Origin of the sequence: Thioalkalivibrio sp. AKL17, assembly GCF_000377885.1 — a bacterium.
Lineage (GTDB): Bacteria > Pseudomonadota > Gammaproteobacteria > Ectothiorhodospirales > Ectothiorhodospiraceae > Thioalkalivibrio > Thioalkalivibrio halophilus.
Genome location: NZ_KB898765.1, coordinates 536,122 through 582,793, shown reverse-complemented (window position 1 = coordinate 582,793; position 46,672 = coordinate 536,122). Strand labels below are relative to the sequence as shown.

Sequence of the window (46,672 nt, the reverse complement as noted above, 5' to 3'; positions counted from 1 at the left end):
CCGCACACCCAGTTCGAGGCGGAAGTGTACATCCTGAACAAGGAAGAGGGCGGTCGTCACACGCCGTTCTTCAACGGGTATCGTCCGCAGTTCTATTTCCGGACGACGGACGTGACGGGTTCGGTCGAGCTGCCGGAAGGCACCGAGATGGTGATGCCGGGCGACAACGTGAAGATGACGGTGTCGCTGATCAGCCCGATTGCCATGGAAGACGGTCTGCGTTTCGCGATTCGCGAAGGCGGCCGCACCGTGGGCGCCGGCGTCGTCTCCAAGATTATCGAGTAAAGATCCATGGCTAATCAGCGTATTCGAATTCGGCTCAAGGCCTTTGACCACCGTCTCATTGACCGGTCAGCGGCCGAAATCGTGGAAACAGCGAAGCGGACCGGGGCCCGGGTCAAGGGCCCCATTCCGCTGCCGACCAAGCGGGAGTCGTACACCGTGCTGACCTCCCCGCATGTCAACAAGGACGCGCGGGATCAGTACGAGCTGCGTACCCACAAGCGCCTGATGGACATCATGGATCCCACGGACAAGACAGTGGACGCGTTGATGAAGCTGGACCTGGCCGCAGGGGTCAATGTTCAGATTCGACTTAACTAAGCGGAAACTTTCTGTCATAATATTGGGCTTTCCGTGGCCCGGCGTTCGGCGCCGGGCCACGACTTTGGGGCGCAGGGCCGCGCCAGCGATTACGAAGGGGTTGGAAAATGGCTCTTGGACTCATTGGTCGCAAGCTTGGAATGACGCGCGTGTTCACCGAAGAGGGCGCGTCGGTGCCGGTCACGGTGCTCGAGGTGGACAATAATCGCGTGGTCCAGGTGAAGCGTGCCGACAGCGATGGCTACGACGCGGTGCAGGTCACGGCCGGCTCGCGCAAGCCGCAGCGGGTGAACCGCGCGGCGAGCGGGCACTTCGCCAGGGCCGAAGTCGAACCCGGGCGAGGGCTCTGGGAATTCCGCCTCGATGGTGAGGAGGCCGAGGGCCTGAGCCCGGGCGACGCGATGACCGTCGAACGGTTCGAAGAGGGCCAGATGGTCGACGTGACCGCGCAGAGCAAGGGCAAGGGTTTCCAGGGGACGGTCAAGCGGCACAACTTCCGTACTCAGGACGCCACCCACGGTAACTCGCTGGCCCATCGGGCGCCGGGATCGATCGGGCAGAACCAGAGCCCGGGTCGCGTGTTCAAGGGCAAGAAGATGGCGGGCCAGATGGGCGCCGAGCGAAAGACCATTCAGAATCTCAGTGTGGTCCGGGTCGATGCGGATCGCGGACTGCTGCTGGTCAAGGGTGCCGTTCCCGGTCCGTCCAGCGCGGACGTGATGATCCGGCCGGCAGTCAAGGCGAAGGGTTGATAACGATGCAGATGACAACAGCCGATACCGGGGCCAGTGTGGAGCTTTCGCCCGCCTGCTTCGAACGCGAGTTCAATGACTCGCTGGTCCACCAGGCCGTGGTGGCGCAATTGGCGGCCGCCCGTCGTGGGACCCGCGCGCAAAAGACTCGTTCGCAGGTCTCCGGAGGCGGTATCAAGCCGTTTCGGCAGAAGGGTACGGGGCGAGCGCGCGCCGGTACGATCCGTAGTCCGCTGTGGATTGGTGGCGGCAAGGTGTTTGCGGCTCGCACGCGGGATTTCTCGCAGAAGCTGAACCGGAAGATGTATCGCGCCGCGCTGGCGTCGATTCTTTCCGAGCTGGTGCGGCAAGAACGGCTGAAGATCGTTTCCAGCTTCAGCGTGGATAGCGGCAAGACGCGTGATGGCGTCGCCGCGCTGCGCCAGCTCGGGATGGAGTCCGGTCTCGTCGTCCTCGATGCCGAGGATGAGCGGACCGACCGGGCATTGAGGAACGTGCCGCGCGTGGATGTGGCGACCCTGGGCGAGATCGGTCCGGCCAATCTCGTCGGAGCCGAAACCGTGGTGATGACCGAAGCGACCGTGCGCCGGATCGAGGAGTGGTTGGCATGAATGGCCGTCTGATGCAGGTAATCCAGGGCCCGGTGGTGTCGGAAAAAGCGACGATGGCCGGGGAGGTCGGGCAATACGTGTTCAAGGTGCTGCCCGATGCAAGCAAGGCCGAGGTGAAGGCTGCCGTCGAGCAGCTCTTCGAGGTGCGCGTGGAAGGCGTGCGCACGCTGCGGCAGCAGGGCAAGACCAAGCGGTTCGGTCGCCAGTTCGGGCGGCGGAATCACTGGAAAAAGGCCTATGTGTCGCTGGCCCCGGGCGAAAGCATTGACATGGGTGAAGGGGAGCAGCTCTGATCATGGCTATTATCAAGACCAACCCCACGTCGGCCGGTCGCCGGCACACGGTGCAGATTCGCGGAGACGGTCTGCATCGAGGCGAACCATATCCGGGCCTCGTCGAGAAGAAGCAGCGGACCGGCGGGCGCAACAACACCGGCCGCATCACTTCGCGGCATATCGGCGGTGGGCACAAGCAGCGCTACCGCACGGTCGACTTCAAGCGGACGAAGGATAATATTCCGGCTCGCGTCGAGCGGCTGGAATACGATCCGAACCGCAGTGCTCATCTGGCGCTTCTGCTGTATCGCGATGGCGAACGTCGGTATATCATTGCGCCGCGCGGGCTGAAAGTCGGGGACACCGTTTCGAGCGGCTCGCAGGCGCCGATCCGGCCCGGCAATGCCATGGCGCTGCGGTCCATCCCGGTGGGCACCACGGTGCACGGCATCGAGCTGAAGCCTGGCAAGGGCGCGCAGCTGGTGCGCTCGGCCGGTGGCAGCGCGCAGGTGGTGGCCCGTGAAGGGCAGCTGGCAACGGTCCGGCTCGCGTCCGGAGAGATGCGCCGCATTCAGTCCGAGTGCCGTGCCGTGGTCGGCGAAGTCGGACACTCCGAGCATTCCCTGCGCAAGTTTGGCAAGGCCGGCGCACGCCGCTGGCAGGGCAAGCGCCCGACGGTCCGCGGTACGGCGATGAACCCGGTCGACCATCCGCATGGGGGCGGTGAAGGCCGCAACTTCGGTCGCCATCCGGTGACCCCGTGGGGGCGCCCGACCAAGGGATTCAAGACCCGTAACAACAAACGTACCGACCGCATGATTGTGCGTCGGCGCAAGAAGTAACGGAGCACGAGCATGCCGCGTTCACTGAAGAAAGGCCCGTTCGTTGACCATCACCTGCGCCAGAAGGTGGAAGTGGCGGCGGAAAAGAACGACCGTCGTCCGATCAAGACCTGGTCCCGGCGTTCGATGATCATTCCGCAGATGGTGGGGCTCACCATCGCGGTGCATAACGGGCGGCAGCATGTCCCGGTGCTCATCAACGAGAACATGGTTGGCCACAAGTTGGGCGAATTCGCCGCGACCCGGACCTTCAAGGGTCACATCGCCAACAAGAAATCGCGCTGAGGACGGTTTGATGGAAACGATCGCAAAACTCCGGTTCGCGCGGATGTCGCCGCAAAAAGCGCGGCTGATTGCTGACCAGGTTCGCGGCATGCCGGTAGAAAAGGCGCTGAACGAACTTGCGTTCAGCCGCAAGAAACCGGCGGCCATCGTCAAGAAGGTGCTGGAATCGGCCATCGCGAACGCCGAAAACAACGACGGCGCCGACATCGACGAACTACGCGTGTCGCGGATCCAGGTCGACGAAGGCCCGGTGCTGAAGCGCATGCAGGCCCGGGCCAAGGGCCGCGGCAATCGTATTCTTAAGCGCACGAGCCACGTGATCGTGGGTGTCAGCGAGAAGGGGGCGAAGTAAGCATGGGTAACAAGGTACATCCGACCGGCATTCGCCTCGGCATCTCGCGCCCGTGGTCCGCCACCTGGTATGCGGACGGCGAGGACTTCGGCGCTACGCTGAACAACGACATCCAGCTGCGGGAATTCCTCCTGAAACGGCTGAGCCACGCGTCCGTGAGCCGCGTGATCATCGAGCGCCCCGCTAAGGCAGCGCACATCACGATTCAGACCGCACGTCCGGGTATCGTGATTGGCAAGAAGGGCGAGGACATCGAGAAGCTGCGCCGGGAAGTGGCGCGCGAGACGGGTCTGGACCAGGGTTCGGTCAAGATCAATATCGAGGAGGTCCGCAAGCCCGAAATCGAGGCCCAGCTGGTGGCCGAAGGCATCGCCCAGCAGCTGGAGCGCCGCATCATGTTCCGTCGGGCGATGAAGCGGGCGGTTGGGAACGCGGTGCGCCTGGGCGCCGAAGGCATCAAGGTGCATGTTTCGGGTCGCCTGAATGGCGCCGAAATCGCCCGGTCCGAGTGGTATCGGGAGGGTCGTGTTCCGCTGCATACGCTTCGTGCGGATATTGACTACGGATTCGCAGAGGCGCGAACGACTTACGGAATCATCGGCGTGAAGGTCTGGATCTTCAAGGGTGAGGTCTTCAGCCTGGAGCCCACCGAAGGCCGCCGCGCCGCGGCCAACGCGAGCTAGGACATAAGCCATGTTGCAGCCAAAAAGAACCAAGTTCAGGAAGCAGTTCAAGGGGCGCAACCGCGGTATGGCGTCCGTGGGGGCCAAGGTGAGCTTCGGCGAGTACGGGCTCCAGGCGGTCGAGCGCGGTCGCGTGAACGCCCGGCAGATCGAAGCCGCACGGCGGGCGATGGTCCGTCACATCAAGCGCGGCGGAAAGATCTGGATTCGGGTGTTCCCCGATGTGCCCGTCACCAGTAAGCCTCTCGAAGTCCGCATGGGCAAGGGCAAGGGCGGTGTCGAGTACTGGGTATGCAAGGTCCAGCCGGGCCGCATGCTTTACGAAATGGAAGGGGTCAACGAGGACGTCGCGCGCGAGGCGTTTCGGCTCGCCGCTGCGAAGCTCCCCGTGAAGACCGTGTTTACGCGTCGGCAGGTGATGTGATGAAAACGTCCGAACTCAGGAACAAGTCCGATCAGGAACTCGGGGGTGAACTCGAGGCCCTGTACAAGGAACAGTTCGGTCTGCGCATGCAGCAGGCCGTCGGGCAGCTTTCGCGTCCCGACCGCATGAAAACCGTGCGGCGCGACATCGCCCGGATCAAGACGCTGATGAACGAACGCAGAACGGCGGGTTAACGAAGATGAACCAGGAAACGACGAAAACCCAGCGCTCCGTTGTGGGTCGCGTGGTCAGCGACAAGATGGACAAGACCCGCACGGTCGTGGTTGAACGGCGCGTTCGGCACCCGCTGTATGGCAAGTTCATTCGCCGCTCGACGAAGCTCCGCGTCCATGACGAGGAAAACGTGTCGAAGGAAGGCGATCGCGTACGGGTTCGGGAGTGCCGGCCCATGTCGAAACAGAAGCGCTTTGCCCTGATCGAAGTGGTCGGGCGCGACGCGCTGTGAACCGGATCCCGGGAGAACATCCATGATTCAGATGCAGACCGTCCTTGAAGCCGCCGATAACTCCGGCGCGCGCCGCATGCAGTGCATTAAGGTCCTGGGCGGATCCCATCGGCGATACGCGCGGATCGGGGACGTCATCAAGGTGTCCGTCAAGGACGCCATTCCCCGGGGCAAGGTCAAGAAAGGCGACGTGTACAATGCCGTGGTCGTGCGTACCGCCTCCGGCGTCCGTCGCTCCGATGGATCGGTGATCCGGTTTGACCGTAACGCTGCGGTGCTGCTGAACAGCCAGTACCAGCCGGTCGGGACCCGCATCTTTGGCCCGGTGACCCGTGAACTGCGTGGAGAGAATTACATGAAGATCATTTCTCTCGCGCCGGAAGTGCTTTGAGGACGTCATGAAAAAGATTCGCAAGGGTGACGATGTCGTCGTGATCGCCGGTAAGGACAAGGGCCGGCGTGGCACGGTGATCAAGGTGCAGGACGACCAGGTCCTGGTGCAGAACATCAACATGGCGAAGAAACACCAGAAACCGAATCCGCAGCAGGGCGTCAGCGGCGGCATCATCGAGAAGGAGATGCCGATGCATATTTCGAACGTTATGCTGTACAACCCGGCAACCGCCAAGGGTGACCGGGTCGGAATTCGGACGCTGGAAGATGGCCGAAAGGTTCGGGTGTATCGCTCGAACGACGAGGTCGTGGACGCTTAACTGCAGGAATATCGGTTTATGGAACGCTTGAAAGAAGATTACGAGTCCAGGATCAAGCCGGCCCTGCAGGAGCAGTTCGGTTACGGCAACGTCATGGAGATCCCGCAGGTCACCAAGGTCACCCTGAACATGGGGCTTGGAGATGCGGTCGCTGACAAGAAGATCATCGAGCATGCGATGGGCGACATGACGGCGATCGCGGGGCAGAAGCCGGTCGTGACCCGGGCGCGCAAATCCATCGCCGGATTCAAGATTCGCGACGGATATCCGATCGGTTGCAAGGTGACGTTGCGGCGCCGCCAGATGTACGAGTTTCTGGATCGTCTGATCAATATCGCGCTGCCTCGTGTACGCGATTTCCGCGGCTTCAGTCCGAAGGCGTTTGACGGCCGCGGCAATTACACCCTCGGGGTGAAGGAACAGATCATCTTTCCGGAGATCGATTACGACCGCGTCGATCGCCTCCGGGGGATGGACATTACGATTACGACCAGCGCCAAGACGGACGCGGAAGCCCGGGCTCTCCTGGAGGCCTTCAACTTCCCCTTCCGGCAGTAAAGAGGTAAGAGGAATGGCCAAGGTATCGATGGTCCAGCGTGAGCGTAAGCGTGAGCGCCTGGCGAAGAAGCACGCCGAGAAACGGCAGGAACTCAAGGCGATTCTCGTCGACGAGAACCGGTCCGGCGAAGAGCGTCTGGAGGCGATGAACAAGCTGCAGAAGCTGCCGCGTGACTCCAGTCCCGTGCGGCAGAAGAATCGCTGTGCCGTGACCGGTCGGCCGAAGGGTTACTATCGCCGGTTTGGCCTGGGCCGAAACAAGCTTCGCGAGTACGCCATGAAGGGCGAGATTCCGGGGCTGCGCAAGGCGAGCTGGTAAGGAGAAACCGCCATGATGACCGATCCGATCGCCGACATGCTCACCCGGCTGCGCAATGCACAGCGCGCCGACAAGGAGCAGGTGTCGATCCCGTATAGCAAGAACAAGGAAGCGATTCTCCGTGTTTTCGCGGACGAGGGCTTCATCGCCGATTACCGTTCGGAAGGCGAAGGTGCTCGCAAGGTGTTGATCGCCACCCTGAAATATTTTCAGGGCCAGCCGGTGATCGAGACCGTTCAGCGCATCTCACGGCCGGGGCTGCGGATTTACCGCGGCAAAAACGAGCTGCCCCGCATCAATGCCGGTCTGGGTGTGGCCGTGATCTCCACGCCGCGCGGCGTGATGAGCGATCGCGCCGCACGCGAGATCGGTCAGGGCGGCGAAGTGCTCTGCAAGATCTACTGAGGACGATTCGATGTCTCGCATTGCAAATCTGCCGCTGGAGCTGCCCAACGGGGTGTCTCTCGATCAGCAGGGCGACCGCATCACGGTCAAGGGGCCCAAGGGGGAGATCTCCCTCTCCGTCCCCGAGACCGTGCTGGTCTCCGTCGAGGACAATACCGTGAGCGTGCAGCCCAGCGAGAAGGCGAAGACCTACGCGATGGCCGGAACCATTCGGTCGTTGCTCGGCAATCATGTCCATGGCGTGAGCCAGGGCTTCGAAATCGTGCTGGAACTGGTCGGGGTTGGATACCGGGCACAGGTTCAGGGCAAGAACCTGAATCTGACGCTCGGGTTTTCTCATCCCATCGATTTCACGATTCCGGAGGGCGTGACCGTCGAGGCCCGTTCGCCCACCGAAATCGCCGTGCAGGGGCATGATCGTCAGAGCGTCGGCCAGGTGGCCGCCGATATCCGCGCGCTGCGTCCCCCGGAGCCCTACAAGGGCAAGGGCGTGAAGTACAAGGACGAGCGTATCCAGCGCAAAGAAGCCAAGAAGAAGTAGGTAGGCACTAGTGGACAAGAAACAGGCCAGAATCAAGCGGGCACGTCGGGCGCGGTACAAGATTCGCGAGCAGGGCGTTCACCGTCTCTGTATCCATCGCACGCCGCGGCACATGTATGCACAGCTCATCGCCCCCAACGGCGACAATGTGGTGGCCGCGGCCTCCACGGTCGAGAAGGACCTGCGCGAGGCAGGAACCTACACCGGGAATGCGGACGCGGCCGCGCGCGTGGGTCAGAAGATTGCCGAGCGTGCGCGCCAGGCGGGTATCCAGGAAGTCGCATTCGACCGTTCCGGATTCCGCTTCCATGGTCGGGTGAAAGCCCTGGCCGATGCTGCCCGCGAGGGCGGGCTCCAGTTCTAGCAGACGGACCCAGCGGAGATAACAATGGCACGTAATGATGTAAGTGAAGCCACCGATGGGCTCCAGGAAAAGCTGATCGGCGTCAACCGTGTAGCCAAGGTCGTCAAGGGCGGCCGGCAGTTCCGGTTCGCCGCCCTGACGGTAGTCGGCGATGGCGAAGGCCGCGTGGGCTTCGGGTATGGCAAGGCGCGCGAGGTTCCGCAGGCGATTCAGAAGGCGATGCAGCAGGCGCGCCTCGAAATGCGGGATGTGGCGTTGCAGGAGGGCACGTTGCACTACGCCGTGAACGGCCGCCACGGGGCGGCGAAGGTCTATATGCAGCCGGCGTCCGAAGGTACCGGAATCATCGCCGGCGGCGCGATGCGCGCGGTCCTGGAGGTCGCGGGCGTCAAGAACGTTCTGGCGAAATGTGTCGGATCCCGCAACCCCATCAATGTGGTGCAGGCGACGATCAACGGACTGGCCATGGTGAACTCGCCCGAACTGATCGCGGCGAAGCGCGGCAAGTCGGTCGAAGACGTGAAGAGCTGATCATGAGCAAACTCAAAGTGAAACTCGTGCGCAGTCCGGCGAATCGAATCCGCAGCCACAAGGCGACGGTTCGGGGTCTCGGTCTGCGCCGGATGCACAGCACCTCGGTGATCGAGGCGACGCCCGAGAATCTGGGGATGGTGCGCAAGGTGCGCTATCTCCTGGACGTAGAGGAAGTCTGAAATGCGACTGAATGAGATTGCGAGCCCGCAGGGCGCCCGGAAGGCCGGGAAACGGGTCGGTCGCGGCATCGGCTCCGGCCTGGGAAAGACCGGCGGACGTGGCCACAAGGGGCAGAAATCTCGCTCCGGCGGTTTCACCAAGACCGGCTTTGAGGGTGGCCAGATGCCGTTGCAGCGTCGGCTGCCCAAGGTCGGCTTCCGCTCGCGCCGGCAGGCCGAAACGGCCGAAGTGCGCCTGAACGAACTGAACCGCGTTGGCGGCGAGGTCAGTCTGGAGACGCTGAAGCAGGCGGGTGTCATCCCGGCCGAGGCGCGTGCAGCGAAGATCTTCGCCTCGGGCGAGGTGTCCGGTGCGGTCACCGTCCGTGGTGTCCGGGTCTCCAGGGGTGCGCGCGCGGCGATCGAGGCCGCGGGCGGCAGCGTCGAGGTCTGACAATGGCGCGCGGACCGGCAGCCCGAGCGGGTGGTGGAGGCGGACTGACCGGCTTCACCGAGTTGCGCAAACGCCTGCTGTTCGTGCTGGGCGCGCTGGTGGTCTATCGGATCGGGACGTTCATTCCGGTGCCGGGCATCAATCCGGTCGCGGTTCAGCAGTTCTTTGAACAGCAAAGCGGCACCATCCTGGACATGTTCAACATGTTCTCCGGCGGTGCGCTGGAGCGTCTGTCGGTCTTTGCGCTGGGAGTGATGCCGTATATCTCGGCGGCCATCATCATGCAGCTTCTGGCTGCGGTGGTGCCGTCTCTGCAGCAATTGAAAAAGGAAGGGGAAGCCGGCCGCCGGAAGATCACACAGTACACGCGGTATGGCACCGTGGTGCTGGCTCTGTTTCAGAGTATCGGGATCGGTATCGCGCTGAACGGGCAGACCATCCAGGGCATGCCGATGGCGTTGAATCCGGGTCCGATCTTCATCTTCACCGTGGTGGTGTCGCTGGTCACGGGAACGCTGTTCCTCATGTGGCTCGGTGAACAGATCACGGAACGGGGCATTGGTAACGGCATTTCGATCATCATCTTCGCCGGAATCGTGGCGGGTCTGCCGGGCGCGATTGGCGGAACGCTGGAACTGGCGCGGACAGGCGAGCTGGCTGCCGCCTTTGTGGTGATCCTGCTGATCCTGGCGCTGGCGGTTACGGCCTTCGTGGTCTTCGTGGAGCGCGGCCAGCGGCGAATTACGATCAACTACGCCAAACGGCAGGTGGGTCGCAAGATGGTCGGTGGGCAGTCGTCCCACCTTCCGTTGAAGCTGAACATGGCCGGGGTGATCCCACCGATCTTCGCGTCGAGCATCATCCTCTTCCCGTCGACACTGGGACAGTGGTTCGGGCAGGCCGAGGGGATGGACTGGCTGCGGGAGATCTCGACCACGCTGGCGCCCGGGCAACCGTTGTACGTGGGCTTTTATGCCGCCGCGATCATATTTTTCTGCTTCTTCTATACCGCGCTGGTATTCAATTCGCGGGATACGGCGGAGAACCTGAAAAAACAGGGTGCGTTCATTCCCGGGATCCGTCCCGGTGTGCAGACGGAGCGCTACATCGACGGTGTGATGACCCGGCTGACAGCAGTGGGTGCGGTGTACATCACCGCGGTGTGTCTGCTGCCCGAGTTCCTCATCCTGTACTGGAACGTGCCGTTCTACTTTGGCGGGACGTCGCTGCTGATCATCGTGATCGTGGTCATGGACTTCATGGCGCAGCTGCAGTCGCACCTGGTATCGCACCAGTATGAAGGCCTGATGAAGAAGGCGAATCTCAAGGGTTTCGGCGGGACCGGGATCCGCTAGCACAGGAGAAGTAAAATGAAGGTACGCGCATCCGTTAAGCCGATTTGCCGCAACTGCAAGGTGGTGCGTCGCAACGGGACCGTTCGTGTGATCTGTACGGAAGCCCGTCACAAGCAGCGCCAGGGCTGAGCTTGGCCGCTGACCGAAACGCTGATACTATAGTCGGCTTTGCCGAATCTTGATGGAGAAGTTGGATGGCTCGCGTCGCTGGAATCAATATTCCTGATCAGAAGCATACGGTGATCGCACTGACGTCGATCTATGGCATTGGTCCCACGCGTGCCCGGCATATCTGCGATTCCGCCGGGGTGCGTCCGGAGATGAAGGTGAGGGATCTCACCGATGCCGAGGTGGATGCGCTGCGGGCCGAGGTGGACAAGTTCCCGGTGGAAGGGGACCTGCGGCGCGAGATCAGCATGAACATCAAGCGACTGATGGATCTCGGTTGCTACCGGGGCGTACGCCATCGTCGCGGCCTTCCGCTGCGCGGGCAGCAGACGCAGACCAACGCGCGCACCCGCAAGGGCCCGCGGCGTCCGATTCGCAAGTAACACGACTGGGAATACAGGTTAATGGCACAAGCGCAGACCCGGACCAAGAAAAAGGTCCGCAAGAACATCGCCGAGGGCGTCGCGCATGTCTACGCGACGTTCAACAACACGATCATCACCATCACCGATCGCCAGGGCAACGCCATCAGCTGGGCGACGTCCGGCGGGTCCGGCTTTCGCGGCTCGCGCAAGTCGACGCCCTTCGCCGCGCAGGTGGCGGCCGAGCGCGCCGGCAATGCAGCGGCGGAGCACGGGGTGAAGAACCTGGACGTCGAGGTCCGCGGCCCGGGGCCGGGGCGCGAGTCGGCGGTGCGTGCGCTGAATAACGCGGGTTTCAAGATCACGAACATCAGTGACGTGACACCAATCCCGCACAATGGTTGCCGGCCGCCCAAGAAGCGGCGCGTCTGAGGCTGGAGTCGAATTATGGGTCGTTATATTGGACCGAAGTGCAAACTGAGTCGTCGCGAGGGTGCCGATCTCGGTCTGAAGAGCCGGGCGCGCGCACTCGAGACGAAGTGCAAGCTGGATCAGCCGCCGGGTCAGCATGGCGAACGCCGTACGCGGCTTTCGGACTATGCGGTACAGCTGCGCGAGAAGCAGAAGCTGCGCCGGACGTACGGTGTACAGGAAAAGCAGTTTCGTAATTATTACCACAAGGCTGCGCAACGGAAGGGTTCGACCGGGGAGAATCTCCTGAAGCTCCTCGAAGGCCGTCTGGATAACGTGGTCTATCGCATGGGCTTCGGCTCGACGCGCTCCGAAGCGCGCCAGCTCGTGGCGCATCGCGCGATTCTGGTCAATGGCCGGGTTGTGAACGTGGCGGCCTATCAGGTTCAGCCGGCGGATGTGGTGAGTGTTCGCGAGAAGGCCCGCAAGCAGGTTCGGATCCAGGATTCCATGACCCTGGCCGAACAAAGCGGTCTGCCCGAGTGGGTGGAGGTCGACAGCAGCAAGTTCGAGGGCACCTTCAAGGCGGTGCCGGATCGTGCGGATCTGCCGGCCGACATCAACGAGTCGCTCGTCGTCGAGCTTTATTCGAAGTAACCGCCAGCGGGCATTTCGCCGGGAGCATCAATGCAAGCCAACGAACTGGTCAACAAACAGCAGATCGAGGTCGAGTCCGAGGCGCGGAATCAGTCGCGCGTGGCGCTCGAGCCGCTGGAGCGGGGATTCGGGCACACGCTCGGCAATGCGCTGCGGCGGGTGCTGCTGTCTTCGATCCCGGGTGCGGCGATCGTCGAAGCCCGCATCCAGGGCGTGCTGCACGAGTACACGACCATTGAGGGTGTGCAGGAAGACGTCGTGGACATCCTGCTCAACCTGAAGGGCGTGGCGCTGCGCATGCATGCGCGGGATGAGTCGACGCTCACGCTGAAGAAAAAGGGTCCGTGTACGGTGACCGCTGCGGACATCCAGGTGGACCATGACGTCGAAGTGGTCAATCCGGAGCACGTGATCGCCACGATCAACAAGGACGTTGAACTGGACATGACGCTGACGGCGCGCACGGGGGAAGGCTACGAGCCGGTCACCGCCCGCCAGAGCGGCGGCGAGACGGACGAAACCGGGATTGGTCGTCTGCAGCTGGACGCGACGTTCAGCCCGATTCGGCGTGTGGCGTATCGGGTGGAAAGCGCCCGTCTGGCCCAACGTACGGACATGGATCGGCTGGTGCTGGAGCTGGAAACGAACGGCGCAATTGCTCCGGACGATGCCGTTCGGCAGGCTGCGACCATCCTGCAGGGGCAACTGGCGCCGTTCGTGGATCTGCAGGAAGAGGCCGCCGAAACCGCGACCGGTGGTGCCAGTGCTGTGGATCCGGTGCTGCTGCGTCCGGTGGACGAGCTTGAGCTTACCGTGCGCTCGGCGAACTGCCTGAAGGCCGAGAACCTGTACTACATCGGTGACCTGGTCCAGCGTACGGAAGTGGAGCTGCTGCGTGCCCCGAATCTCGGCAAGAAGTCGCTGACCGAGATCAAGGACACGCTTGCGACCCACGGGCTTTCCCTGGGTATGCGGCTGGAAAACTGGCCGCCGCCGGGTCTGCGGGACGAGAACGAGTAATCAGTGGGCGTCACACGCCAATAGCATTCAGAGGATAGTCCAATGCGTCATCGTCATTCCGGCCGGCAGCTCGGCCGCAACAGTTCGCACCGCAAGGCCACCATGAAGGCGCTGACGAATGCGCTCATTCGGCACGAGCTGATCAAGACCACGCTGCCCAAGGCGAAGGAGCTTCGCCGGGTAGCCGAGCCGTTGATCACCCTGTCGAAGAATGACAGCGTGCATGCACGGCGCGAGGCGTTCTCCCGGCTGCGGGACAAGGAAACCGTAGGCAAGCTGTTTTCCCAGCTTGGTCCGCGTTACCAGGGACGTCCGGGTGGGTATCTTCGCATCCTCAAGTGCGGCTTCCGCGCGGGGGACAACGCGCCGATGGCCTACGTGGAGCTGGTGGACCGTCCGATGCCGGACGAGGAAGAGGCGGCCTGACGCCAGGTCTGTTGCCGCTGTGTGATGAGGCCGCCCTTCGGGGCGGCCTTTTTCGTTTGGGGATCGTGGTCTGGCCCGTGGGGTAACAGTGCGGGCGGGTCGAGTTTGCGCCGGGCGCGTCAGGCAGAGGCATTCTCGCTGGCGGGCCAGGGGGTGAGCATCGGGCCGAGGAAGTGGCCGGTATGGCTGGCGGGGGTGGCCGCGACGGTTTCGGGTGTTCCGGCGACGATCAGCTGCCCGCCCCCGCTGCCGCCCTCGGGTCCGATGTCGACCAGCCAGTCGGCCGTCTTGATGACGTCGAGGTTGTGTTCGATGACCACGATGGTGTTGCCGTGGTCGCGCAGACGATGCAGGACGCGAAGCAGCTGGGCGATATCCTCGAAGTGGAGACCCGTAGTCGGTTCGTCGAGGATGTAGAGGGTCTTGCCGGTGTCGCGTTTGGACAGTTCGCGGGCGAGCTTGATGCGCTGGGCTTCGCCGCCGGAGAGGGTGGTGGCGTTCTGCCCGAGCTGGATGTAGGAAAGCCCGACCTCCATCAGCATTTCGAGCTTGCGATGGATGACGGGTACCGGCTGGAAGAAGTCCAGCGCCTCTTCGACGGTCATCTCGAGGACCTCGTGGATGTTCTTTCCCTTGTAACGAACCTCGAGGGTCTCGCGGTTGTAGCGCTGGCCGCGGCACACGTCGCAGGGCACGTAGACGTCCGGGAGGAAGTGCATCTCGACCTTGATGACGCCATCACCCTGGCAGGCCTCGCAGCGCCCGCCGCGCACGTTGAAGGAAAAGCGGCCGGGCTTGTAGCCGCGTGAGCGGGCCTCAGCGGTGGCGGCGAACAGCTCCCGGATGGGGGTGAACAGGCCGGTGTAGGTCGCGGGGTTGGATCTTGGCGTGCGGCCGATCGGGCTCTGGTCGATGTCGACCACCTTGTCGATCCGCTCGAGCCCTTCGATGCGGTCGTGGTCGGCGACCGGATGCCGCGCGTTGTGCAGGGTGTTGGCGGCGGCGGGATACAGGGTGGCGTTGACCAGGGTGGACTTGCCGGAGCCGGAGACACCGGTCACGCAGGTGAACAGCCCCAGTGGGAATTCAAAGTCGCCGCCGCGCAGATTGTTGCCGCGCGCACCGCGAACCCGGAGTGTATGGTCCGGATCGGCGGCGTGGCGCTGGTCGGGGATCGCGATACTGCGCCGCCCCGAGAGGTAGGCGCCGGTCAGGGAGTCTTCGCTGGCGGCGATCTCGGCCGGTGTGCCCGCGGCCACGACTTCACCGCCATGGCGGCCGGCCCCGGGTCCGATGTCGAGGACATGATCGGCTTCGCGGATGGCGTCCTCGTCATGTTCCACCACGATGACCGTGTTGCCGAGGTCGCGCAGGCTGGCCAGGGTGTTGAGCAGGCGCGCGTTGTCCCGCTGGTGCAGGCCGATGGAGGGTTCGTCGAGGATGTACATCACGCCGACCAGTGCCGAGCCGATCTGTGACGCCAGGCGGATGCGCTGGGCCTCGCCGCCGGAGAGGGTTTCGGCGGAACGGTCCAGCGTCAGGTAGTCCAGGCCCACATCCACCAGGAAACCGAGCCGTGCGGCGATCTCGCGGACGATCTTTTCCGCGATGCGTGCGAAACGCCCCGGCAGCTCGAGGTCGTCGAAGAAGGCCTGGGCGCCGGCGACGCTCATGTGCGTGACCTCCGGCAGGGTGTGGCCCTTGACGAACACGTTGCGCGCGGCGGCATTGAGACGGGTGCCATGGCAGGAGGGGCAGGGCTGCTCGTTGAGATAGCGCCCCAGTTCCTCGCGCACGGCTGCCGAATCGGTCTCGCGGTAACGGCGTTCGAGGTTGGGGATGATGCCCTCGAAGACCCGATGGTCGGTACGCAGGCGCCCGTTCGCGGCCGGGGTGCTCAGGGGGATCTCCTCGGTGCCGGAGCCGTGCAGGATCACGGCCCGGACTTCCGCCGGCAGGTCCTTCCACGGCGTCTCCACATCGAAGCCGTAGTGGCGTGCCAGGCTGTTCAGGAGGCTGAAGTACCAGGCGTTGCGGCGATCCCACCCCCTTACCGCGCCCCCGGCCAGGCTGACCTCGGGCTGGGCGACCACACGCTCGGGGTCGAAATACTGGTGCACGCCCAGGCCATCACAGGTGGGGCAGGCACCGGCGGGATTGTTGAAGGAGAACAGGCGCGGTTCCAGTTCGCGCAGCGCATAGCCGCACACCGGGCAGGCGAAGCGGGCCGAGAAGGTCATCGGCTCGCGTTCCGGCTCGTCCATCCAGGCGACCAGCGCCAGGCCGTCGGCCAGCTCGGTCGCGGTCTCGAAGGATTCGGCCAGGCGCTGCCGCAGGTCCTCGCGGACCTTGAAGCGGTCGATGACGATCTCGATATTGTGCTTGCGTTTGGGGTCCAGCTCGGGCAAGGCGTCCAGTTCGTGGATCTCGCCGTTGATGCGTGCACGCAGATACCCGTGGGCACGCATGGATTCCAGCAGCTTGTGGTGTTCGCCCTTGCGGTCGCGCACCACCGGCGCCAGCAGCATCAGCTTTTCGCCTTCAGGCATCTCCAGTACCTGGTCGACCATCTGCGAGATGGTCTGTGCGGCCAGGGTCTCGCCGTGATCAGGACAGCGCGGCTCGCCGGCGCGGGCGAACAGCAGGCGCAGGTAGTCATAGATCTCGGTGATGGTGCCGACGGTCGAGCGCGGGTTGTGGGAGGTGCTTTTCTGCTCGATGGAGATGGCCGGGGACAGACCGTCGATCTGGTCGACATCCGGTTTTTCCATCATCGACAGGAACTGCCGCGCGTAGGTCGACAGGCTCTCGACGTAGCGTCGCTGGCCTTCGGCGAACAGGGTGTCGAAGGCCAGCGACGACTTGCCCGACCCCGAGACTCCGGTGATCACGATCAGCCGCTCGCGCGGCAGTTCGATGTGCAGGTCCTTGAGGTTGTGGGTGCGGGCGCCACGGATCTGGATGTTCTGCATCATGGGGTGACGGATACTCCGGAGTCGTTGGGGAACGGCAGCCGGCGGCTGCCAGCCGGCCATGGTAACACCCGGTCACGGCCCGCCGGAGGCCCGGGGCTCTGGTAGACTCCCGTCCGCGTTCGTTCACCGGCGTGCCATTCAGGAGTCCTGACCACATGAATGCCCGCGAGTTGCGAGCCACCACCGGGCTGGCGGCCATTTATGGAGTGCGCATGGCCGGCCTGTTCCTGATCCTGCCGGTGTTCATGCTGCACGCTGACGATATCCCCGGTGCCACGCCGCTGCTCGCCGGGCTGGCGCTGGGGATTTACGGCCTGACCCAGGCGGCCCTGCAGATTCCGTTCGGCTTGCTCTCCGACCGGCTCGGCCGCAAGCCGCTGATCGCCGCGGGGCTGGGGCTGTTCGTGCTGGGCTCTCTGGTGGCGGGGTTCGCCGAGGACATTCACGGGATCATCCTTGGGCGGGCGCTGCAGGGGGCCGGTGCGGTGGCTGCCGTCGTGCTGGCGCTGACCGCAGACCTGGTGACGGAGGAGAGGCGCACGCGGGCACTGGCGGTGATCGGCCTGACGATCGGCCTTACGTTCACCGTGTCCATGGCGCTGGGGCCGGTTCTGGACCGGGGCATCGGGCTCTCGGGCATCTTTCTGGTCGCGGCGGGACTGGGCGTGCTGGCGCTGGTGATCCTCCTGGTGTGGGTGCCCTCGCCGGGGCGGCTGCGTCAGCACCCGGACATGGTTCCGCAGTGGTCGGCCCTGCCCCGGGTCCTGGCGGACCCCGATCTCGCGCGGATGAATGCGGGGATCTTCATCCTGCACCTGGTCCTGGCGGCGAACTTCCTGGTGCTGCCGACGTTCCTGGTCGACGGGGCCGGGCTGGCACCCGCCGACCACTGGGCCTTCTACCTGCCAGTGCTGTTGACCGGTTTCGCGCTGATGCTGCCCGGGGTGATTCTGGGCGAGCGCCGCCGGCGCATGCACGGGGTGCTGCTGGTGGCCATCGGATTGCTGGTGGTTGTTCAGGCAGCCCTGGGGCTGGTCTTCCATCTGGGCGGCGATGTCTGGGTGCTCGCGCTGTTGATGGTCGGCTTTTTTGCCGCCTTCAATCTGCTGGAGGCAGGCCTGCCCGCGATGGTTTCGCGCGCCGCGCCGCTGGCTCACAAGGGGACCGCGATGGGTGGCTTCGCGACCGCCCAGTTCCTCGGCATCTTTGCCGGTGGTGCTCTGGGCGGGGCGTTGCTGGGCCTCGCCGGGCCGGTGGCGGTGCTGCTGGCCAGCGTGCCCGCGCTGATGACGTGGCTCCTGCTGGCCCGCGGACGCACCCCGGAGCACCTCGTTACCCGGACCCTTGCGGTGCCCGCGGTCTGGGAGGGGTATCCGGTGCGTTTGCTGGATGAACTGCGCGCCTGCCCCGGCGTCGCGGAGGTCGTGCTGTCACCGGATGCGGGTTCGGTTTATCTGCGCCTGCGGCCGGAGCTACAGGAGGAGGGAGCTCTGCAAACCTGCCTGGAGCGGGGGCCGGCCCGGTGACCGGCTCGCACTCCGGCGGGCGATCCGCGTCACGCGGGCGGGTTCTGTTGCGCCCGTCAGCGCCTGCTACACTATCGGCTCGATTAACCCGTGCCTGACACAAGGAGTTCCCATGGCCCGCGGAGTCAACAAGGCGATCATTCTCGGCAACCTCGGTGCCGACCCCGAAAAGCGCGAAACGCCCGGCGGGGCGACCGTCACCAACTTCCGCGTGGCCACCACGGAGCAGTGGACCGACAAGCAGAGCGGGGAACGGCGCGAAAACACCGAATGGCACCGGGTCGTAATGTTCGGTCGTCTGGCCGACATCGCCGCGCAGTATCTGTCCAAGGGCTCCCAGGTGTACATCGAGGGCCGGATCCAGACCCGCAAGTGGCAGGGGCAGGACGGTCAGGATCGCTATACCACCGAGATCGTCGCCAGTGACATGCAGCTGGTCGGTGGACGCGGCGGCGGTGGCGCCGGCGGTGCCGCTGCTGCCGGTGGTGGCTACGGCGGCGGTTACGACCCGGGCCCCGGTGGCGGTGGCGACGGCTTCGGGGGCGGTTCGTCCTCCCCGTCGTCCGGTCCGGGCGGCTCCTTCGATGACGATGACGTCCCGTTCTGAGGGGTATCTAAAAGGCACATCAGCTGAGGTGGCCGACACGCAATGACCCGCAAGATCTACATCCAGACCCACGGCTGTCAGATGAACGAGTACGACTCCGACCGCATGCTGGACGCCCTGAAGGCGGACGGCGGTGCGGAGCGTACCGAGGATCCCGAACAGGCCGATGTTCTGCTGCTGAACACCTGTTCGATCCGCGAGAAGGCCCAGGAGAAGGTCTTCTCGCTGCTGGGCCGCTGGCGCGCGATCAAGGAGCGCCGGCCGGGGATGGTGATCGGGGTCGGTGGCTGCGTGGCGAGTCAGGAGGGCGAGGCCCTGCGTCAGCGCGCGCCGTACGTGGATCTGGTGTTCGGGCCGCAGACCCTGCACCGCCTGCCGGAGATGATCCGCGAGGCGCAGCGGGCGCGGGCCCCGGTGGTCGACATCTCGTTTCCCGAGATCGAGAAGTTCGACCGCCTGCCCGAACCGCAGGCCGAGGGCCCCACGGCCTTCGTCTCGGTGATGGAGGGCTGCTCGAAGTACTGCAGCTTCTGCGTGGTGCCCTATACCCGCGGCGACGAGATCTCGCGCCCGTTCGACGACGTGATCGCCGAGGTGGTGGCGCTGGCCGAGCAGGGGGTGAAGGAGATCAACCTGCTGGGGCAGAACGTGAATGCCTATCGTGGTCCGATGGAGGACGGCGACACCGCCGATCTTGCGCTGCTGATCCATTACGTGGCGGCGGTGGACGGGATCGAGCGCATCCGCTTCACCACCTCGCATCCGGTGGAGTTCTCCGACTCCCTGATCCAGGCCTTCGCCGACGAACCCAAGCTGGTCAGCCACCTGCATCTGCCGGTGCAGAGCGGCTCCGACCGGATCCTGGCGCAGATGAAGCGCGGGCACACCGTGGTCGAATACAAGTCGAAGATCCGGCGCCTGCGCGAGGCGCGTCCGGACCTGGATCTGTCGTCGGATTTCATCGTCGGTTTCCCCGGCGAGACCGACGCCGATCACCGGGCGACCATGGACCTGATCGAGGAACTGCACTTCGATTTTTCCTTCAGCTTTATCTACAGCGCGCGTCCGGGCACGCCGGCAGCCTCGCTTCCGGACGACGTGCCGATGGCGGTGAAAAAGGCCCGCCTCGCGGAATTGCAGGCGTTGATCGAGCAGTACGGGCGCGAGCGCAACCAGTCGATGGTCGGCAGCATCGAGCCGGTCCTGGTCGAAGGGCCGGCGAAGCGCAACCCGGACGAGCTCGCCGGACGCACCGCCAACAACCGCATCGTGAACTTCCCGGCCGACCCGGCGCTGATCGGACAGATGGTGCCGGTGGAGATCACCGAGGCCCTGGCCCATTCGCTGCGCGGACGCCGGGTGCAGGAGCCCGCGCCGGCCGTCGCGACGGCCTGATTCCCTGATGGCGAACCGACTGGATTTCACCCTGGAGCCGGGCGACCAGGAGACCCTGGCGCGCTTGTCCGGGCCGCTGGATGCACATCTGCGCCTGATCGAGAATCGCCTGGGCGTGGCGGTGCACAACCGGGGCCCGCGTTTCAATCTGACCGGGCCCAGCGCGGCGGTGGATGCCGCCGGCGCGTTGATCCACGACCTGCACCGCATGGCGCAGGAAGAGCCGGTATCCCTGGAGCAGGTGCACACCGCGCTGCAGGACGCCCACGTCGAGGCGCTGACCGATACCGATGCCCAGACCCCCGATCCGGTGCTGCGTCTCAAGCGCGCGGCGATCCGTGGTCGCGGTCCGCGGCAGTCGCGCTATATCGCCGGCATTGGGCGCAACGACCTGACCTTCGGCATCGGCCCGGCAGGCACCGGCAAGACCTTCCTCGCGGTGGCCGCGGCGGTGGCCGCGCTGGAGCAGGACCGCGTGCAGCGCCTGGTACTGGTGCGCCCGGCGGTGGAGGCCGGCGAGCGCCTGGGGTTCCTGCCCGGGGACCTCGCGCAGAAGATCGACCCCTACCTGCGGCCGATGTACGACGCCCTGTATGAGCTGATGGGATTCGATCAGACCGCGCGCCTGATGGAACGCCAGGTGATCGAAGTGGCCCCGCTGGCCTACATGCGCGGGCGCACCCTGAACGAGTCCTTCATTATCCTCGACGAGGCGCAGAACACCACCGTGGAACAGATGAAGATGTTCCTCACCCGCATCGGCTTCGGTTCGACCGCCGTGGTCAACGGCGACGTGACCCAGGTCGACCTGCCGCGCGGGCAGAAGTCCGGCCTGCAGCACGCGATCCGCATCCTCGAAGGCGTGGAGGGCGTGGGCATCCACCATTTCCGTGGCGAGGACGTGGTCCGCCATCCGCTGGTGCAGCGCATCGTCCAGGCCTATGACCTCCACGAGGAGGACTCCGGCCATGACGCTTGAGGTCGCGGTGCAGTATGCGGTGCCGCGCGCCGGGGTGCCGGCGGCCCGCGGCCTGCATGCCGCCGCCCGCGCCGCCTGGCGGGGGGAGGGCCCGGCCGGGGTGACCCTGCGCATCGTGGATGCCGACGAGGGGCGCGAGCTCAATCACGCGTTCCGCGGCCGCGACTACGCCACCAACGTGCTGTCTTTCCCGGCACCGGACGACTTGATCATGCCACCCGGTGCCGGGCCGGCCTGTCTCGGCGACATCGTGCTGTGCGACCCGGTGCTGCAGCGCGAGGCGCGCGAGCAGGGCAAGCGGGTGAACGATCACTACACCCACATGGTAGTGCACGGGATGCTGCATCTGCAGGGCTTCGATCATCAGGGCGCCGGGGAGGCGGCCGAGATGGAGGCCCTGGAAACGGCGATCCTCGCCGGTCTTGGCCTGCCGGACCCCTACCGGACGGCCGGGGCGGACCCCGGGTGCGACGCACGAGGGGCCCATGGGCTCTGAGGCGAACACCACCGGCGGGGCCGGCCTGTTGCGGCGTCTGCTGGAGCCGGCGCTGCAGCGGCTGCGCCGCGAGCCGCACTCTCGCCCGGAACTGGTCGAGACCCTGCGCGGCGCCCAGGACCGCGAGGTGCTGGACCCCGAGGCGCTGACCATGCTCGAGGGCGTGCTCAACGTCGCCGATATGCAGGTGCGCGACATCATGATCCCGCGGGCGCAGATGGAGGTGGTGCGGCGCGATGCCCCGCTGTCGGAATTCCTGCCTGACGTGGTCGCCTCGGCCCATTCGCGCCTGCCGGTAGTGGGCGATCACCGCGACGAGGTGGTGGGCATCCTGCTCGCCAAGGACCTGCTGCGTTTCTTCGGCGATCCCGACGACACCGCCTTCGACATGCAGGAGATCCTGCGCCCGGCGGTGTTCGTACCGGAGAGCAAGCGCCTGAACGTGCTGCTGAAAGAGTTCCGCCTGAGCCGCAATCACATGGCGATCGTGGTCGACGAGTACGGCGGCGTCGCCGGGCTGGTGACCATCGAGGACGTGCTGGAACAGATCGTCGGCGAGATCGAGGACGAGCACGACGTCGAGGACTATCTCACCCAGATCATGCAGCACCCCGGCGGGCGCTACACCATCAAGGCCCTGACCCCGCTGGAGGAGTTTAACGCCTATTTCCAGACGGCCTACGACGAGGATGCCTTCGACACCGTGGGCGGGCTGTTGCTGTCGCATTTCGCCCATGTGCCGCACCGTGGCGAGACCCTGAACCTCGACGGCATGCAGTTCCGCGTGCTGCGTGCGGACAATCGCCGGCTGCATCTGGTGGAGATGCGCCTGGCCGAGCCCGCCGCACGAGTCGAGGCGGCCGAGTCGGGCGATTCCGGTACCGAGGGGGCGCGATGAGAGGGCTCCCGCTGCCCGACCTGTCCGGGCGCTGGACTGGCGGCCTGCTGGCGTTGCTGGCCGGCGTGCTGGCGGTGCTGGCGTTCGCGCCGGTCAGTCTGTTCACTGCTGCCCCGCTGGCGCTGGCCGTGTGGTTCGGGCTGCTGGTCCGGGTGCAGGGGCGGCCGCGTCGCGCGGCCTGGTTCGGCTGGCTGTTCGGCCTCGGTTTCTTCGGCGTCGGCACGTCGTGGATCTTCAACAGCCTGCTGGTGTTCGGCCAGGCCCCGCTGGTGGTGGCCAGCGTGATCACGGTGGCCTTTGTGCTGGTGATGGCGCTGTACCCGGCATTGTTGAGTGCGCTGGCCGCGCGCTTTCTGCCGCTGCACCGAATGGAGGGCCTTCTTGCCCTGGCCGGCGGGCTGGTGCTGCTGGAACTGGCACGTTCCTGGCTGTTCTCCGGGTTCCCCTGGCTACTGTTCGGTCATGCCACGCTGGACACGCCGCTGGCGTCCTGGCTGCCGCTGGGAGGCGAGCTGGCGGGCAGCCTGATGGTGGCACTGATCGCCGCCGGGCTGGTGCTGGCGGCCGGGCGGCGTTCGCGCGGCATCGGCGTGGGGCTGGTGGCGGGCGTGGTGGTGGTCTCCGCGGCCCTGCTGCCCCTGCAGTGGACCGACCCGGACGGCGATCCGGTCCGCGCGACCCTGGTGCAGGGCAACATCGATCAGGAGCGCAAGTGGGCCCCGGACGGCATCCGCCATTCATTGGAGGTCTATCGCGACCTCACCGCGGAGGCCGAGCCGGCGGATCTGGTGGTGTGGCCGGAAACCGCGATCCCCGCGCTGACCGGCGAGGTGGCCGGGGCGCTGGAGCAGGTGGCCGCGGACCTGCCGGGCGAGGACGCGCAGCTGGTGACCGGGCTGTTCGATGGCCAGCGGGAGGGGGACATCCATAACGCGATCCTGACCTATCCCGGTGGCGAGGCCTATCACAAGCGGCAGCTGGTGCCGTTCGGCGAGTACATCCCGCTGCGCGAGCAGCTGGCCTGGCTCGACCGGCTGCTGATGATCCCGATGTCCGATCTGACCCCCGGGGGGGATGACGGTCGGATCACGCTGGCGGGACGCACCGCCGGCGCCAGTATCTGCTACGAATCGGCCTATGCCCGGCACATCCGCGCTGCCCTGCCCGAGGCGGGCTTCCTGGTCAACGTGTCCAACGATGCGTGGTTCGGCGACAGCCTGGCCCCGGCCCAGCATCTGCAGATCGCACGGGTGCGGGCGGTGGAGACCGGACGTCCGATGCTGCGCGCGACCAATACCGGGGTGTCCGCGCTGGTCGACTTCGACGGCCGGCTGATCGACGCTTCGCCCCTGTTCGAACCGGCTACCGTGCACGGCGGGATCCGGCCGCGCAGCGGCATCACCCCGGCCGCGGCCATGGGCGAGGGCCCGGCGGTGCTGGCCGCGCTGGTGCTGGTGGTGCTGGGCGCGGCGGTGGGCCGCCGGCAGTCGCGGTCCGACGACCCGGTCTGAATCACCGGACTCGGGACGCCGCGTGCCTCAGCCGGCGTCCGCCTCCGGCGGCGGTCCGCGGCGAAACGCCGTGTGGTGACATTGCGCGCAGGGCGGAATGCGGCCGACCTTTTCCATGTGCAGCGGGTGCCCGCAGTTCTTGCAGATCAGTTCCCCCGGCCCCGTGATCTCGCCGGTGTGCCATTCGCCCATGACCTGGGCACGCGCCGTCAGCTCGGTGATCTCCACCCGGGTGCGGTCGGCAATGCGTTCGAGCGCGTTGACGATGCTGGCTTCGATCAGGCCGATGTCGATGCGCAGCCAGCTGCGCCAGTCCTCGCTGCGCGAGTCGATGTAGGCGCCCAGGTCCTGCAGGTCGCGCCGCAGGTACTCCATTACCTCGTGCGCCTCCTCGCGGGTCAGGTCGCTGGCCTTCTGCACGCGTTCCCGGGCGTTCTCCAGGGCCTCGTTGATGGCCTTGCCGGTACGCTGCTCCAGTTTCTCGAGGTCCTCGGTGACCTCGTGCAGCATGCGGTGGTAGGCATCGCTCAGGCGCGATTCGCGTTCATGCTGGTCCTCTTCCTGACCGCCCTCGGGATTCCTGTTCTTGTCGCTCATCGGCATCACTCCGGATTCATCGGTGCTCGGAGGTACGTTAGCACGAGCATGCCCTGAAACGGGGCGCGTGGCCGGTCTTCCTGTCGCCCGTATGCAGAACGGGGCGCAGCCCCCGCCCGGGCGTGCGCCCCGTGGAGTGATACCCCGTTACCCGCCGACGCGTCCGTGAGTGCCGGTAACGGGGCCTGCGTCAGGTCGTCGGAGCCGCCTCCTCCGGGGGTTCGACCAGGTCGCGGTAGGCGTGCCACATGGCGTAGCCCAGCCAGGGGAACACGACGATCAGGGCCAGCAGAGCGGTGGCCACCGAGACTGCGAACAGAACGGTGATCAGCGCGGCCCAGATCAGGGTGGCGGCCGGGCTGGTGCGCAGGGCCTTCAGGCTGGTGCCCATCGCCGTCATGAGTCCGGTCCGGCGGTCCAGCAGGGTCGGGATCGTGACCACCGAGAGCGCCAGAACCACGACCGCGAGAGCGGCACCGGCGACGACCAGACCGGCCAGCGAGATCAGTCCGCTGGTGCTGCCCAGCAGGACCGGAAGGGCCTCGTGCAGCGGGCCCAGGAGTCCGGCGTGGCCGACGTTGAGGACCCCCATCCACAGCCAGGCGAAGGCGGTCCAGGCCAGGAAGATCGAGGCCAGCAGGGCGGCGAAGGCCCAGATGGCACCGCCGGTCGCCTCCAGCGCGCCGAAGCCCGAGCGCAGGCCGACGGTCTCGCCGCGTTCGATGCTCCGGGCCAGGCCGTTGAGGCCGGTGGCGAGGACGGGTCCGACCAGAAGGAAGCCCGTGAGGGCGGCAACCCCGGCCCACGGCCAGGACCAGAGCACACCCATGATGACGCCTCCGATCGCGGTCACCATCAGGCCGTGCAGCAGCCCGGCCGGGGCATGCCGCAGGTCATTCCAGCCGGCACTCAGCCAGCGCAGCGGGCGGCCGGCCTCGATCCGGCGTACGCCGGGCGTCGCCTCCTCGTACCCGTGACGGGGCCGGATTTCGGAAAGGTCGTCCGGATAACGGCGCTGGATCAGGGAGATCATGCTGCACCTCCTTCGCATCGCATCGGTCGATGCGCCAAGGGTATGTATCCTGAAGTCTAGATGGCCATGCGCCGCCTTGCGGTTGCGTTTGACGGAACCATTCGGCAGATCCGGGACTTGTCTGGAAGGGGGGCGGGGTGACTGGTATTCTGCGCGGTTCTTCGTTCGCGGCGGCAAACAGCACAGGTGAGGCCCATGCAGGAGCATTATTCCCCGGAACAGGTGGAGACCGAGGTCCAGCGTCGCTGGGACGAGACCGGCTGTTTCCGGGCGCGGGAAGATGCCGCGGGAGAACCCTTCTATTGCCTGTCGATGTTCCCGTACCCGTCGGGCAAGCTGCACATGGGCCACGTGCGCAACTACACCATCGGCGACGTGATCGCGCGCTTCCAGCGCATGCAGGGCAGGAGCGTGCTGCAGCCGATGGGCTGGGACGCCTTCGGCCTGCCGGCGGAGAACGCGGCGATGCAGAACAATGTGCCGCCGGCGACATGGACGCGCCAGAACATCGAGCAGATGCGCACCCAGCTCCAGCGCCTGGGCTTTGCTTATGACTGGTCGCGCGAGTTCGCGACCTGCGATGCCGATTATTACCGCTGGGAGCAGTGGCTGTTCGTGCGTCTGCTGAAGAAGGGACTGGTCTATCGCAAGAAGGCGACCGTGAACTGGGACCCGGTGGATCAGACCGTGCTTGCCAATGAGCAGGTGATCGAGGGGCGCGGCTGGCGCTCCGGCGCGCCGGTGGAGCGTCGCGAGATGCCGCAGTGGTTCCTGCGCATCACCGACTACGCCGACGAGCTGCTGGAGGCGCTGGACGACCTCGACGGCTGGCCGGACCAGGTGCGCACCATGCAGCGCAACTGGATCGGGCGTTCCGAGGGCGTGGAGCTGGAGTTCGCGGTGGAAGGCGGCGAGCCGCTGACCGTGTTCACCACCCGGCCGGACACCCTGTTCGGCGTCGGCTATATGGCGCTCGCGCCGGAGCACCCGCGGGTGCAGGCGCTGGCGCAGAATGACGCGGAACTGGCTGCGTTCGTCGCCGAATGCGGCCAGGGCGGGGTGGCCGAGGCGGACCTGGCCACAATGGAGAAGAAGGGCCGCGCGCTGGGCTTCACCGCCCGCCACCCGCTGACCGGCGAAGACATCCCGGTGTGGGTCGCCAACTTCGTGCTGATGGAATACGGCACCGGCGCGGTGATGGCGGTGCCGGCACACGACGAGCGCGACCACGAGTTCGCGACGCAATATGGCCTGCCGATCCGCCAGGTGATCGCCCCGGCCGACGGGGGCGAGTGCGACGTGCAGGCCGCCGCGTTCACCGAAGCCGGCGTGCTGGTGAACTCGGGCGATTTCACCGGGCAGGACACGGAGGCGGCGAAGGCCGCGATCGCCGATCATCTGGAGCAGGCCGGACTGGGCCGGCGCCGGCGCAACTACCGTCTGCGCGACTGGGGCATCTCGCGCCAGCGCTACTGGGGCTGCCCGATCCCGGTGATCCACTGCGACGACTGCGGTGCGGTGCCGGTGCCGGAAGAGGATCTGCCCGTGCGCCTGCCGGAGGACGTGATCCCGGACGGGGCCGGCTCGCCGCTGGCGCGCATGCCGGAGTTCTTCGAGGCAACCTGTCCGCAATGCGGCAAGCCGGCACGGCGCGAGACCGATACCTTCGACACCTTCTTCGAGTCCAGCTGGTACTTCGCCCGCTACGCCTGCGCCGACAACGACACGGCGATGCTCGACGAACGGGCCGATCACTGGCTGCCGGTGGATCAGTACGTCGGCGGGATCGAGCACGCGGTACTGCACCTGCTGTATGCGCGCTTCTTCCATAAACTGCTGCGTGACGAGGGGCTGGTGGGCTCCGACGAGCCGTTCACCCGGCTGCTGACCCAGGGCATGGTGGTGGCGCCCACCTTCTACCGCGAGCGCGGCGATGGCGGGAAGGACTGGATCAACCCCGTCGACGTGGAACTGGAGCGCGCCGAGGATGGTTCGGTGAAAGCCGCGCGCCACCGCGAAGACGGGCAGCCGGTGACCATTGGCGGCATGGAGAAGATGTCCAAGTCGAAGAACAACGGCGTGGATCCGCAGGCGCTGATCGAGCGCTTCGGGGCCGACACCGCGCGGTTGTTCACCATGTTCGCCGCCCCGCCGGATCTGTCGCTGGAATGGTCGGACTCCGGCGTCGAAGGGGCGCAGCGTTTCATCCGACGCCTGTGGCGCGCGGTGCGCGAACATGTCGGGGGTGCGGCGGCGTCGCCGCTGGATCCCGAAAACCTGTCCGAGCCGGCGGGCGATCTGCGGCGCAAGTTGCACGACACCATCGCCAAGGTCACCGACGACATCGGCCGGCGCCAGACCTTCAATACCGCGGTGGCGGCCAACATGGAGCTGCTGAACGAGCTCGGGCGGCTGCCGGAGGATGCCGAGGGCGCCATCGCGGTCCGCCAGGAGGTGCTCGAAGGCATCGTATGCATGCTGGCTCCGATCATTCCGCACGTGACCCAGGTGCTTTGGGAGGCGCTGGGCCATGACGGGCTGGTGGCCGATACCCGCTGGCCGCAGGTCGACGAGGCCGCCCGGCAATCCGCCCGCGAGACCCTGGCGGTACAGGTCAACGGCAAGCGCCGGGCAGAGATCGCGGTCCCGGCCGGTGCGGATCGTGAGAGCGTGGAGCGCATCGCGCGGGAGGACGAAAACGTCCAGCGCCATCTCGAGGGGCAGGGCATCGTGAAGGTGATCGTGGTCCCCGGACGCCTGGTGAATTTCGTGGTCAAGCCGCAATGACCCGGTTCCTGCCGCGTCTGCTGGTGGTGCTCGTGCTGACGGCCTCGCTGGCCGCCTGCGGGTTCCAGCTGCGCGGCACCGGGGGCTGGCCGGCGGAACTGGACCCGGTGGAGATCCGCGGCCTGCAGCCGCGGGACTCCCTGTACCAGGAACTGGCCCGGGGCCTGCGTGCCTCCGGGATCGAGATCGTGGACGAGCGCCCGGAAGAGCGGGGCGCGACCCTGGAGATCCGCTCGGTGGACGATTCGCGGCGCGCGCTGTCGGTGTCCGATCAGGCGCGGGTCAGCGAGTACGAACTGACCCGCAGCATGCGCGTGCGGCTGCGCCCGGCCGATGGTGAAGCGATGGACCTCGAACCGCTGCGTGCGTCGCGCACTTACGTCTATGACGAGACCGCCGTGCTCAGCCGTTCGGAGCGCGAGGAGGACCTGCGGGCCACCATGAACCGCGATCTGGTGGCCCTGCTGCAGCGTCGGGTGCGAGCCCTGGCCGGGGGGGGCGAGGACTGACATGGCCGTCGATCCGGGACGCATCGATCAGTCCCTGCGCAAGGGCGTGGCCCCGCTGTACATGCTGCTGGGCGAGGAACCGCTGCAGACCATCGAGGCCGCCGATGCGATCCGGGCCGCCGCCCGCGAGCAGGGTTTCGACGAGCGCACGGTGCTGGATCTCTCCGCCCAGTCCGACTGGTCCGCGCTGGATGCGGCGCTGCGTGACCGCTCGCTGTTCGCCAGCCGCACGCTGGTGGACCTGCGTCTGGCGACCGGCAAGCCCGGGCGCGAGGGCGGGGAGAAGCTGAAGGCCTGTGCGGCGGCGCCGCAATCCGACACCGTGCTGCTGCTGCAGCTGCCGCGCCCGGATCGCGACATGCGCCGCGCGGCCTGGTTCAAGGCCATGGAGTCGGCCGCGGTGGTGGTGCATGCGCGGCCGGTGCCGCCTGAGCGGCTGGACGGCTGGATCCGCGAACGCCTGACTCGGCACGGGCTGCGCATCACGGACGAGGCGCTGCAGCTGCTGGCGGCCCGGGTGGAGGGCAACCTGCTGGCGGCGCGCCAGGAGATCGAAAAGCTGGCACTGGCCGGGGTGCGGGAGATCGATCTCGAGACCCTGTCCGAGTCCACCGCGGATGCCGCGCGCTTCGATCTGTTCGGCCTGTCGGCGGCGGCGCTGCGCGGCGAGACCGGCCGCGCCCTGCGCATGCTGGAGGGCCTGCTGGACGAAGGTCAGCCCGAGCCACTGATCCTGTGGGCGCTGGCGCGCGATGCACGGCTGCTGGTGCAGGCCCTGGAACGCCGGGCCGCCGGGGCGAACGACCGCGAGGCCTTCCAGGGCAGCTTCGGCGACCAGCAAAAGGCCCTGCGCCTGGCGGCGGGACGTCTGGACGTGGCGCGGGCGCGTGACATCCTGCGCCTGGCTGCCCGGGTGGACCGGGTGATCAAGGGGCAGGAACAACACGGGGATGCCCGGCAGGGGCTGCTGGACCTGGTGGCTCGTATGGCGGGCCGGCCGCTGACCGTGGCCAACCCTGTCCTCAACCCCGAGGGTGCATGACCCGGCGCAGCCTGGAACGGGCCATGCGGAGGCGATTAGCCTGTGACCGCAGCGTCCCGGCGCCGGTACCCCGCGACCAGGGTCAGACCCGCCAGACCAAGGCCCATCAGGGCCAGCGACGCCGGCACGGGCACGGGGGTCGGGGCCGGATCATCGCCGATGGCCGTACCCGCGATGGTGGCGCCGTCGAAGGCGAGGCCGGACTGGAAAGCCGTGTCCTGCCAGTTCACCACACCGAACTCCAGAGAGTAGGTGCCGGTATCCTCGAACAGGTACGAAGCCTGGATCCAGTCGGTGTATCCGCACCCGTCATCCCAGCAGGATCCTGAGTTGGCGCCCAGGGGAGACCATTCCGGTGCCCCGGGGATCACGGGGGTTTCCTCCGGATCGAGGGTCACGTCCGCATCCGGCTCCGGGAGCCCGAAACCCGGTACGGTGTCACCGTCCGGCGTCGTGCGGGCGGTGAACAGTTGAATCGGAGCCGCGCTGTCCGGGAGGATCTGTGCCCACGCGTAGTCGGTGAAACCTCCACCATCAGAGGAAACGTAGTTGAAGTAGAAGTTGAGTTCATCGCCCTCATCCGCGCTGAACTCTGGCGAGGTGATGGTCGATCCGGTGGTTTCGTCGCCAACGTCCAGGCCGTCGATGTCGTTCCCGTCGTTGGTCGAGATCCAGCCGTATTCCGAGTTGCCGAACGGCGACAGCGTTATATCGCCGTCCGCCGCTGACGTGCCGCAGTTTCCATTACAGTCCCAGCCGGAGATATCGATCGGTGAAGCCATGGCCGTACTGGCCAGACCGAGTGCACCGCACAATCCGGTTGCCGCAAGGCCGAGGTTAAATGTTTTCATTGGACACCTCTTCTTTTCGGAGTCAATGGTCGGGTGACACCGCCTTTTTTGGGTGGCTCCCGGTTGTCGCATGAGCAGGAAAAGACCTGCAGGGCATCGCCCTGCTGTTATCGAGCAATATCGGTGCCAGTACGGTCCCGGGGTTTCATGGTTCATGTAGAACAATGGCTTGCGGGGAGGGCGGGCTGTCTCTTGCCTCAGTGAGAGCGCCGGCATGTCAATCCCGCGGACAACCTGCCGCAGTGGTGCATCCGGCGAAGTCATCGACGCGGAAAGTGCCTTGTGGGAGAGTGCGGCCAGCCTGATCCGGTTATCGTCATCCGCGCCGCGTTCGGGGTCGCGAGCGTGGATCGGATCACCCGGGCTCCGGAAAACGGCAATGCCCGGCAGGGGTTGCTAGACTTGGCGTCCACGTATGGCGGAGCACCCGCCGACCGTGGCTGAACCCGTACCGAATTCCAACGAGTCTGATCGTATGAACGCTGCCGTGAATCCCGCCGAATCCGCTGCTGTCAGCGATGATATGGTCGCCAGGATCGAGGCCCTGGGGCGTGCTGCGCGCGCCGCCTCGCGCCACATGGCCGAGGCCGAACCGGGTGCCAAGAACGCGGCGCTGCAGGCCATCGCCGAGGGGATCGCCGAGCGTCGCGCGGAGCTGGCCGAGGCCAACGAGCGCGACCTGGAGGCGGGGCGAGCCCGCGGGCTGGACGCGGCGATGCTGGACCGTCTGGCGCTGACCGATGCGCGCATCGACACCATGATCGAGGGCTGCCGGCAGGTCGCGGGTCTGCCGGATCCGGTGGGTACGATCTCCGACATGGCCTATCAGCCCAGCGGGATCCAGGTAGGGCAGATGCGGGTGCCGCTGGGGGTGATCGGCATCATCTATGAATCACGCCCCAATGTGACCATCGACGCGGCGGCGCTGTGCCTGAAGTCGGGTAACGCGGCGATCCTGCGCGGCGGTTCCGAGGCCGCCCATTCCAATCGCGCGCTGGCCGGCATCATCCAGTCCGGGCTGGCGGCGGCGGGGCTGCCGCGCGAGGCGGTACAGATCGTCGACACCACCGACCGTGCCGCGGTGGGGGCGCTGCTGCGCATGCCCGAGTACGTGGACGTGATCGTGCCACGCGGCGGCAAGGGCCTGATCGAACGCATCAGCCAGGAGTCGCAGATCCCGGTGATCAAGCATCTGGACGGGGTGTGCCACGTGTACGTGGACGCCGCGGCGGACCCGGACAAGGCGCAGGCGGTGGCGGTGAACGCCAAGACCCATCGCTACGGCACCTGCAACACCATGGAGACTCTGCTGGTGCATGCCGATGTCGCCGAGACCTTCCTGCCGGCGGTGGCCGCCGAACTGGACGGGCTGGGGGTCAGCCTGCGCGGCTGCGCCCGCACCCGCGCGGTTCTCGCCGACAGCGGGCCGGAGGTCGCCGAAGCGAGCGAAGAAGACTGGGCTGCGGAATACCTGGGGCCGATCCTGGCAATCCGCGTGGTGGACGACCTGGACGCGGCGATCCAGCACATCAATACCTGGGGCTCACATCACACCGACAGCATCGTGACCGAAAACTGGGGGCATGCGCGGCGCTTCCTGCGCGCGGTGGATTCCAGCTCGGTGATGGTGAATGCCTCCACCCGCTTCGCCGACGGCTTCGAGTACGGGCTGGGCGCGGAGATCGGGATCTCCACCGACAAGCTGCACGCGCGCGGGCCGGTGGGGCTGCATGGCCTGACCACCCTGAAATACATCGTGTTTGGCGACGGCCATGTGCGTGGCTGAGCGCGGCGGGAAGGTGGCGGCTTGATCGGGATCCTCGGCGGGACCTTCGATCCGATCCATTTCGGTCATCTGCGCCCGGCGCTGGAGGTGCAGCAGCACCTGGGGCTGGAACGGGTGCACTTCGTGCCCTGCCACGTGCCGCCTCATCGCGCCAGCCCCGGGACTTCGGGCGAGGACCGCCTGGCCATGGTGGAGCGCGCGGTGGCCGGCGTGGAGGGTTTCGTCGCCGACCGGCGCGAGCTGGATCGCACCGGGCCGTCCTACACCGTGGACACCCTGCTGACCTTCCGCCGGGAGCTGGGTGACGATGTGCCGCTGGTGCTGATCATGGGCATGGATGCCTTTGCCGGCCTGTCGTCCTGGCACCGCTGGGAGACCCTGTTCGAGCTGGCGCACGTGGCGGTGTCGCATCGCCCCGGAAGCCCCGCCTCGCAGGACCTGGGCGACGGCCCGGGGGGCGCGGTCACCGACGATCCCGCCGTGCTGCGGGCGAGTCCGGCCGGCCGGGTGTACTTCCAGCCGGTGACTCAGCTGGATATCTCCGCTACCGCCATCCGGGCCCAGCTGCGCGAGGGGGCCAGCCCCCGCTTCCTGCTGCCCGGGGCGGTCGAACGCTACATACAGGAGCGCGGGCTTTACCGGTCCGCCGCAGGAAACCCCACTACATGACATCCGAAACCATGAACAGCGAACAGTTGCTGGAATTGAGCCTCGAGGCGCTCGAGGACATGAAGGCCCGCAACATCCGCAGCATCGACGTGCGCGGCAAGACCACCCTGGCCGATTTCATCGTGATCGCCTCGGGGACCTCCGGGCGCCACGTGCAGTCCACCGCCGAGAACGTGGCGACCGAGGCCAAGCACCGTGGCATCCAGCCGCTGGGCGTGGAGGGCCAGGAGGGCCAGGAATGGGTCCTGGTCGACCTCAACGACGTGATCGTCCACGTGATGCTCCCCGAGACTCGCGATTTCTACAATCTGGAAAAGCTGTGGCTGGCCGAGGAAGAGGCCGCGGAGGGTGACGGGGGCGATGGCGGCATGGAGGATGACCCCGGCCTGCAGCGGGTCCGCCGGCTGCGGGGCTGAGCCGGTTTATCGGCGATGCGTCTGCATCTGATCGCCATCGGCCGGCGCATGCCCGACTGGGTCGCTTCCGGCTTTGCCGAATACCGGGACCGTCTGCCCCGGGAATGGGGCTTTCAGCTGCACGCGCTGGCGGCCCCGGCGGGCTCGAAATCCATGGATGCCACGACCCGCCTGCGGCGCGAGGGCGAAGCTCTGCTCCGGGCCGTGCCGGACGGTGCCCGGATCATCACCCTGGATGAGCGCGGCCGTGCGGTGGATACCCGCGGACTGGCGCAGCGTCTGGCCGGCTGGCAGGACGACGGGCGCGACGTCGCGCTGCTGATCGGCGGGGCCGACGGCCTGGATGCCGCCGTGCGCGAGCGGGCCGAGTGGGCCTGGTCGCTGTCGCCGCTGACCTTCCCCCACATGCTGGTGCGGGTGCTGGTGGCGGAGCAGCTCTACCGCGCCTGGTCGCTGCTCAACAATCATCCCTATCATCGCGCGTGAGTCGCGCTCCGGTCGTTATGTCGTCCGCCGCTGCCTGCAACCGTCCCGACGCCCTGCCGCTTCTGCTGGCCTCCGCGTCCCCCCGCCGGCGCGAATTGCTGACTCAGATCGGCGTGGTGCATGAGGTGGCCGCGATGGATGTGGACGAGACCGCTGCGCCCGACGAGGAACCCGGGGCCCTGGTCGAGCGCCTCGCGGCGGTCAAGGCGGAAGCAGCGCGTGACCACGCCCGCCGGGGGCAGTGGGTTCTGGCGGCGGATACGGTCGTGACGATCGACGGGGAGGCGCTGGGCAAGCCCGCGGACGAGGCTTCGGCCGCCGCCATGCTGCAGCGGCTGTCCGGCCGCGAACACCGGGTGATTACCGGCATGGCACTGCTGCGCGATGACGGCCCGGTGTGCACCGGGCGCGGCGAGACGCGGGTATGGATGCGCCCGCTGGACGCGCGCGACATCGCGGCCTACTGGGCCAGCGGCGAGCCGCGCGACAAGGCGGGGGGTTATGCCCTGCAGGGGCGGGGTGCAGCCTTTGTCGAACGCATCGACGGTTCCTGCAGCAACGTGATCGGCCTGCCCCTGTTCGAGCTGGAGCAGTGGCTGAACGACCTGGAGGACCCGCCCGCCCGTGCCTGACTATTCGATTCCGAGTTTCTTCAGACGGTAGCGCAGCTGGCGGAAACTGAGCCCCAGTAACCTCGCGGCCGCGGTGCGGTTGCCGCCGGTCTGATGCAGGGCGGTCTCGATCGCCTGGCGCTCCTGGTCGGCGAGGTGATCATCCAGGCCCACATCCTCGTAGCGGATCGACGGCGGGGTGCGGCGCTCCTTCACCCCGGGGGGCGGGGTGCCCGGGTTGTCTGCGCCGGGGCCGGCGCGGCGGTCCTCGCCGTTGTCCTCCGGGGTCGGGGCGGTGGCCGGGAGATCGATGTTGTCGGCGTGGATCGCCGCGCCCTCCGCGAGGGTGGCGGCGCGCTCCAGGATGTTCTCCAGCTCCCGCACGTTGCCCGGGAAGGGGTGGCGCTCCAGCAGCTCCTGCGCGTCCGGCGCGAGTTCGCGGGCCTCCAGGCCCCATTGTTCGGCGATTCGCTGCAGCATCACGGTGGCCAGGCCGGGAATGTCGCCGTCGCGTTCGCGCAGCGGCGGGACCCGCAGTTCGATCACGTTGAGACGGTAATAGAGGTCCTGGCGGAAACGGCCTTCGCGCACGGCGCGCTCAAGGTCGTGATGGGTCGCCGACAGGATGCGCACGTCCACCGGGATCTCCCGCGAGCCGCCGACCGGCTTGATCGCGCGCTCCTGGATCGCGCGCAGCAGCTTGACCTGCATCGCCAGCGGCAGGTCGGCGACCTCGTCCAGGAACAGGGTGCCGCCCTCGGCCGCCTGGAACAGCCCGGGGTGGTCCTGGGTGGCCCCGGTGAAGGCGCCCTTGCGATGGCCGAAGAACTCGCTCTCCATCAGTTCCGCCGGGATCGCGCCGCAGTTCACCGGCACGAAGGGGCGCTCGGCGCGCGGCCCCAGTCGATGGATTTCGCGCGCCACCAGTTCCTTGCCGGAACCGGATTCTCCGGCGATGAACACCGGCGCCTGGGAGCGCGCCAGCTTGCGGATGGTGGCGCGCAGTTTCTGCATGGGTTCGGAGTCGCCCAGCAGCGGGCTGTCGGGGTCTTCGGTCGTGCTGCAGCGGGTCGGCGTCGAGCCGCACGCCGCCTCCGTCGCCGGCGCGGATTCCATGCGCAGGGCGCTGTCGATCAGTTCGCGCAGCTGCTTGAGGTCGACCGGCTTGCTGACGAAGTCGAAGGCGCCCAGCTTGAGGGCCTGCACCGCCGTATCGACACTGCCGTGCGCGGTGATGACCGCCACCGGCAGCTCCGGCCGGGTGGTCTGGATGTGACGCACCAGGTCCAGCCCGTCCCCGTCCGGCAGGCGCATGTCGGTCAGGCAGAGGTCGAAGTCCCGCTGCGCCAGCAGCTGCCGTGCCGGGTCCAGCGCGCCGGTCGTTTCGGCCTCCAGGCCCATGCGCGCGAGGGTGATCTCCAGCAGTTCGCAGATGTCGGGTTCATCGTCGACAACCAGCACGTGCTTGATGCTCATGACGCCGATCCCTGGTGTTGTTCTTCGGGGGCAAACAGGATGCGGAAGCAGCCCCCGGAGGGTGCATGCGCGTGTTCCAGCGAGGCCCCGTTGTTTTCGCACAGCATGCGCGAGATGTACAGGCCCAGGCCGGAGCCGCCGGAATGGCCGGAGACGAAGGGCTCGAACAGCTCCTTCTGGGTTTCCGGGTCGATGCCGGGGCCGGCGTCCAGCACGTCCAGACTGACCACCCGGGCGACCTGGCCGGCGCCGCCGCGCAGGATAATGGGCGGGCTTTCGGGCCGGTCGTGCCCGCCGTGCACCCTGGCATTGCTGCACAGGTTCCACAGCACCTGGTTGAGCTGCGAGGGGTCGAACAGGACCTCCGAATCTGCGGGTTCCACGCTCACGTGCAGCGATTCCCGCGGTATCTGCAGCGCACTGCAGAACTCCTCGGCGAAACGTTCGAGTTCGTCGCGCAGGTTGAGCCGCTGGCGTTCGCCCGATTCGCGACGCGACAGGCTGAGGACGTTCGCGATCAGGCTGTTCACGCGGTCGCTCTGCTTGTCGATGATCGCCAGCAGACGCTGGTCGGGCGCCGAAAGGTCGGGCGATTCGCGCAGTAGCTGGGCGCTGTGGGAGATCGCGCCCAGCGGGTTGCGGATCTCGTGCGCGATGCTGGCGGTCAGGCGTCCCAGGGCCTGCAGCTTGCTTGCCTGGGCCTGGCGGCGCAGTTCGGCGGCGTCTTCCAGGATCAGCAGGGTACCCTGATCGCCCTGGTTGCCCAGCGGGGCCAGGCGGACCTGCAGGGCCGGCTGTTCCTGGTCGCCGGGCAGGTGGCGGGTGCGGCTGGCCGGCCCGGTTTCTTCCTGCCATTCGCGCACGGCCCGGGCCAGGCGCGGCGAGATCGACGACAGGTGCCGCCCCGGTCGGGGCGGGAGGAGCTGGCGCGCCGCCTCGTTGATGGAGCGGATGTAGCCCCGGGGGTCGATCGCCACCACTCCGGCGCTCATGCGCGCGATGATCTGGGCGTTGAGTTCCGCCAGGCTGGCGAGATCGACTTCCTGCTGTTCGACCTGGGCGCGGCTTTCGTCGGCCCGCCGGCTGAAGTGGTGGGCCAGCAGGGTTCCGGCCAGCAGCGCGGCCCCCAGCAGTCCGGCCTGGGTCAGGCTGTCGAGGTCGCCCAGCGTGATCAGGATGGCGAGGCCTTCCGCGCCCAGAAGGCCGGCGCTCACGGCGGCGGCCAGCGGGAGGCCCAGGCGACCGGCCGACAGCAGGGCCGTTGCCATCACCGCAGGGATCAGCAGCAGGCCGATGCCGGTGTGGACGCCCCCGGCAACCACCATCAATGCGAGCAGGCCCGCGGCATCCCCGGTGCCGCCCAGCAGGATCATGCGGCGGAACTGTGCGACGCGCTCGGGTTCGCGGTTGCAGTGTTCGGCAAACGCCGCCATGAACACCGAGAACACCAGGTAGCCGCCGGCCAGTGCGGGATAGACTTCGGGGACCGCGGGGTCCACGCCTACCGGCAGGCCCGGGAACAGGCCCATCAGGAGCAGGACCAGCGCGACAAACACCCGGTACAGGGCGTACAGGCGGCTGGAGCGCTGGGTGTCGGTGTCGATGACCATCGAGGGTGGGGTGACGGGGTCAGTCCCGGGGATGGCGGTCCGCCTCGGCGTGTTGCCGCGAACAGAAGCAGCGCTCGCCTTCGCACAAGGCCTGGTCTTCCGGTACATGCACGCCGCAGTGGGCGCAACGCACCATGGCGCCGCTCTCGCGCACGCGTTCCGGCGGGTCGTCGCGCCGGACCCGGCGGCGCTCGCCGCTCGAGCGCACCAGGGTGCGCACGGCAAGAAAGATGGCAACGATGGCGATGATCAGCAGGAGCAGCCTCATGCCGCGAGTTTAAAACAATGTGCACCCGCATGCCTTCCGCGGGTCTTTGCCGCATTGCGGGGGGGTGTGGAACAATGCGGGTAATAGAGAAGCGTCTGGTTGCGGCAAGTGATTGATTGCGATGGATTTCGTCCCAATGTAGGCATCATCCTGTGCAACCGGGAGCGGCAGTTGTTCTGGGGCAAGCGCGCGGGGCAGGACGCCTGGCAGTTTCCGCAGGGCGGCATTCGCACCGACGAGACCCCGGAAGAGGCCCTGTTCCGTGAGCTGCGCGAAGAGACCGGGCTGCTTCCGGAACACGTGGAACTGCTGGGGAGCACCCGCCGCTGGCTGCGTTACCGGCTGCCGGAGCGCATGATCCGCCGGCGTCGCAACCCGGTGTGCGTGGGCCAGAAGCAGCGCTGGTTCCTGCTGCGCATGACGGGCGAGGAGAGCAATGTAATGCTGAATGCGATGGACACGCCGGAGTTCGATTCCTGGTGCTGGATTGACTATTGGCGTCCGGCACGTGAAGTGGTGCACTTCAAGCGCAATGTCTACCGCCGGGCGCTGTGCGAACTGGTGCCGCTGATGTTCCCCGAGCTGCAGCGCGACGACGACGCGGCACCCCGGTCCTGCAACTCTCCCGCGGTGTCGCGTTGAACGCCCCCGCCAATCCGCCTTCCATGCTCGAGGTCCTGCGCCGGGTGGTGCAGGAGGTCAACGGTGCGGCCGACTTCTTCGAGGCGCTGCACATCATCGTGACCCGGGTGAAGGCGGCGCTGGATATCGATGTCTGCTCGATCTACCTGAAGTCGCCGAGCTCCGGGCGCCTGGTGCTGATGGCCTCGGAAGGTCTGCATGCCGAAGCGGTGGGGCAGGTGGAGATGGACCCGTCGGAAGGGCTGGTCGGGCTGGTCGCGTCACGCGCGGAGCCGGTCAACCTCGACAGTGCCCAGGACCACCCCCGTTTCCGCTATTTCCCGGAGACCGGCGAAGAGCGCTTCCTTGCCTTCCTCGGCGTGCCGATTATCCACCAGCGCAGCCTGCTGGGGGTGCTGGTGGTGCAGCAGCGCGAGGCGCGGCGGTTCGACGACGAACACGTTTCTTTCCTGATCACCCTGGCCGCGCAGCTGGCCGGGGCGATCGCCTATGCCGAATTCAACGACGAGATCTCCAGTGAGACCCCGCTGATCGGTCACCAGAACGTGGAGGCGACCGGTATTGCCGGTTCCCCCGGGGTGGCCATCGGGCGTGCAGTGGTGGCCTATCGCCTGGCGGATCTCGACTCCATACCCGATCGCGAGGGCGCGGGTCCGGATACGGAGCTCGCGCATTTCCGCCAGGCGGTCAGCGATACCCGCGAGGAAATCGAGGATCTCAAGCAGCGCATGGGCGAGGCCCTGGGACCGGACGAGCAGGTGCTGTTCGACGCCTATCTGATGCTGCTGGGGTCGGATTCGCTGGTGCACAAGACCGAGGGGCGGATCTCGGCGGGGCAGTGGGCCCCGGCGGCGCTGCGTGACACCGTGCGCGAGAGCGTGCGGGTGTTCGAGGACATGGAGGACCCGTACCTGCGCGAACGCGCGGCGGACGTGCGTGACCTCGGTCGCCGCGTCCTGTCGCATCTGCTGCCGGCGGATCGGAGCCAGGACGAATTTCCCGAGGGCGGGATCCTGGTGGGTGACGACCTGACCGCGTCGCATCTGGCCGAGGTGCCGATCGAGCGCCTGGGCGCGATCGTGTCCGCGCAGGGCACGGGCTCCTCGCATATCGCGATCCTCGCACGGGCCCTGAACGTGCCGGCGGTGATGGGGGTCTCGGATCTGCCGGTAGGCCGCCTGGAGGAGCGCGAGATCCTGGTGGACGGGTATCGCGGCCGTCTGTTCGTGAACCCCAACGCCGAGCTGCGTGCGGAGTTCGAACGTCTGGTGCGCGAGGAACGCGAACTGGCCGAAGACCTGCGTGCGCTGGCGAAGGATCCGGCCGCCACGCGTGACGGGCATCCGGTGCCGGTGCTGGCCAACTCCGGGCTTCTGGCGGACATCAAGCCCTCGCTGGAATCGGGTGCCGAGGGCGTCGGGCTGTACCGCACCGAAGTCCCGTTCATGATCCGCGACCGTTTCCCCGGGGAGGAGGAGCAGGTACGGCTGTACGAACAGATCCTCGCGTCGTTCGACCCGATGCCGGTGACCCTGCGTACCCTGGACATTGGTGGGGACAAGGCGCTGCCCTATTTTCCGGTGCAGGAGGACAACCCCTTCCTCGGCTGGCGCGGCATCCGCATCTCGCTGGACCATCCGGAGATCTTCCTGACCCAGTTGCGGGCCATGCTGCGGGCGAGCCGCGAGCACGACAACCTGCAGATCCTGTTCCCGATGATCTCCGCGCTGGACGAGCTCAAGGGGGCCATGACCCTGCTCAACCGGGCGCGCGAAGAGCTGCTGGACGAGGGCTATCGCATCCCGATGCCGAAGATCGGGGTGATGGTCGAGGTGCCGGCGGCGGTTTATCTGGCCGAAACGCTCGCGCGGCGGGTGGACTTCCTGTCGGTGGGCACCAATGACCTGGTGCAGTACCTGCTGGCGGTGGATCGCAACAACGCCCGGGTCGCCAATCTGTACGACACCCTGCATCCGGCCTGTATCCACGCGCTGGAAAGTATTACCGAGGGGGCCCACCGCGCGGGCAAGCCGGTTTCGGTGTGCGGCGAGATGGCGGCGGACCCGGCCGCGGTGATCCTGCTGCTGGGCATGGGGATCGACAGCCTGAGTGTCAGCGTGTCGGCCATCCCCCGTATCAAGTGGGTGATCCGCTCGTTCTCCACCGATCGGGCCGAGGCCCTGCTGGCCCAGTGCCGGCTGCTGGAAAATCCGGAACAGACCCGTTCACTGCTCAACAACGCCCTGGTGCAGGCCGGCCTGGGCGGGCTGGTGCGCGCCGGCAAGACCTGAGGGCGGGCGCCCCGGTCTTTTCCCGCGGGCCCGGTGGGTGGGCTGTCAGCCGGAGGCCCGGCGGGCCCTGTTCCAGGCTACCGCGGCCGACACGGCGAACAGCAGCACGATGACACCGATGCCGATCAGGGCATCGGTGATCGAGCGGTTGACCGCCAGGATCACGATTCCGACCAGCGCCGGAACCGGCAGTTCGTTGAACCAGCGATACCAGTAATGCCCGCGGGTGTTGCGGTCCGCGGCGAAATCTGCCACCAGCTTGCCGCACCACAGGTGGTAGGCGATCAGCGCCGCGATCAGCGTCAGCTTGAAGTGCATCCATGGCTGCTCCAGGTGCACCGGCACCAGCGCCAGCATAATGCCGCCGAAGATCACCGTGATGACCCCGCCCGGGGTCATGATCCCGTAGAACAGCTTGCGCTCCATGACCTTGAAACGCTCGTTGCCGGGTGCGTCGTCGGTCATGGCGTGGTAGACGAACAGCCGCGGCAGATAGAACAGCCCCGCAAACCACGTGACCATGAAGATCAGGTGGAGGCTGAGGAACCAGGAGTAGGCGTCGTGCATGATGGCGTCCTTGTTGCGCCCGCAGCGGCGTTACGGGCCGGGTGTCCGGTGCTGGGTACCGGCTCAGGAGAGCCAGCGCTCCAGATGATCGCGGATCTGGTCGAAATCGGGTTCCCCAAGCTTCTGATAGACGATGCGGCCGCGGGGCGATACCAGGAACGTGGTCGGTGTCAGGCGAACCCCGCCCCAGGTGCTCGCCAGATCGCCATTCTCGTCGTGAATGACGGTGTAGGCGATCTCGCGATCCTCGCTCATCGAGCGTACCCGGCTTTCGCGGTCGTGCGCCATGGCGATGGCCACGATATCGAACCCGCGGTCGCGGAAATCGGCGTGCAGTTCATTGAGGGTGGGGATCTCGCGGATGCATTCCGGGCAGTCGGTGGCCCAGAAAGAGATCAGGACCGGGCGGCCGTCATAGTCGTCGAGCGACACCGCCTCGCCTTCGAGATTGCTGGCGGCGAAGCCGGGGGCTTCGCGCACGCCATCGCCGGTGGTGATCCACGCCGCGCCGACCGCGATCAGCACAAGGATGATAAAGACGCCGCCGATCGCGGCCTTGCGGTCCAGTTTGAGCTTGCTCATGTTTCCGGTTCCCGTGACTCGTCAAGGAGGCGTTGTTACTGACCTCGAAAATGCGTACCGCGTTCCGCCGCGGGGCGCGAGCCGGTATCATGCCGCAGCATGACTTCCGTAACCAACAACAAGCCCACCCGTCTCGGGGTGGTCGGGGCCACCGGCTACGCCGGCGTCGAACTGTTGCGCATCCTCGCCGGGCATCCGGCGGTGGAGCTGCACGCGGTGACCTCGCGCGGCGAGGACGGCACCCCGGTCGCCGATCTGTTCCCCAGTCTGCGCGGGGTGCTGGATGCGGTCTTCCGGGCCCCGGAGCCGGAGCTGCTGGCGGAGTGCGATGTGGTGTTCTTCGCCACGCCGCACGGGGTGGCCCATGCAATGGCCGGCGATCTGCTCGCGCGCGGCGTACGCGTGATCGACCTGTCGGCGGATTTCCGCATCCGCGATCCCGAGCTGTGGAGCCGTTGGTACGGCCAGCCGCACGGGGCGCCGGAATACCTGGGCGAGGCGGTGTACGGCCTGCCCGAACTTCACCGCGGACCCATCTCCGAGGCGCGTCTGATCGCCGTGCCGGGCTGCTACCCCACCGCGGTGACGCTGGCCCTTCTGCCCTTGCTCGAGAACAACCTGGTGGATGTGTCCGACATCATCGCGGATGCCAAGAGCGGGGTCAGCGGAGCGGGCCGGCAGGCGCGTATCGGCGGGCTGTTCGCCGAGGTGCAGGAGAATTTCCGCGCCTACGCCAGCGGCGGACACCGGCACTGGCCGGAGATCCACCAGACGCTGGCGGAGGTGGCCGGCGCGGACGTGGGGCTGATCTTCCAGCCGCACCTGGTGCCGATGACGCGCGGGATCCTGGCCACCCTCTATCTGCGTCCGCTGGATGACGGCGACTGGGAGGCGCTGTTCCGGGAACGCTACGCCGGCGAGCCTTTCGTTGATGTCATGCCGTCGGGGTCGCATCCGGAAACCGCGTCGGTGCGGGGGACCAACCAGTGTCGTCTGGCCCTGGCCACGCCGCCGCACAGTGGCCGCCGCATGGTGATTTCGGCCATCGACAACCTGGTCAAGGGTGCGGCAGGGCAGGCCGTGCAGAACATGAATCTGATGCTGGGACGCCCGGAAACGGAGGGGCTGGAACTGGTTCCGGCCTTCCCCTGATCCATGCGATGGCGACGGCGTCCGCGGGTTCCCGCCCCGCGACGGTTGCGGGGGCACCCCCTGCGCCGCGCGGTGGCGCCCGTTCTCGTGCTGATGATGGTGGGTGCGGCGGGCGTATGGTGGTGGTTGAACGCCGGAGTTCCGCAGTCGACGGAGGTGACCCGTGAGCGGGACGCGCGTCTGGTCGAGCTGCAAACGGCCTTGCAGGAACTTGCGCAGGAGCGTGACGCGGCCGTGCGCGAGCGGCTGCGCAGCGCGCGGCACCGTGAGGTGGCCGAGGCGGAACTCGCGGCCTGCCGGCGGGATGCCGAAGCCCGCGAAGCCGAACTGCTGGTGCTGCGCGAAGAGCTGGCGTTCTACCAGCGGCTGGCGGACGATGCCGGAGGCGATCGCATCGGCCTGCGCAATATCGCGGTGCATGAGACCGGCATCGAGGGTGAATACGAACTGATTTTCCAGGTGCACCGCGCCGGTCTGCGCGGAGAGGTCCCGCTGATCTGGGACCTGGAGCTGGAAGGCGAGCGCGACGGGGAGCGGGTGAGTCAGGGGGCGGACGACCTGGGGCCGGACCTGCAGTCCGGACGCAGCTTTGATCTGCGATTCCTGCGCACGGTCCGGGTGCGCCTGGTGCTGCCGGAGGGTTTCGGCCCGCAACGGCTGTCCATTAGAGTGGAGTCCGAAGAGGACGGGCCGGACCGGATCGAAGAAACAAGAGGATGGGCTGCGGCCCGGAGGGCGAGTGAATGATGGGACGCAAGCGCAGGCAACGGGCCCGTCGGGTCGACACACTGATCGGCGAGAATACCGCGATCCACGGCGACCTGGAATTCAGCGGCGGGCTGCATCTTGAAGGCCGGATCGTCGGAGACGTGCGGGCTTCGACCGACGGCTCCGCGGTGCTGGTGGTCGACGAGAAGGGCCAGATCGAAGGGCAGGTCGCGGTGCCGCATCTGGTACTGAACGGCAGCGTGCGCGGCGATGTCCATGCCGGAGAGCACGTTGAGCTGGGCGAGAAGGCGCGGCTGGAGGGAAATCTTTATTACAGCGTGCTGCAGATGGCGGAGGGCGCCTCGGTGGATGGACAGCTGCGGCGTCGGGATGCGGATGCCGCACTGGAAGGCGAGACGCCATTGACCGCCCTGGCCGACGACACGCTTACCGCGCGTAACGATTCTTGACTCCGGCGGTCAGACTTCATAGCTTGGCAATCAAATGATCACAGGAGACACCGCATGTCCGACACGATGACGTCCAACGCGCAGGCCGAGACGGATGACATGGACATCCCCAGCCCGCTGGTGTTTACCGATGCCGCCGCAAGCAAGGTGAAGGGGCTGATCGAGGAGGAGAACAACGACAATCTCAAGCTCCGCGTCTTCGTCAGCGGTGGCGGCTGCTCCGGTTTCCAGTACGGCTTCACCTTCGACGAGACCATCGGTGACGGCGACACCGTGGTCGAGAACGGCGGGGTGACCCTGCTGATCGATCCGATGAGCTTCCAGTACCTGGCCGGCGCCGAGATTGACTACACCGAAGGCCTCGAAGGCGCCCAGTTCGTGATCCGCAACCCCAACGCGACCACCACCTGCGGCTGCGGTTCCAGCTTCTCGGTCTGACCCGGCGGCCAGATCGGCGCACTACAGGCCCGGCCCGGCAACGGACCGGGCCTTTTTCATGCCCTTTTACCCCCGGGGATCACGCACCCGAGGATGCGGGGTCCGCGGGCTCCGGTGACCGCCGGCAGGTTTCCGCTTTGATGATGCAGGGTCCGGAACGCCAGCCATGCAAAAGCGGCACCTTCGACCTGTTCCGCCGGAATGCCGCAGGCATCGGTGAGTTCGATCCGGGTCTGCGGCAGGGCGGCCGCAAGTCGTTCCAGCAGAAAGCGGTTACGCGCCCCCCCTCCGCAGATCAGCACGTCTTCCGGTGCGTTGCCCGGTCGCACGAGTTCCCGGGCGATCGCGTGTGCCGTCAGCTCGGCCAGGGTTGCCTGCACGTCCGCCGGCTTCGCGGTGGCCAGTGTTTGCCCGCCCCGGGCGGCGAGCCACGCGGGTGAAAAATGTTCGGGCCCGGTGCTCTTGGGCGGCGTGCGCTGGAAGTAGGGGTCCGCCAGCAGGGCCTGCAGCAGTTCCGGGCGCACCTGCCCCGTGCGGGCCCATGCCCCGTCCGCGTCGTATTCGCAGCCCCGGTGGTGCCGCACCCAGTGATCCAGCAGGGTGTTGCCGGGGCCGCAGTCGTGGCCGCTGACCTCGCCGTCAGGCGGCAGCCGGGTCACGTTGCTGATGCCACCGATGTTCACCACCGCCCGGTCATGACCCGGCTGCGCAAAGCGGGCCGCGTGGAACCCGCAGGCCAGCGGTGCGCCTTCTCCGCCGGCGGCGATGTCCCGCTGACGGAACATCGCCACCGTATCCACGCCGGTTCGCTCGGCAATCCGGAACGGGTCACCGATCTGCCATGAAAACGCCGGTTCCGCATCGGGGGCGTGATGGAGCGTCTGGCCATGGCTGCCGATCCCGCGGACATCGCCCGGGCTCAGCCTCTCCGACCGGAGCAGATCCGTGGCCGCGCGTGCGAACTGCTCGCCGACCCGTGCATCCAGGGTGCCCGCGGTCACCGCGCTCAGCTCCGACTGCTCCACCGCCGCGGCCAGATCCGTCGCGAGACTGGCCGGATACGCGCGGTGGTGATGTGCGATTACCCGCGCGTCGCGGCCATCCCCGATGGCAGTGAGGACCGCGTCGATCCCGTCGCGGCTGGTGCCCGACATCAATCCGATGTAGTACGCCAATATCGTGTCTCCTGAGTCCTTCGCGCCGATGCGGCCGCCGGGGTATCCTTGCGGCTTTTCCGTGCCCGCGCTCGGGCGGGACAACAATCGTGACACGAGAGGCATCGATGGATATCGAAGAACAGCTCGCCGTCTTCCGCCGCGGCGCCGACGAGATTCTCCGCGAAGACGAGCTGCGCGAAAAGCTGCGCCTCGGCCGTCCTCTGCGGATCAAGGCCGGGTTCGATCCCACCGCGCCGGACCTGCATCTCGGCCACACGGTCCTGATCAACAAGCTGCGTCAGCTCCAGGACCTCGGGCACCACGTGCTCTTCCTGATCGGGGACTTTACCGGCCGTATCGGCGACCCGTCCGGCAAGAATGCCACGCGCCCCCCGCTGT

Annotated in this window: 60 protein-coding genes and 1 pseudogene (1 of these 61 cut by a window edge); 51 read left to right on the top strand and 10 right to left on the bottom strand. The window is 66.8% G+C overall.

From position 1 onward, the window contains the following. From D577_RS0106070 to rplQ, 29 genes and pseudogenes are all read left to right on the top strand, one after another. Nucleotides 1–285, top strand: a pseudogene (locus D577_RS0106070) (elongation factor Tu); the annotation flags it as partial. Between the two features lie 6 nt (nucleotides 286–291). After that, the gene (gene rpsJ / locus D577_RS0106065; protein WP_018870684.1) at nucleotides 292–603 is read left to right on the top strand and encodes a 30S ribosomal protein S10; all 312 of its coding nucleotides are present in this window, start codon (nucleotides 292–294) and stop codon (nucleotides 601–603) included. A gap of 107 nt (nucleotides 604–710) precedes the next feature. Next, entirely contained in the window at nucleotides 711–1,355 is a 645-nt protein-coding gene (gene rplC / locus D577_RS0106060; RefSeq protein ID WP_026288932.1) for a 50S ribosomal protein L3, read from the top strand. Between the two features lie 5 nt (nucleotides 1,356–1,360). Continuing rightward, nucleotides 1,361–1,966, top strand: a complete 606-nt coding sequence (rplD, locus tag D577_RS0106055) for a 50S ribosomal protein L4 (RefSeq protein ID WP_018946636.1) — start codon at nucleotides 1,361–1,363, stop codon at nucleotides 1,964–1,966. Further along, the gene (gene rplW, locus D577_RS0106050; protein WP_018870681.1) at nucleotides 1,963–2,259 is read left to right on the top strand and encodes a 50S ribosomal protein L23; all 297 of its coding nucleotides are present in this window, start codon (nucleotides 1,963–1,965) and stop codon (nucleotides 2,257–2,259) included. Before rplD ends, rplW begins: the two co-directional genes overlap by 4 nt. Nucleotides 2,260–2,261: 2 nt before the next feature. Next, complete coding sequence (rplB, locus tag D577_RS0106045; protein ID WP_018946635.1) at nucleotides 2,262–3,083, top strand: 50S ribosomal protein L2; 822 nt, start codon at nucleotides 2,262–2,264, stop codon at nucleotides 3,081–3,083. Nucleotides 3,084–3,095: 12 nt separating this feature from the next. Next, entirely contained in the window at nucleotides 3,096–3,368 is a 273-nt protein-coding gene (gene rpsS, locus D577_RS0106040) for a 30S ribosomal protein S19 (protein ID WP_018870679.1), read from the top strand. Nucleotides 3,369–3,378: 10 nt separating this feature from the next. Further along, nucleotides 3,379–3,720 (top strand): 50S ribosomal protein L22, encoded by a 342-nt coding sequence (rplV, locus tag D577_RS0106035; RefSeq protein ID WP_018946634.1) that lies wholly within the window; start codon nucleotides 3,379–3,381, stop codon nucleotides 3,718–3,720. A 2-nt stretch (nucleotides 3,721–3,722) separates the two neighbouring features. Beyond that, nucleotides 3,723–4,403, top strand: coding sequence for a 30S ribosomal protein S3 (rpsC, locus tag D577_RS0106030; RefSeq protein ID WP_018946633.1), 681 nt, complete (start codon nucleotides 3,723–3,725; stop codon nucleotides 4,401–4,403). Between the two features lie 10 nt (nucleotides 4,404–4,413). Then, nucleotides 4,414–4,827, top strand: a complete 414-nt coding sequence (gene rplP / locus D577_RS0106025; protein WP_018870676.1) for a 50S ribosomal protein L16 — start codon at nucleotides 4,414–4,416, stop codon at nucleotides 4,825–4,827. After that, nucleotides 4,827–5,021 (top strand): 50S ribosomal protein L29, encoded by a 195-nt coding sequence (gene rpmC, locus D577_RS0106020; protein WP_018946632.1) that lies wholly within the window; start codon nucleotides 4,827–4,829, stop codon nucleotides 5,019–5,021. Before rplP ends, rpmC begins: the two co-directional genes overlap by 1 nt. A gap of 5 nt (nucleotides 5,022–5,026) precedes the next feature. After that, nucleotides 5,027–5,293 carry a 30S ribosomal protein S17 gene (rpsQ, locus tag D577_RS0106015; RefSeq protein ID WP_018870674.1) on the top strand — a complete coding sequence of 89 codons (267 nt, stop codon included), beginning with the start codon at nucleotides 5,027–5,029 and terminating at the stop codon, nucleotides 5,291–5,293. A 22-nt stretch (nucleotides 5,294–5,315) separates the two neighbouring features. Next, nucleotides 5,316–5,684: a 50S ribosomal protein L14 gene (gene rplN / locus D577_RS0106010; RefSeq protein WP_018870673.1), complete on the top strand. Its 369-nt coding sequence runs from the start codon at nucleotides 5,316–5,318 to the stop codon at nucleotides 5,682–5,684. A 7-nt stretch (nucleotides 5,685–5,691) separates the two neighbouring features. After that, nucleotides 5,692–6,006, top strand: coding sequence for a 50S ribosomal protein L24 (gene rplX / locus D577_RS0106005; RefSeq protein WP_018946631.1), 315 nt, complete (start codon nucleotides 5,692–5,694; stop codon nucleotides 6,004–6,006). Between the two features lie 18 nt (nucleotides 6,007–6,024). After that, nucleotides 6,025–6,564, top strand: a complete 540-nt coding sequence (gene rplE, locus D577_RS0106000) for a 50S ribosomal protein L5 (RefSeq protein ID WP_018946630.1) — start codon at nucleotides 6,025–6,027, stop codon at nucleotides 6,562–6,564. 13 nt (nucleotides 6,565–6,577) lie between these two features. Beyond that, nucleotides 6,578–6,883, top strand: coding sequence for a 30S ribosomal protein S14 (gene rpsN / locus D577_RS0105995; RefSeq protein ID WP_018870670.1), 306 nt, complete (start codon nucleotides 6,578–6,580; stop codon nucleotides 6,881–6,883). A 12-nt stretch (nucleotides 6,884–6,895) separates the two neighbouring features. Beyond that, nucleotides 6,896–7,288, top strand: a complete 393-nt coding sequence (gene rpsH / locus D577_RS0105990; RefSeq protein WP_018870669.1) for a 30S ribosomal protein S8 — start codon at nucleotides 6,896–6,898, stop codon at nucleotides 7,286–7,288. A 10-nt stretch (nucleotides 7,289–7,298) separates the two neighbouring features. Then, entirely contained in the window at nucleotides 7,299–7,829 is a 531-nt protein-coding gene (gene rplF, locus D577_RS0105985) for a 50S ribosomal protein L6 (RefSeq protein WP_018946628.1), read from the top strand. Between the two features lie 10 nt (nucleotides 7,830–7,839). Then, nucleotides 7,840–8,193 carry a 50S ribosomal protein L18 gene (gene rplR / locus D577_RS0105980; protein ID WP_018946627.1) on the top strand — a complete coding sequence of 118 codons (354 nt, stop codon included), beginning with the start codon at nucleotides 7,840–7,842 and terminating at the stop codon, nucleotides 8,191–8,193. A 24-nt stretch (nucleotides 8,194–8,217) separates the two neighbouring features. Continuing rightward, the gene (rpsE, locus tag D577_RS0105975) at nucleotides 8,218–8,724 is read left to right on the top strand and encodes a 30S ribosomal protein S5 (protein ID WP_018870666.1); all 507 of its coding nucleotides are present in this window, start codon (nucleotides 8,218–8,220) and stop codon (nucleotides 8,722–8,724) included. 2 nt (nucleotides 8,725–8,726) lie between these two features. Further along, nucleotides 8,727–8,906, top strand: a complete 180-nt coding sequence (gene rpmD / locus D577_RS0105970) for a 50S ribosomal protein L30 (protein WP_018870665.1) — start codon at nucleotides 8,727–8,729, stop codon at nucleotides 8,904–8,906. Nucleotide 8,907: 1 nt separating this feature from the next. Continuing rightward, on the top strand, nucleotides 8,908–9,339 hold the full coding sequence (gene rplO, locus D577_RS0105965) for a 50S ribosomal protein L15 (RefSeq protein WP_018870664.1): 432 nt from the start codon (nucleotides 8,908–8,910) through the stop codon (nucleotides 9,337–9,339). Nucleotides 9,340–9,341: 2 nt separating this feature from the next. Then, entirely contained in the window at nucleotides 9,342–10,694 is a 1,353-nt protein-coding gene (gene secY, locus D577_RS0105960) for a preprotein translocase subunit SecY (protein ID WP_019590827.1), read from the top strand. Nucleotides 10,695–10,709: 15 nt separating this feature from the next. Further along, the gene (rpmJ, locus tag D577_RS13990) at nucleotides 10,710–10,823 is read left to right on the top strand and encodes a 50S ribosomal protein L36 (RefSeq protein ID WP_018935185.1); all 114 of its coding nucleotides are present in this window, start codon (nucleotides 10,710–10,712) and stop codon (nucleotides 10,821–10,823) included. 65 nt (nucleotides 10,824–10,888) lie between these two features. Then, entirely contained in the window at nucleotides 10,889–11,245 is a 357-nt protein-coding gene (rpsM, locus tag D577_RS0105955) for a 30S ribosomal protein S13 (protein WP_018870662.1), read from the top strand. A 21-nt stretch (nucleotides 11,246–11,266) separates the two neighbouring features. Continuing rightward, nucleotides 11,267–11,656, top strand: a complete 390-nt coding sequence (gene rpsK, locus D577_RS0105950; protein WP_018870661.1) for a 30S ribosomal protein S11 — start codon at nucleotides 11,267–11,269, stop codon at nucleotides 11,654–11,656. Nucleotides 11,657–11,671: 15 nt separating this feature from the next. Beyond that, complete coding sequence (rpsD, locus tag D577_RS0105945) at nucleotides 11,672–12,292, top strand: 30S ribosomal protein S4 (protein ID WP_018870660.1); 621 nt, start codon at nucleotides 11,672–11,674, stop codon at nucleotides 12,290–12,292. Nucleotides 12,293–12,322: 30 nt separating this feature from the next. Then, a complete protein-coding gene (gene rpoA, locus D577_RS0105940) occupies nucleotides 12,323–13,312 on the top strand; it encodes a DNA-directed RNA polymerase subunit alpha (protein WP_018946626.1) in 990 nt (329 codons plus the stop codon). Between the two features lie 42 nt (nucleotides 13,313–13,354). Continuing rightward, nucleotides 13,355–13,738 carry a 50S ribosomal protein L17 gene (gene rplQ, locus D577_RS0105935; RefSeq protein ID WP_018946625.1) on the top strand — a complete coding sequence of 128 codons (384 nt, stop codon included), beginning with the start codon at nucleotides 13,355–13,357 and terminating at the stop codon, nucleotides 13,736–13,738. Nucleotides 13,739–13,857: 119 nt separating this feature from the next. On the opposite strand, the gene uvrA is transcribed toward rplQ, so the two are convergent. Further along, complete coding sequence (gene uvrA, locus D577_RS0105930; protein WP_026288931.1) at nucleotides 13,858–16,710, bottom strand: excinuclease ABC subunit UvrA; 2,853 nt, start codon at nucleotides 16,708–16,710, stop codon at nucleotides 13,858–13,860. 158 nt (nucleotides 16,711–16,868) lie between these two features. Between uvrA and D577_RS0105925 the strand changes: the two genes are divergently transcribed. From D577_RS0105925 to lnt, 7 genes are all read left to right on the top strand, one after another. Beyond that, nucleotides 16,869–18,239 (top strand): MFS transporter, encoded by a 1,371-nt coding sequence (locus D577_RS0105925; protein WP_018946623.1) that lies wholly within the window; start codon nucleotides 16,869–16,871, stop codon nucleotides 18,237–18,239. A 112-nt stretch (nucleotides 18,240–18,351) separates the two neighbouring features. Next, on the top strand, nucleotides 18,352–18,846 hold the full coding sequence (ssb, locus tag D577_RS0105920) for a single-stranded DNA-binding protein (protein ID WP_018946622.1): 495 nt from the start codon (nucleotides 18,352–18,354) through the stop codon (nucleotides 18,844–18,846). Between the two features lie 42 nt (nucleotides 18,847–18,888). After that, nucleotides 18,889–20,241, top strand: a complete 1,353-nt coding sequence (gene miaB / locus D577_RS13590; RefSeq protein WP_018946621.1) for a tRNA (N6-isopentenyl adenosine(37)-C2)-methylthiotransferase MiaB — start codon at nucleotides 18,889–18,891, stop codon at nucleotides 20,239–20,241. 7 nt (nucleotides 20,242–20,248) lie between these two features. Continuing rightward, complete coding sequence (locus tag D577_RS0105910; RefSeq protein WP_018946620.1) at nucleotides 20,249–21,220, top strand: PhoH family protein; 972 nt, start codon at nucleotides 20,249–20,251, stop codon at nucleotides 21,218–21,220. Next, nucleotides 21,210–21,716, top strand: a complete 507-nt coding sequence (gene ybeY / locus D577_RS0105905; RefSeq protein WP_018946619.1) for an rRNA maturation RNase YbeY — start codon at nucleotides 21,210–21,212, stop codon at nucleotides 21,714–21,716. The genes D577_RS0105910 and ybeY overlap by 11 nt, the downstream gene beginning before the upstream one ends. Beyond that, a complete protein-coding gene (locus D577_RS0105900) occupies nucleotides 21,706–22,614 on the top strand; it encodes an HlyC/CorC family transporter (protein WP_018946618.1) in 909 nt (302 codons plus the stop codon). The genes ybeY and D577_RS0105900 overlap by 11 nt, the downstream gene beginning before the upstream one ends. Beyond that, entirely contained in the window at nucleotides 22,611–24,125 is a 1,515-nt protein-coding gene (lnt, locus tag D577_RS0105895) for an apolipoprotein N-acyltransferase (RefSeq protein WP_018946617.1), read from the top strand. The genes D577_RS0105900 and lnt overlap by 4 nt, the downstream gene beginning before the upstream one ends. Before the next feature lie 27 nt (nucleotides 24,126–24,152). On the opposite strand, the gene D577_RS0105890 is transcribed toward lnt, so the two are convergent. Continuing rightward, the gene (locus D577_RS0105890; RefSeq protein WP_018946616.1) at nucleotides 24,153–24,722 is read right to left on the bottom strand and encodes a zinc ribbon-containing protein; all 570 of its coding nucleotides are present in this window, start codon (nucleotides 24,720–24,722) and stop codon (nucleotides 24,153–24,155) included. Between the two features lie 190 nt (nucleotides 24,723–24,912). Then, nucleotides 24,913–25,755, bottom strand: coding sequence for a DUF2189 domain-containing protein (locus D577_RS0105885; RefSeq protein ID WP_018946615.1), 843 nt, complete (start codon nucleotides 25,753–25,755; stop codon nucleotides 24,913–24,915). 195 nt (nucleotides 25,756–25,950) lie between these two features. Here D577_RS0105885 and leuS point away from each other — a divergent pair, with 195 nt between their 5' ends. The 3 genes from leuS to holA are packed head-to-tail and all read left to right on the top strand — an operon-like array spanning nucleotide 25,951 to nucleotide 30,093. Beyond that, nucleotides 25,951–28,542 carry a leucine--tRNA ligase gene (gene leuS, locus D577_RS0105880; protein ID WP_018946614.1) on the top strand — a complete coding sequence of 864 codons (2,592 nt, stop codon included), beginning with the start codon at nucleotides 25,951–25,953 and terminating at the stop codon, nucleotides 28,540–28,542. Continuing rightward, entirely contained in the window at nucleotides 28,539–29,051 is a 513-nt protein-coding gene (gene lptE, locus D577_RS0105875) for an LPS assembly lipoprotein LptE (protein WP_018946613.1), read from the top strand. Before leuS ends, lptE begins: the two co-directional genes overlap by 4 nt. Nucleotide 29,052: 1 nt before the next feature. Beyond that, on the top strand, nucleotides 29,053–30,093 hold the full coding sequence (gene holA, locus D577_RS0105870) for a DNA polymerase III subunit delta (protein WP_018946612.1): 1,041 nt from the start codon (nucleotides 29,053–29,055) through the stop codon (nucleotides 30,091–30,093). Nucleotides 30,094–30,128: 35 nt separating this feature from the next. Here the strand turns inward: holA and D577_RS0105865 are convergent, their stop codons facing one another. Next, nucleotides 30,129–30,875, bottom strand: coding sequence for an NF038132 family protein (locus D577_RS0105865; RefSeq protein WP_018946611.1), 747 nt, complete (start codon nucleotides 30,873–30,875; stop codon nucleotides 30,129–30,131). Nucleotides 30,876–31,419: 544 nt separating this feature from the next. Between D577_RS0105865 and D577_RS0105860 the strand changes: the two genes are divergently transcribed. The 5 genes from D577_RS0105860 to D577_RS0105840 are packed head-to-tail and all read left to right on the top strand — an operon-like array spanning nucleotide 31,420 to nucleotide 34,933. Continuing rightward, on the top strand, nucleotides 31,420–32,730 hold the full coding sequence (locus D577_RS0105860) for a glutamate-5-semialdehyde dehydrogenase (RefSeq protein WP_018946610.1): 1,311 nt from the start codon (nucleotides 31,420–31,422) through the stop codon (nucleotides 32,728–32,730). Nucleotides 32,731–32,751: 21 nt separating this feature from the next. Next, entirely contained in the window at nucleotides 32,752–33,399 is a 648-nt protein-coding gene (gene nadD, locus D577_RS0105855; RefSeq protein ID WP_018946609.1) for a nicotinate-nucleotide adenylyltransferase, read from the top strand. A gap of 11 nt (nucleotides 33,400–33,410) precedes the next feature. Next, nucleotides 33,411–33,815, top strand: coding sequence for a ribosome silencing factor (gene rsfS, locus D577_RS0105850; protein ID WP_024329663.1), 405 nt, complete (start codon nucleotides 33,411–33,413; stop codon nucleotides 33,813–33,815). Nucleotides 33,816–33,830: 15 nt separating this feature from the next. Next, entirely contained in the window at nucleotides 33,831–34,301 is a 471-nt protein-coding gene (gene rlmH, locus D577_RS0105845) for a 23S rRNA (pseudouridine(1915)-N(3))-methyltransferase RlmH (protein WP_018946607.1), read from the top strand. Nucleotides 34,302–34,318: 17 nt separating this feature from the next. Further along, on the top strand, nucleotides 34,319–34,933 hold the full coding sequence (locus tag D577_RS0105840; protein WP_018946606.1) for a nucleoside triphosphate pyrophosphatase: 615 nt from the start codon (nucleotides 34,319–34,321) through the stop codon (nucleotides 34,931–34,933). On the opposite strand, the gene D577_RS0105835 is transcribed toward D577_RS0105840, so the two are convergent. The 3 genes from D577_RS0105835 to D577_RS0105825 are packed head-to-tail and all read right to left on the bottom strand — an operon-like array spanning nucleotide 34,934 to nucleotide 38,266. After that, a complete protein-coding gene (locus tag D577_RS0105835) occupies nucleotides 34,934–36,388 on the bottom strand; it encodes a sigma-54 dependent transcriptional regulator (protein ID WP_018946605.1) in 1,455 nt (484 codons plus the stop codon). Beyond that, nucleotides 36,385–37,998: a PAS domain-containing sensor histidine kinase gene (locus tag D577_RS0105830; RefSeq protein ID WP_018946604.1), complete on the bottom strand. Its 1,614-nt coding sequence runs from the start codon at nucleotides 37,996–37,998 to the stop codon at nucleotides 36,385–36,387. The genes D577_RS0105835 and D577_RS0105830 overlap by 4 nt, the downstream gene beginning before the upstream one ends. 19 nt (nucleotides 37,999–38,017) lie before the next feature. Beyond that, nucleotides 38,018–38,266 (bottom strand): PP0621 family protein, encoded by a 249-nt coding sequence (locus tag D577_RS0105825; protein WP_018946603.1) that lies wholly within the window; start codon nucleotides 38,264–38,266, stop codon nucleotides 38,018–38,020. A gap of 108 nt (nucleotides 38,267–38,374) precedes the next feature. On the opposite strand from D577_RS0105825, the gene D577_RS0105820 reads away from it, so the two are divergent. Beyond that, nucleotides 38,375–38,908 (top strand): RNA pyrophosphohydrolase, encoded by a 534-nt coding sequence (locus D577_RS0105820; RefSeq protein ID WP_167539481.1) that lies wholly within the window; start codon nucleotides 38,375–38,377, stop codon nucleotides 38,906–38,908. Nucleotides 38,909–38,931: 23 nt separating this feature from the next. Next, a complete protein-coding gene (ptsP, locus tag D577_RS0105815; RefSeq protein WP_018946601.1) occupies nucleotides 38,932–41,199 on the top strand; it encodes a phosphoenolpyruvate--protein phosphotransferase in 2,268 nt (755 codons plus the stop codon). A gap of 45 nt (nucleotides 41,200–41,244) precedes the next feature. Here ptsP and D577_RS0105810 read toward each other — a convergent pair whose 3' ends face one another. Both D577_RS0105810 and D577_RS0105805 read right to left on the bottom strand, forming a co-directional pair. Continuing rightward, complete coding sequence (locus D577_RS0105810) at nucleotides 41,245–41,766, bottom strand: CopD family protein (protein ID WP_018946600.1); 522 nt, start codon at nucleotides 41,764–41,766, stop codon at nucleotides 41,245–41,247. A gap of 63 nt (nucleotides 41,767–41,829) precedes the next feature. Then, a complete protein-coding gene (locus D577_RS0105805) occupies nucleotides 41,830–42,348 on the bottom strand; it encodes a peroxiredoxin (protein WP_018946599.1) in 519 nt (172 codons plus the stop codon). Nucleotides 42,349–42,447: 99 nt separating this feature from the next. On the opposite strand from D577_RS0105805, the gene argC reads away from it, so the two are divergent. The 4 genes from argC to erpA all read left to right on the top strand — a co-directional run bounded on the left by argC (nucleotide 42,448) and on the right by erpA (nucleotide 45,116). Continuing rightward, on the top strand, nucleotides 42,448–43,500 hold the full coding sequence (argC, locus tag D577_RS0105800; protein WP_018946598.1) for an N-acetyl-gamma-glutamyl-phosphate reductase: 1,053 nt from the start codon (nucleotides 42,448–42,450) through the stop codon (nucleotides 43,498–43,500). 72 nt (nucleotides 43,501–43,572) lie between these two features. Further along, complete coding sequence (locus D577_RS0105795) at nucleotides 43,573–44,247, top strand: DUF6776 family protein (RefSeq protein ID WP_244263433.1); 675 nt, start codon at nucleotides 43,573–43,575, stop codon at nucleotides 44,245–44,247. After that, the gene (locus D577_RS0105790) at nucleotides 44,244–44,678 is read left to right on the top strand and encodes a polymer-forming cytoskeletal protein (RefSeq protein ID WP_018946596.1); all 435 of its coding nucleotides are present in this window, start codon (nucleotides 44,244–44,246) and stop codon (nucleotides 44,676–44,678) included. Before D577_RS0105795 ends, D577_RS0105790 begins: the two co-directional genes overlap by 4 nt. 54 nt (nucleotides 44,679–44,732) lie before the next feature. Then, nucleotides 44,733–45,116, top strand: a complete 384-nt coding sequence (erpA, locus tag D577_RS0105785; protein ID WP_018946595.1) for an iron-sulfur cluster insertion protein ErpA — start codon at nucleotides 44,733–44,735, stop codon at nucleotides 45,114–45,116. Between the two features lie 56 nt (nucleotides 45,117–45,172). Here erpA and D577_RS0105780 read toward each other — a convergent pair whose 3' ends face one another. Next, a complete protein-coding gene (locus D577_RS0105780; RefSeq protein WP_081618816.1) occupies nucleotides 45,173–46,294 on the bottom strand; it encodes an anhydro-N-acetylmuramic acid kinase in 1,122 nt (373 codons plus the stop codon). 104 nt (nucleotides 46,295–46,398) lie between these two features. On the opposite strand from D577_RS0105780, the gene tyrS reads away from it, so the two are divergent. Next, a protein-coding gene (tyrS, locus tag D577_RS0105775) for a tyrosine--tRNA ligase (protein ID WP_018946593.1) crosses the window boundary here: on the top strand, nucleotides 46,399–46,672 show its beginning. It continues 926 nt past the right edge of the window; only the first 274 of its 1,200 coding nucleotides appear in the window; the start codon lies at nucleotides 46,399–46,401; the stop codon falls past the right edge of the window.

Excerpts from the sequence above, each read along its gene's own strand:
- rpsJ (WP_018870684.1), top strand. The coding sequence starts at position 292 with ATGGCTAATCAGCGTATTCGAATTCGGCTCAAGGCCTTTGACCACCGT.
- rplC (WP_026288932.1), top strand. The coding sequence starts at position 711 with ATGGCTCTTGGACTCATTGGTCGCAAGCTTGGAATGACGCGCGTGTTC.
- rplD (WP_018946636.1), top strand. The coding sequence starts at position 1,361 with ATGCAGATGACAACAGCCGATACCGGGGCCAGTGTGGAGCTTTCGCCC.
- rplW (WP_018870681.1), top strand. The coding sequence starts at position 1,963 with ATGAATGGCCGTCTGATGCAGGTAATCCAGGGCCCGGTGGTGTCGGAA.
- rplB (WP_018946635.1), top strand. The coding sequence starts at position 2,262 with ATGGCTATTATCAAGACCAACCCCACGTCGGCCGGTCGCCGGCACACG.
- rpsS (WP_018870679.1), top strand. The coding sequence starts at position 3,096 with ATGCCGCGTTCACTGAAGAAAGGCCCGTTCGTTGACCATCACCTGCGC.
- rplV (WP_018946634.1), top strand. The coding sequence starts at position 3,379 with ATGGAAACGATCGCAAAACTCCGGTTCGCGCGGATGTCGCCGCAAAAA.
- rpsC (WP_018946633.1), top strand. The coding sequence starts at position 3,723 with ATGGGTAACAAGGTACATCCGACCGGCATTCGCCTCGGCATCTCGCGC.
- rplP (WP_018870676.1), top strand. The coding sequence starts at position 4,414 with ATGTTGCAGCCAAAAAGAACCAAGTTCAGGAAGCAGTTCAAGGGGCGC.
- rpmC (WP_018946632.1), top strand. The coding sequence starts at position 4,827 with ATGAAAACGTCCGAACTCAGGAACAAGTCCGATCAGGAACTCGGGGGT.
- rpsQ (WP_018870674.1), top strand. The coding sequence starts at position 5,027 with ATGAACCAGGAAACGACGAAAACCCAGCGCTCCGTTGTGGGTCGCGTG.
- rplN (WP_018870673.1), top strand. The coding sequence starts at position 5,316 with ATGATTCAGATGCAGACCGTCCTTGAAGCCGCCGATAACTCCGGCGCG.
- rplX (WP_018946631.1), top strand. The coding sequence starts at position 5,692 with ATGAAAAAGATTCGCAAGGGTGACGATGTCGTCGTGATCGCCGGTAAG.
- rplE (WP_018946630.1), top strand. The coding sequence starts at position 6,025 with ATGGAACGCTTGAAAGAAGATTACGAGTCCAGGATCAAGCCGGCCCTG.
- rpsN (WP_018870670.1), top strand. The coding sequence starts at position 6,578 with ATGGCCAAGGTATCGATGGTCCAGCGTGAGCGTAAGCGTGAGCGCCTG.
- rpsH (WP_018870669.1), top strand. The coding sequence starts at position 6,896 with ATGATGACCGATCCGATCGCCGACATGCTCACCCGGCTGCGCAATGCA.
- rplF (WP_018946628.1), top strand. The coding sequence starts at position 7,299 with ATGTCTCGCATTGCAAATCTGCCGCTGGAGCTGCCCAACGGGGTGTCT.
- rpsE (WP_018870666.1), top strand. The coding sequence starts at position 8,218 with ATGGCACGTAATGATGTAAGTGAAGCCACCGATGGGCTCCAGGAAAAG.
- rpmD (WP_018870665.1), top strand. The coding sequence starts at position 8,727 with ATGAGCAAACTCAAAGTGAAACTCGTGCGCAGTCCGGCGAATCGAATC.
- rplO (WP_018870664.1), top strand. The coding sequence starts at position 8,908 with ATGCGACTGAATGAGATTGCGAGCCCGCAGGGCGCCCGGAAGGCCGGG.
- secY (WP_019590827.1), top strand. The coding sequence starts at position 9,342 with ATGGCGCGCGGACCGGCAGCCCGAGCGGGTGGTGGAGGCGGACTGACC.
- rpmJ (WP_018935185.1), top strand. The coding sequence starts at position 10,710 with ATGAAGGTACGCGCATCCGTTAAGCCGATTTGCCGCAACTGCAAGGTG.
- rpsM (WP_018870662.1), top strand. The coding sequence starts at position 10,889 with ATGGCTCGCGTCGCTGGAATCAATATTCCTGATCAGAAGCATACGGTG.
- rpsK (WP_018870661.1), top strand. The coding sequence starts at position 11,267 with ATGGCACAAGCGCAGACCCGGACCAAGAAAAAGGTCCGCAAGAACATC.
- rpsD (WP_018870660.1), top strand. The coding sequence starts at position 11,672 with ATGGGTCGTTATATTGGACCGAAGTGCAAACTGAGTCGTCGCGAGGGT.
- rpoA (WP_018946626.1), top strand. The coding sequence starts at position 12,323 with ATGCAAGCCAACGAACTGGTCAACAAACAGCAGATCGAGGTCGAGTCC.
- rplQ (WP_018946625.1), top strand. The coding sequence starts at position 13,355 with ATGCGTCATCGTCATTCCGGCCGGCAGCTCGGCCGCAACAGTTCGCAC.
- uvrA (WP_026288931.1), bottom strand. The coding sequence starts at position 16,710 with ATGCAGAACATCCAGATCCGTGGCGCCCGCACCCACAACCTCAAGGAC.
- D577_RS0105925 (WP_018946623.1), top strand. The coding sequence starts at position 16,869 with ATGAATGCCCGCGAGTTGCGAGCCACCACCGGGCTGGCGGCCATTTAT.
- ssb (WP_018946622.1), top strand. The coding sequence starts at position 18,352 with ATGGCCCGCGGAGTCAACAAGGCGATCATTCTCGGCAACCTCGGTGCC.
- miaB (WP_018946621.1), top strand. The coding sequence starts at position 18,889 with ATGACCCGCAAGATCTACATCCAGACCCACGGCTGTCAGATGAACGAG.
- D577_RS0105910 (WP_018946620.1), top strand. The coding sequence starts at position 20,249 with ATGGCGAACCGACTGGATTTCACCCTGGAGCCGGGCGACCAGGAGACC.
- ybeY (WP_018946619.1), top strand. The coding sequence starts at position 21,210 with ATGACGCTTGAGGTCGCGGTGCAGTATGCGGTGCCGCGCGCCGGGGTG.
- D577_RS0105900 (WP_018946618.1), top strand. The coding sequence starts at position 21,706 with ATGGGCTCTGAGGCGAACACCACCGGCGGGGCCGGCCTGTTGCGGCGT.
- lnt (WP_018946617.1), top strand. The coding sequence starts at position 22,611 with ATGAGAGGGCTCCCGCTGCCCGACCTGTCCGGGCGCTGGACTGGCGGC.
- D577_RS0105890 (WP_018946616.1), bottom strand. The coding sequence starts at position 24,722 with ATGAGCGACAAGAACAGGAATCCCGAGGGCGGTCAGGAAGAGGACCAG.
- D577_RS0105885 (WP_018946615.1), bottom strand. The coding sequence starts at position 25,755 with ATGATCTCCCTGATCCAGCGCCGTTATCCGGACGACCTTTCCGAAATC.
- leuS (WP_018946614.1), top strand. The coding sequence starts at position 25,951 with ATGCAGGAGCATTATTCCCCGGAACAGGTGGAGACCGAGGTCCAGCGT.
- lptE (WP_018946613.1), top strand. The coding sequence starts at position 28,539 with ATGACCCGGTTCCTGCCGCGTCTGCTGGTGGTGCTCGTGCTGACGGCC.
- holA (WP_018946612.1), top strand. The coding sequence starts at position 29,053 with ATGGCCGTCGATCCGGGACGCATCGATCAGTCCCTGCGCAAGGGCGTG.
- D577_RS0105865 (WP_018946611.1), bottom strand. The coding sequence starts at position 30,875 with ATGGCTTCACCGATCGATATCTCCGGCTGGGACTGTAATGGAAACTGC.
- D577_RS0105860 (WP_018946610.1), top strand. The coding sequence starts at position 31,420 with ATGAACGCTGCCGTGAATCCCGCCGAATCCGCTGCTGTCAGCGATGAT.
- rsfS (WP_024329663.1), top strand. The coding sequence starts at position 33,411 with ATGAACAGCGAACAGTTGCTGGAATTGAGCCTCGAGGCGCTCGAGGAC.
- rlmH (WP_018946607.1), top strand. The coding sequence starts at position 33,831 with ATGCGTCTGCATCTGATCGCCATCGGCCGGCGCATGCCCGACTGGGTC.
- D577_RS0105840 (WP_018946606.1), top strand. The coding sequence starts at position 34,319 with ATGTCGTCCGCCGCTGCCTGCAACCGTCCCGACGCCCTGCCGCTTCTG.
- D577_RS0105835 (WP_018946605.1), bottom strand. The coding sequence starts at position 36,388 with ATGAGCATCAAGCACGTGCTGGTTGTCGACGATGAACCCGACATCTGC.
- D577_RS0105830 (WP_018946604.1), bottom strand. The coding sequence starts at position 37,998 with ATGGTCATCGACACCGACACCCAGCGCTCCAGCCGCCTGTACGCCCTG.
- D577_RS0105825 (WP_018946603.1), bottom strand. The coding sequence starts at position 38,266 with ATGAGGCTGCTCCTGCTGATCATCGCCATCGTTGCCATCTTTCTTGCC.
- ptsP (WP_018946601.1), top strand. The coding sequence starts at position 38,932 with ATGCTCGAGGTCCTGCGCCGGGTGGTGCAGGAGGTCAACGGTGCGGCC.
- D577_RS0105810 (WP_018946600.1), bottom strand. The coding sequence starts at position 41,766 with ATGCACGACGCCTACTCCTGGTTCCTCAGCCTCCACCTGATCTTCATG.
- D577_RS0105805 (WP_018946599.1), bottom strand. The coding sequence starts at position 42,348 with ATGAGCAAGCTCAAACTGGACCGCAAGGCCGCGATCGGCGGCGTCTTT.
- argC (WP_018946598.1), top strand. The coding sequence starts at position 42,448 with ATGACTTCCGTAACCAACAACAAGCCCACCCGTCTCGGGGTGGTCGGG.
- D577_RS0105790 (WP_018946596.1), top strand. The coding sequence starts at position 44,244 with ATGATGGGACGCAAGCGCAGGCAACGGGCCCGTCGGGTCGACACACTG.
- erpA (WP_018946595.1), top strand. The coding sequence starts at position 44,733 with ATGTCCGACACGATGACGTCCAACGCGCAGGCCGAGACGGATGACATG.